This window comes from Microbacterium sp. MYb66, from assembly GCF_002979435.1.
In the GTDB taxonomy this organism is placed as follows: Bacteria; Actinomycetota; Actinomycetes; order Actinomycetales; family Microbacteriaceae; genus Microbacterium.
Map to the genome: position 1 here is coordinate 113836 of NZ_PCOV01000002.1, position 56396 is coordinate 170231.

55 protein-coding genes (2 of these 55 only partly in view) are annotated in these 56396 nt (G+C 69.3%); 29 read left to right on the top strand and 26 right to left on the bottom strand.

Annotation, left to right across the window (positions count from 1 at the left end; all coding sequences use genetic code 11):
* The 10 genes in view from CQ045_RS04330 to CQ045_RS04375 are tightly spaced (at most 27 nt apart) and all read left to right on the top strand, a layout consistent with a single transcriptional unit that may run on beyond the window.
* Positions 1-214, top strand: partial view of a flagellar basal body rod protein FlgC gene (locus tag CQ045_RS04330; protein ID WP_105721469.1) — the 3' portion only. 179 nt of this gene lie to the left of the window's left edge; the window shows 214 of its 393 coding nt (coding positions 180-393); its start codon lies off the left edge, out of view; it ends in the stop codon at positions 212-214.
* On the top strand, positions 214-519 hold the full coding sequence (fliE, locus tag CQ045_RS04335) for a flagellar hook-basal body complex protein FliE (protein ID WP_105721470.1): 306 nt from the start codon (positions 214-216) through the stop codon (positions 517-519). The genes CQ045_RS04330 and fliE overlap by 1 nt, the downstream gene beginning before the upstream one ends.
* Positions 519-2144 carry a flagellar basal-body MS-ring/collar protein FliF gene (gene fliF, locus CQ045_RS04340; protein ID WP_105721471.1) on the top strand — a complete coding sequence of 542 codons (1626 nt, stop codon included), beginning with the start codon at positions 519-521 and terminating at the stop codon, positions 2142-2144. Before fliE ends, fliF begins: the two co-directional genes overlap by 1 nt.
* Positions 2141-3145, top strand: a complete 1005-nt coding sequence (gene fliG, locus CQ045_RS04345) for a flagellar motor switch protein FliG (protein ID WP_105721472.1) — start codon at positions 2141-2143, stop codon at positions 3143-3145. Before fliF ends, fliG begins: the two co-directional genes overlap by 4 nt.
* Positions 3135-3740 (top strand): FliH/SctL family protein, encoded by a 606-nt coding sequence (locus tag CQ045_RS04350; protein WP_105721473.1) that lies wholly within the window; start codon positions 3135-3137, stop codon positions 3738-3740. Before fliG ends, CQ045_RS04350 begins: the two co-directional genes overlap by 11 nt.
* Positions 3737-5032, top strand: coding sequence for a FliI/YscN family ATPase (locus CQ045_RS04355; protein ID WP_105721474.1), 1296 nt, complete (start codon positions 3737-3739; stop codon positions 5030-5032). Before CQ045_RS04350 ends, CQ045_RS04355 begins: the two co-directional genes overlap by 4 nt.
* A complete protein-coding gene (locus CQ045_RS04360) occupies positions 5029-5451 on the top strand; it encodes a hypothetical protein (protein WP_105721475.1) in 423 nt (140 codons plus the stop codon). The genes CQ045_RS04355 and CQ045_RS04360 overlap by 4 nt, the downstream gene beginning before the upstream one ends.
* Positions 5448-6866 (top strand): flagellar hook-length control protein FliK, encoded by a 1419-nt coding sequence (locus CQ045_RS04365; protein WP_105721476.1) that lies wholly within the window; start codon positions 5448-5450, stop codon positions 6864-6866. Before CQ045_RS04360 ends, CQ045_RS04365 begins: the two co-directional genes overlap by 4 nt.
* Positions 6867-6881: 15 nt before the next feature.
* Positions 6882-7325 (top strand): flagellar hook assembly protein FlgD, encoded by a 444-nt coding sequence (locus tag CQ045_RS04370; RefSeq protein WP_105721477.1) that lies wholly within the window; start codon positions 6882-6884, stop codon positions 7323-7325.
* A 27-nt stretch (positions 7326-7352) separates the two neighbouring features.
* Complete coding sequence (locus CQ045_RS04375; protein WP_105721478.1) at positions 7353-8513, top strand: flagellar hook protein FlgE; 1161 nt, start codon at positions 7353-7355, stop codon at positions 8511-8513.
* A 58-nt stretch (positions 8514-8571) separates the two neighbouring features.
* On the opposite strand, the gene CQ045_RS04380 is transcribed toward CQ045_RS04375, so the two are convergent.
* The 3 genes from CQ045_RS04380 to CQ045_RS04390 all read right to left on the bottom strand — a co-directional run bounded on the left by CQ045_RS04380 (position 8572) and on the right by CQ045_RS04390 (position 11373).
* Positions 8572-8979 (bottom strand): arsenate reductase ArsC, encoded by a 408-nt coding sequence (locus CQ045_RS04380; protein WP_105721479.1) that lies wholly within the window; start codon positions 8977-8979, stop codon positions 8572-8574.
* Between the two features lie 23 nt (positions 8980-9002).
* Positions 9003-9995, bottom strand: a complete 993-nt coding sequence (locus CQ045_RS04385; RefSeq protein ID WP_258130949.1) for a metalloregulator ArsR/SmtB family transcription factor — start codon at positions 9993-9995, stop codon at positions 9003-9005.
* Between the two features lie 82 nt (positions 9996-10077).
* Positions 10078-11373 carry an FAD-dependent oxidoreductase gene (locus tag CQ045_RS04390; RefSeq protein ID WP_105721481.1) on the bottom strand — a complete coding sequence of 432 codons (1296 nt, stop codon included), beginning with the start codon at positions 11371-11373 and terminating at the stop codon, positions 10078-10080.
* Between the two features lie 83 nt (positions 11374-11456).
* Between CQ045_RS04390 and CQ045_RS04395 the strand changes: the two genes are divergently transcribed.
* From CQ045_RS04395 to CQ045_RS04405, 3 genes are all read left to right on the top strand, one after another.
* Positions 11457-11798, top strand: coding sequence for a metalloregulator ArsR/SmtB family transcription factor (locus CQ045_RS04395; RefSeq protein WP_181156442.1), 342 nt, complete (start codon positions 11457-11459; stop codon positions 11796-11798).
* A 147-nt stretch (positions 11799-11945) separates the two neighbouring features.
* Positions 11946-12344, top strand: coding sequence for a hypothetical protein (locus CQ045_RS04400; protein ID WP_105721482.1), 399 nt, complete (start codon positions 11946-11948; stop codon positions 12342-12344).
* A gap of 64 nt (positions 12345-12408) precedes the next feature.
* Entirely contained in the window at positions 12409-14109 is a 1701-nt protein-coding gene (locus CQ045_RS04405) for a long-chain-fatty-acid--CoA ligase (RefSeq protein ID WP_105721483.1), read from the top strand.
* Between the two features lie 4 nt (positions 14110-14113).
* Here CQ045_RS04405 and CQ045_RS18750 read toward each other — a convergent pair whose 3' ends face one another.
* Positions 14114-14746, bottom strand: coding sequence for a cyclodeaminase/cyclohydrolase family protein (locus CQ045_RS18750; RefSeq protein WP_181156443.1), 633 nt, complete (start codon positions 14744-14746; stop codon positions 14114-14116).
* Positions 14747-14996: 250 nt separating this feature from the next.
* Here CQ045_RS18750 and CQ045_RS04415 point away from each other — a divergent pair, with 250 nt between their 5' ends.
* The 12 genes from CQ045_RS04415 to csrA are packed head-to-tail and all read left to right on the top strand — an operon-like array spanning position 14997 to position 24237.
* Positions 14997-15239 carry a flagellar FlbD family protein gene (locus CQ045_RS04415; RefSeq protein WP_105721485.1) on the top strand — a complete coding sequence of 81 codons (243 nt, stop codon included), beginning with the start codon at positions 14997-14999 and terminating at the stop codon, positions 15237-15239.
* Complete coding sequence (locus CQ045_RS04420) at positions 15239-16048, top strand: motility protein A (RefSeq protein WP_028502277.1); 810 nt, start codon at positions 15239-15241, stop codon at positions 16046-16048. The genes CQ045_RS04415 and CQ045_RS04420 overlap by 1 nt, the downstream gene beginning before the upstream one ends.
* Positions 16045-16854, top strand: coding sequence for a flagellar motor protein MotB (locus CQ045_RS04425; RefSeq protein WP_105721486.1), 810 nt, complete (start codon positions 16045-16047; stop codon positions 16852-16854). Before CQ045_RS04420 ends, CQ045_RS04425 begins: the two co-directional genes overlap by 4 nt.
* A gap of 49 nt (positions 16855-16903) precedes the next feature.
* Complete coding sequence (locus CQ045_RS04430; protein WP_105721487.1) at positions 16904-17836, top strand: flagellar motor switch protein FliM; 933 nt, start codon at positions 16904-16906, stop codon at positions 17834-17836.
* Positions 17833-18492: a flagellar motor switch protein FliN gene (gene fliN / locus CQ045_RS04435; protein WP_105721488.1), complete on the top strand. Its 660-nt coding sequence runs from the start codon at positions 17833-17835 to the stop codon at positions 18490-18492. Before CQ045_RS04430 ends, fliN begins: the two co-directional genes overlap by 4 nt.
* Positions 18493-18524: 32 nt before the next feature.
* Positions 18525-18989, top strand: a complete 465-nt coding sequence (locus CQ045_RS04440) for a flagellar biosynthetic protein FliO (RefSeq protein WP_258130950.1) — start codon at positions 18525-18527, stop codon at positions 18987-18989.
* Positions 18986-19801, top strand: coding sequence for a flagellar type III secretion system pore protein FliP (gene fliP / locus CQ045_RS04445; protein ID WP_105721490.1), 816 nt, complete (start codon positions 18986-18988; stop codon positions 19799-19801). The genes CQ045_RS04440 and fliP overlap by 4 nt, the downstream gene beginning before the upstream one ends.
* The gene (gene fliQ / locus CQ045_RS04450; RefSeq protein ID WP_105721491.1) at positions 19798-20070 is read left to right on the top strand and encodes a flagellar biosynthesis protein FliQ; all 273 of its coding nucleotides are present in this window, start codon (positions 19798-19800) and stop codon (positions 20068-20070) included. Before fliP ends, fliQ begins: the two co-directional genes overlap by 4 nt.
* Before the next feature lie 4 nt (positions 20071-20074).
* Entirely contained in the window at positions 20075-20836 is a 762-nt protein-coding gene (locus tag CQ045_RS04455; RefSeq protein ID WP_105721492.1) for a flagellar biosynthetic protein FliR, read from the top strand.
* Positions 20833-21924 carry a flagellar biosynthesis protein FlhB gene (locus CQ045_RS04460; RefSeq protein WP_105721493.1) on the top strand — a complete coding sequence of 364 codons (1092 nt, stop codon included), beginning with the start codon at positions 20833-20835 and terminating at the stop codon, positions 21922-21924. Before CQ045_RS04455 ends, CQ045_RS04460 begins: the two co-directional genes overlap by 4 nt.
* Positions 21921-23981 carry a flagellar biosynthesis protein FlhA gene (locus CQ045_RS04465; RefSeq protein WP_105721494.1) on the top strand — a complete coding sequence of 687 codons (2061 nt, stop codon included), beginning with the start codon at positions 21921-21923 and terminating at the stop codon, positions 23979-23981. The genes CQ045_RS04460 and CQ045_RS04465 overlap by 4 nt, the downstream gene beginning before the upstream one ends.
* Positions 23982-23985: 4 nt before the next feature.
* Positions 23986-24237 (top strand): carbon storage regulator CsrA, encoded by a 252-nt coding sequence (gene csrA, locus CQ045_RS04470; protein WP_105721495.1) that lies wholly within the window; start codon positions 23986-23988, stop codon positions 24235-24237.
* Between the two features lie 13 nt (positions 24238-24250).
* Here csrA and CQ045_RS04475 read toward each other — a convergent pair whose 3' ends face one another.
* From CQ045_RS04475 to CQ045_RS04530, 11 genes are all read right to left on the bottom strand, one after another.
* Positions 24251-25390 carry a hypothetical protein gene (locus CQ045_RS04475; protein WP_105721496.1) on the bottom strand — a complete coding sequence of 380 codons (1140 nt, stop codon included), beginning with the start codon at positions 25388-25390 and terminating at the stop codon, positions 24251-24253.
* A complete protein-coding gene (locus tag CQ045_RS04480; protein WP_105721497.1) occupies positions 25387-26982 on the bottom strand; it encodes a cell wall metabolism sensor histidine kinase WalK in 1596 nt (531 codons plus the stop codon). Before CQ045_RS04480 ends, CQ045_RS04475 begins: the two co-directional genes overlap by 4 nt.
* 211 nt (positions 26983-27193) lie before the next feature.
* A complete protein-coding gene (locus CQ045_RS04485) occupies positions 27194-27991 on the bottom strand; it encodes a response regulator transcription factor (protein ID WP_105721498.1) in 798 nt (265 codons plus the stop codon).
* Positions 27988-28485, bottom strand: a complete 498-nt coding sequence (tsaE, locus tag CQ045_RS04490) for a tRNA (adenosine(37)-N6)-threonylcarbamoyltransferase complex ATPase subunit type 1 TsaE (RefSeq protein ID WP_374955014.1) — start codon at positions 28483-28485, stop codon at positions 27988-27990. The genes CQ045_RS04485 and tsaE overlap by 4 nt, the downstream gene beginning before the upstream one ends.
* Entirely contained in the window at positions 28482-29588 is a 1107-nt protein-coding gene (gene alr, locus CQ045_RS04495; protein WP_105721499.1) for an alanine racemase, read from the bottom strand. The genes tsaE and alr overlap by 4 nt, the downstream gene beginning before the upstream one ends.
* Positions 29585-29944: a holo-ACP synthase gene (locus CQ045_RS04500; RefSeq protein WP_105721500.1), complete on the bottom strand. Its 360-nt coding sequence runs from the start codon at positions 29942-29944 to the stop codon at positions 29585-29587. The genes alr and CQ045_RS04500 overlap by 4 nt, the downstream gene beginning before the upstream one ends.
* A 116-nt stretch (positions 29945-30060) precedes the next feature.
* The gene (gene glmS, locus CQ045_RS04505) at positions 30061-31908 is read right to left on the bottom strand and encodes a glutamine--fructose-6-phosphate transaminase (isomerizing) (protein ID WP_105721501.1); all 1848 of its coding nucleotides are present in this window, start codon (positions 31906-31908) and stop codon (positions 30061-30063) included.
* A gap of 64 nt (positions 31909-31972) precedes the next feature.
* Entirely contained in the window at positions 31973-32926 is a 954-nt protein-coding gene (coaA, locus tag CQ045_RS04510) for a type I pantothenate kinase (protein ID WP_105721502.1), read from the bottom strand.
* Positions 32927-33011: 85 nt separating this feature from the next.
* Positions 33012-35087 carry a fibronectin type III domain-containing protein gene (locus CQ045_RS04515; protein ID WP_105721503.1) on the bottom strand — a complete coding sequence of 692 codons (2076 nt, stop codon included), beginning with the start codon at positions 35085-35087 and terminating at the stop codon, positions 33012-33014.
* A gap of 38 nt (positions 35088-35125) precedes the next feature.
* Positions 35126-35962, bottom strand: coding sequence for a fibronectin type III domain-containing protein (locus CQ045_RS18755; RefSeq protein WP_181156444.1), 837 nt, complete (start codon positions 35960-35962; stop codon positions 35126-35128).
* Complete coding sequence (locus tag CQ045_RS04530) at positions 35959-37446, bottom strand: dicarboxylate/amino acid:cation symporter (RefSeq protein ID WP_105721505.1); 1488 nt, start codon at positions 37444-37446, stop codon at positions 35959-35961. Before CQ045_RS04530 ends, CQ045_RS18755 begins: the two co-directional genes overlap by 4 nt.
* Before the next feature lie 148 nt (positions 37447-37594).
* Here CQ045_RS04530 and CQ045_RS04535 point away from each other — a divergent pair, with 148 nt between their 5' ends.
* Both CQ045_RS04535 and CQ045_RS04540 read left to right on the top strand, forming a co-directional pair.
* Positions 37595-38539 (top strand): Ppx/GppA phosphatase family protein, encoded by a 945-nt coding sequence (locus CQ045_RS04535; protein ID WP_105721506.1) that lies wholly within the window; start codon positions 37595-37597, stop codon positions 38537-38539.
* Positions 38540-38574: 35 nt separating this feature from the next.
* The gene (locus CQ045_RS04540) at positions 38575-39051 is read left to right on the top strand and encodes a VanZ family protein (RefSeq protein WP_105721507.1); all 477 of its coding nucleotides are present in this window, start codon (positions 38575-38577) and stop codon (positions 39049-39051) included.
* Positions 39052-39120: 69 nt separating this feature from the next.
* Here CQ045_RS04540 and CQ045_RS04545 read toward each other — a convergent pair whose 3' ends face one another.
* The 3 genes from CQ045_RS04545 to CQ045_RS04555 form a co-directional block, all read right to left on the bottom strand.
* A complete protein-coding gene (locus CQ045_RS04545; RefSeq protein ID WP_105721508.1) occupies positions 39121-40953 on the bottom strand; it encodes a DUF4012 domain-containing protein in 1833 nt (610 codons plus the stop codon).
* Positions 40954-41016: 63 nt separating this feature from the next.
* A complete protein-coding gene (locus tag CQ045_RS04550; RefSeq protein ID WP_105721509.1) occupies positions 41017-42435 on the bottom strand; it encodes an O-antigen ligase in 1419 nt (472 codons plus the stop codon).
* Positions 42436-42438: 3 nt separating this feature from the next.
* Positions 42439-43827 (bottom strand): lipopolysaccharide biosynthesis protein, encoded by a 1389-nt coding sequence (locus CQ045_RS04555; RefSeq protein ID WP_105721510.1) that lies wholly within the window; start codon positions 43825-43827, stop codon positions 42439-42441.
* A 448-nt stretch (positions 43828-44275) separates the two neighbouring features.
* Here CQ045_RS04555 and CQ045_RS04560 point away from each other — a divergent pair, with 448 nt between their 5' ends.
* On the top strand, positions 44276-45067 hold the full coding sequence (locus CQ045_RS04560; RefSeq protein ID WP_146115182.1) for a glycosyltransferase: 792 nt from the start codon (positions 44276-44278) through the stop codon (positions 45065-45067).
* Positions 45068-45085: 18 nt separating this feature from the next.
* On the opposite strand, the gene CQ045_RS04565 is transcribed toward CQ045_RS04560, so the two are convergent.
* Genes CQ045_RS04565 through CQ045_RS04595 form a run of 7 tightly spaced genes read right to left on the bottom strand, consistent with a single transcriptional unit; the run spans position 45086 to position 54742 of the window.
* A complete protein-coding gene (locus CQ045_RS04565; protein ID WP_105721512.1) occupies positions 45086-46348 on the bottom strand; it encodes a hypothetical protein in 1263 nt (420 codons plus the stop codon).
* Positions 46345-47478 (bottom strand): non-hydrolyzing UDP-N-acetylglucosamine 2-epimerase, encoded by a 1134-nt coding sequence (wecB, locus tag CQ045_RS04570; protein ID WP_105721513.1) that lies wholly within the window; start codon positions 47476-47478, stop codon positions 46345-46347. The genes CQ045_RS04565 and wecB overlap by 4 nt, the downstream gene beginning before the upstream one ends.
* 2 nt (positions 47479-47480) lie before the next feature.
* Positions 47481-48575 (bottom strand): SDR family oxidoreductase, encoded by a 1095-nt coding sequence (locus CQ045_RS04575; protein WP_105721514.1) that lies wholly within the window; start codon positions 48573-48575, stop codon positions 47481-47483.
* The gene (locus tag CQ045_RS04580) at positions 48572-49624 is read right to left on the bottom strand and encodes a polysaccharide biosynthesis protein (protein WP_105721515.1); all 1053 of its coding nucleotides are present in this window, start codon (positions 49622-49624) and stop codon (positions 48572-48574) included. The genes CQ045_RS04575 and CQ045_RS04580 overlap by 4 nt, the downstream gene beginning before the upstream one ends.
* The gene (locus CQ045_RS04585; RefSeq protein WP_105721516.1) at positions 49621-50889 is read right to left on the bottom strand and encodes a glycosyltransferase family 4 protein; all 1269 of its coding nucleotides are present in this window, start codon (positions 50887-50889) and stop codon (positions 49621-49623) included. Before CQ045_RS04585 ends, CQ045_RS04580 begins: the two co-directional genes overlap by 4 nt.
* Positions 50886-52883, bottom strand: coding sequence for an NAD-dependent epimerase/dehydratase family protein (locus CQ045_RS04590; RefSeq protein WP_105721517.1), 1998 nt, complete (start codon positions 52881-52883; stop codon positions 50886-50888). Before CQ045_RS04590 ends, CQ045_RS04585 begins: the two co-directional genes overlap by 4 nt.
* Positions 52880-54742 (bottom strand): nucleoside-diphosphate sugar epimerase/dehydratase, encoded by a 1863-nt coding sequence (locus CQ045_RS04595; protein WP_258130951.1) that lies wholly within the window; start codon positions 54740-54742, stop codon positions 52880-52882. The genes CQ045_RS04590 and CQ045_RS04595 overlap by 4 nt, the downstream gene beginning before the upstream one ends.
* A 169-nt stretch (positions 54743-54911) precedes the next feature.
* On the opposite strand from CQ045_RS04595, the gene CQ045_RS04600 reads away from it, so the two are divergent.
* Entirely contained in the window at positions 54912-55508 is a 597-nt protein-coding gene (locus CQ045_RS04600; protein WP_105721518.1) for a low molecular weight phosphatase family protein, read from the top strand.
* Here CQ045_RS04600 and CQ045_RS04605 read toward each other — a convergent pair.
* Positions 55505-56396, bottom strand: partial view of a hypothetical protein gene (locus CQ045_RS04605; protein WP_105721519.1) — the 3' portion only. Its footprint extends 221 nt past the window's final position; the window shows 892 of its 1113 coding nt (coding positions 222-1113); its start codon lies beyond the right edge, outside the window; its stop codon occupies positions 55505-55507. The two genes, CQ045_RS04600 and CQ045_RS04605, sit on opposite strands and share 4 nt — an antisense overlap.

Here is a 56396-nt window from a genome sequence, read left to right on the forward strand (position 1 = left end):
AGGCACCGTGCAGGGCAGCGCGCAGGGACGGCTCGTCCATCAGCCCGACCACCCGCTCGCGGACGCGGACGGCTACGTGCGCTATCCGGACATCGACCTCGGCGATCAGATGAGCCAGCTCATCCTCGCCCAGCGCGGGTACCAGGCCAGCGCGGCCATCGTGGACCGCGCGCGCAACTCCTACGAATCGGCACTGCAGATCGGACGCGGCTGATGGCCTCACTCCCCGGCATCGAAGCCATCTCCTCGACGTTCACCCTCGCCCCGCCCGCGACCGCACCCGCGAAGGCGACCGACGACACCGCCTTCGCGAACAGCGTCACCGGCGCTATCGACGAGCTGCGATCGCTGCAGTCCGACTCCGATGCGCTCAAGGTGGCCGCCGTCACCGGCGACCTCGACGACATCCACTCGGCGATGATCGCCTCCTCGCGCGCCGCCGTCACCCTCGAACTCGTCGCCGCCGTGCGCAACAAGGGCGTCGACGCGTTCAACGAGATCATGCGGATGCAAGCCTGATGCCCCAAGCCGTCACGAACGTGTTCCAGCGGATCGGACGCGTGATCGCGGGCTTCTCGCTCGCGCAGCGCACGATCGCGATCATCGGGGTCGCCGTGCTCGCGCTCGGCATCGTCGCGCTGTCCAGCTGGCTGAGCCGCCCGACATACACACCCCTGTTCTCCGGGATGAGCGCCTCCGACGCGAATGCCGTCGTCGAGCAGCTGCGATCCTCGTCCGTCCCCTACGAGCTCGCCGACGGCGGGGCCACCGTGCTGGTCCCGGAGAAGGACGTCTACGATCAGCGGCTCGCCGCAGCCTCCGCAGGGCTGCCCGGCTCGAGCTCCGGCGGGTACTCGCTGCTCGACGACATGGGTGTGACGACCTCGGAGTTCCAGCAGTCCGTCACCTTCAAGCGCGCCATCGAAGGCGAGCTCGCCGCCACGATCTCCTCGATCAAGGGCGTGACCGCCGCGTCGGTGCAGCTCGCGATCCCCGAGGAGAGCGTGTTCGTCTCGGAGACCGTCGACCCCACGGCATCCGTGTTCGTGGAGACGTCCGGCAGCTCGACGCTGTCGCCGAAGCAGGTCGAGGCCATCGTGCATCTCACCTCCGCAGCGGTCAGCGGCATGAAGCCCGAGAACGTCGCTGTGGTGGACCAGAGCGGTCAGACGCTCTCGGCCGCCGGTGTCGGAACCACGGGCGGCATGGACCAGCAGGCCAGCGACTACGAGGCACGGGTGACGGCGAGCGTGCAGCAGATGCTCGACACGGTCGTCGGACCGGGGAACGCCACCGTGACCGTCGTCGCCGAGATCGACCACTCCGTCAACGAGCGCGTCGAAGAGACCTACACCCCCGCCGAGGGCGCTCCCCCGCTCTCCGAGCAGAGCAGGACGGACAGGCAGAACGGCTCGAGCTCGAACGCCGGCGTGCTCGGCCCCGACAACATCGCGGTGCCGTCGGCCGAGGGGGATGGGACCTCCGAGTCCACGGAGACGTCGAAGACCAACGCGGTCAACAAGAGCACCCAGAGCACCTCGACCCCGGCCGGGACCCTGCTGCGCCAGTCGGTCTCCGTCGCGGTCGACGCCGGCGCGGGCGGCGACCTCAGCACGGCGCAGCTGAGCGATCTGGTCGAGACCGCCGCCGGGATCGACACCGAGCGCGGCGACGCCATCACGGTCGAACTCGTCTCGTTCAGCCAGACCAGCTCAGAGGCCGCTCAGGCCGCACTCCAGGCGGCCAAGGACGCCGAGGGCGCCGAACGCCAGTCTGTCCTGCTGAACACGCTGATCATCGCCGCCGCCATCGCCATCCCGCTGCTGGCTGGGGTCATCGCCCTCATCATGCGCTCACGGCGGCGGAACAGCGCTGCCGGCGAGTTCGACCAGCTCTTCGGCGACCGGCCGCCCGCGCTCTCCGCCCTCGACGCCGGTGCGGCGACCACCGCGATCGATCAGGCCCCCACGACGCCGCTGGCGTTCCTCGAGACCACTCCCGATCCGGAGCCGGAGCCCGACCCCGAGCCCGCGCAGGTCAGCCTCGAGCGCCGCCGCGCCGAGATCGACTCCCTGACGCGGCAGGATCCGAAGCGGACGGCAGAACTGCTGCGCACCCTCATCGACGACAGGCAGCACGTATGAGCGGGCTGACCGACCGGCAGACGGCGGCCGTCGTACTGATGAACCTCGAGCGCGCCCAGGCGATCGAGGTGATGAAGCACCTCTCGGAGTCGGAGGCGGAGGCCGTCGCCGCCGAGATCATCGAGCTGCAGAACCTGGATGCCGCGACCACCGCCCAGGCGCTCGGACAGTTCCACCGGATCGCGTCCGGGCATCTGCCGCCCGCCCGCGGCGGCCGTGACATCGCCGCGGGTCTGCTGGAGGCGACCTTCGGCGTGGAACGCGCCACCGCCGTGCTCGGCCGAGTCGGGTCGACATCCATGAACTCCTCGTTCGAGTTTCTCGGCTCCGCCGATCCGGCCCAGCTCGCGACGCTGCTCGACGGCGAGCTCCCGCAGACCGTCGCCCTGGTGCTCGCGCACCTTCCCACCGACCGGGCAGCGGCCGTGCTTGCCGCACTGCCCGATCCGACGCGCACCGACGTCGCCCACGCGATCGCGACCATGGGGACCGCGTCGCAGGAGGCGATCGCGATCGTCGCCGACGTGCTCAAGTCCCGCACCGGGACTTTCGCGGCCCGCGACACCCCCGAAGTGCTCGGCGGCGTCGAACCGCTGGTGGAGATCATCGCCCGCTCCGGAGCCACCGTCGAGAAGGCACTGCTGGCGAGCATCGAAGACCGGGACAGCGCTCTCGCGGAGGACATCCGCTCGCGCATGTTCACCTTCGCCGACATCGTGAAGCTCGACGACCGCGACACGCAGCGAGTGCTCCGCGGCATGGACATCCGCTCCCTGGCGCTCGCGCTGAAGGGCGCGCATCAGCCGATCGCCGACCTCATCCGCCGCAACGTATCCGAGCGAAACCGCGAGAACCTCGACGAGGAGGCCCGCACGCTCGGTCCGGTGCGCGTCTCGCAGGTCGAAGAGGCACGAGCCGAGATCGTGCGCACCATCCGCGCCTTGGAGGCGGCCGGCGACATCACGGTGCAGCGCGCCGACGAGGACGAGTATGTCTACTGACGCCTTCGCACCGGTGCGGTTCCCGCGTCTCGACGGACGCGAGATCGGTGCCGAGCATGCGGCTGCGCGGTTGCGCGGCTACGCCGAGGGTCATGCGGAGGGCTTCCGTGCAGGGTCCGCGGAGGCGGCAGCGGCCCGGCGCACGGCCGAGGCCGAGCAGACCGCCCGGGACGCGGCCGCAGCGCGCGAGATGGAGAGCGCGGTGGCTGCCCTCCGGGCGGCGGCGCGGTCTCTGGGCGATCGGGAACGCGAGCTGACCGCGGCGGCGCAGGATCAGGTGCTGCGCTGCGCGATCGAGCTCGCGGAGCTGATCATCGCGGGAGAGCTCACGGATGCCGGGGCGGCGGCGGCCGCAGCCGCACGGCGCGCGATGGTGGGGGCGGACCCCGCCGAGGTCCGCGAGGTGCGTCTGCACCCGGACGATCTCCGCATGCTCGAGGGGACGGACGATGCGCTGGCCGCCTTCGCTCTGGTCGCCGACGACACGCTCGACCGCGGCGACGCCGTCGCGATCCTCGACCATGGCCGCATCGACGCCCGGATCGGCAGCGCGCTCGAGCGTGCTCGTCGCGCTCTCGCCGAGGTCGGGCCATGAACGCGTGGAGCGCGGTGCGCGAGGCGGTGCGACCGGAGCGCCTGGGCGAGGTCTCGCAGGTGCGAGGGCTGAGCGTGCAGGTGCGCGGACTCGAGGGCGCGGTGGGCGACGTCGTGACGCTCGACGGAGTCGACGCGGAGGTCGTGGCGATCGGCGAGGGCGGTCTGCGGTGCATGCCGCTCGGCCCGGTCGCAGGTCTCACCGTCGGGGCACCGGTGCGCGGTCGCGGAGGGCCACTGCGTGTGCCGACCGGGGCCGCTCTGCTCGGGCGCGTGCTCGACGGGCTCGGGCGTCCGATCGACGGAAAGGGCCCGCTGGCCGGGGCGACGACCGTGAGCCTCGATCACCCCGCACCCTCGATCATGGGGCGGGACCGGATCGAAGCCCCGCTCCCCCTCGGTGTGCGAGCGCTCGACACCCTCGTCAGCGTCGGACGCGGCCAGCGGGTCGGGCTCTTCGCCGGTTCCGGTGTGGGCAAATCCTCGCTGCTGTCGATGATCGCGCGCGGTACCGAGGCCGAGGTCACCGTGATCGCCCTCGTCGGCGAGCGCGGCCGCGAGGTGCGCGAGTTCATCGAGGACGACCTCGGCCCGGAAGGTCTCGCCCGGTCGGTCGTCGTGGTCTCGACCTCGGACCAGCCGGCCATGGCGCGCATCCGGGCGGCCTACACCGCCACGCGGATCGCCGAGGCGTTCCGCGACGAAGGGGCGCACGCCATCCTCATGATGGACTCCCTCACCCGCGTGGCGATGGCGCAGCGCGAGATCGGGCTGTCCGCCGGCGAGCCTCCGGCCACCCGCGGCTACCCGCCGTCGACGTTCTCCCTCCTCGCGGGGCTCCTGGAGCGGGCCGGCACCGACCGGCGCGGCTCCATCACGGGCATCTACACCGTGCTCGTCGACGGCGACGACCACAACGAACCCATCGCGGACACGGTCCGGTCGATCCTCGACGGCCACGTCGTACTCGATCGCGCGCTCGCGCTGTCGGGACACCATCCCGCGATCGACGTCCTCGGATCCGTCTCCCGGGTGGCCGGCAAGATCACCAGTCCTGAGCGCCGGGCCCATGCGACGACGCTGCGCGCGGTGCTCGCCGCCCGCCGCCGCGCCAACGACCTGATCGACATCGGCGCCTATCAGGCGGGGGCCGACCCCCGCATCGATGCGGCGATCGCGAACGAACGGGCGATCAGCGCGTTCCTCACTCAGCCGCTCGACGAGACGAGCGGGATCGGCGAATCCTGGCGCCGCCTGGACGAGCTGGTCGCGGCGTTCGGAGGAGTCTCATGACACGGTCCTTCTCTCTGGCCGGCCTCCTGCGCGTGCGCGAGATCCAGGAGCGCGCCGCCGCCCAGCGCCTCTCCCGCGCCGTGATCGACGCCCAGCACACCGAGGCCCGCGACCGTTCCCTCCGGGCGCACCTCGCCGGGGCGGGAAGCGAAGCCGTCGACGTCCGCTCGCTCGCCGCCCTCGCCGCCGCCAGAGTGGCCGGCAGGACCCTGCTCGCCGACCTGACCACGCTCTCGGAACTGCAGGAGCAGACGGTCGACCGCGCACGCACGGAGCACGCGGAAGCACGGAGGGCGATGCGCGGGCTCGACCGTCTCGCCGAGGCCCATGCCGTGAAGGTGCGCGCGGCCGAGCTGCACGCGGAGCAGTCGGAGCTCGATGAGATCGGATCGCGCATCCGCACGGAGGGCCCCTCATGACCTCACTCGGAATCGTCGACATGCTCGACTCGCGAGGGACGCGGCCGGCCGGACCGGGGGCGGGCTCCCGACACGCCACGCCCGGCGCCGCGGCGTTCGCGGACGTGATCCAGGATGCCGCACGCACTCCTGCCGCGGAGGGATCGCGTGCGGACGGCGCACCCGCGGAGACCGCGACGGAAGCACCCTCGGGTGTCGGGTTCGCCCCCGCCCCGCCGGATCTCGGCTCGCTCGCTCCCGCGCTCACTGCCTCCGTGGACATCGACGTGGATGCTGCCGTGGATGCCGACCCGCTCGTCGCCGTGCCCGCGGAGGATTCGTCCGCCGCAGCGATACTCGTGCCGACGGACGCCGCGGCTGGCGCCGCCACGACGACGAGGGGACTCGACGCGGGCATCGTTCCCGCGGCCGGCGTCGTCACGGCGGACCTCGCCGCGATCGCCGGTTCGAGCAGTGCGCTCTCGACCCCGGCAGGAACGGGCATGCCGTCCACCGCTGTCCGCATCCCCCCGGCGCTCGCCCCGCAGGGCGGGCCCCGCATGACCGCGAATGCCGTCGACTCTGCGACCGCCGCCGCACCCTCGGCCCCTGCGGCAGAATCCTCGACGCTCCCTCCCGCGAGCGCACTCGGTTCGGCAGGCATGACGGAAGAAGCGACCACCGCCGCGGCCCCGCGCGTCAGCACCGTCGGCGTCGCCGAGACGACGACCCGCTCCGAACGGACCGCCTCGACGGCGCCCACCGCCGATGCTGCGGCGGACTCGACCGCGCGGAGGCCCGAGTCCGCGGCTCCGGCATCCGTCCCGGCCCCCACGCCTGCCACCCCGTCCGGCGAGGCGCTCCCTGTGCCACCTGCCGCCGGCGGCACCCCTGCTGTCGCATCCGCAGCCGCACTCGCCCCGGCAGCACCCGCCGCAGCCGCCGCGCGGCCGGTGCTGCTCCCCCAGATCGCGGCGCCCATCGTCTCGCTCGCGCAGGCCGCGGACGGCGATCACAGCCTCACCCTGACCGTGTCGCCGGAGAACCTCGGGCCGGTGACGGTGCGGGCGCACATCTCGGGCGGCGCCATCCACATCGAGCTGCACGCGCCGACCGACCTCGGCCGCGATGCGCTGCGGGCCCTCCTCGTCGACCTCCGCCGGGATCTCGCCGCCGCGGCACCGCACGCCTCCCTCCTGCTGTCGACCTCGGACGACGGCCCCGGTTCGGCGACTCCGCAGAACTCACCGAACGGCAACGGGTCCGCACCGGGCGGCCCGTCGAACGGCACCGCCGCCGGAACGGGCACGGGTGGCCACGGTGGCCGGGACGGCCCCGGCGCAGGCTCCACCCCTGCCGTCCCCGCATCCGCAGCCGAGGAGCCCTCTCCTCTCCCCCTCGCCACGCCGCACGGCGGCATCGAAGTCTTCGCCTGATCCGAGAGGAAACACATGACCACGGTCGACGCCATCTCCGGCACCATCCCGCCCTCTGGAGTGCAGACGGGGAGCACCACGCCCGCGGCCGAGCGCAAGAAGACGCTCGACTCCGAGGTGTTCCTGAAGCTGCTGGTGACCCAGCTCACCAACCAGGACCCCAGCTCGCCCATGAACACCAACGAGATGATCTCGCAGACCACTCAGCTGGCCTCGATGGAGCAGCTGACCGCGCTCACCGCGACGTCGACCGAGAGCTTCGCGCTCAGCATGCGGCAGACGGCCGCCGCGCTGATCGGCCACGAGGCGCAGTACGTCGACGAGAAGGGCGTCACGCAGAAGGGCATCGTCACCTCGGTCTCCTACGCCGGCCCCGTACCGCTCGTCACCATCGGCGAGGCATCCATCCCCCTCGACGCCGTCTCGGGCGTCTCCCTCGTCCCCCGCACGCAGTCCTGACCAGCCCCCTTCCAGAAAGGCATCACCATGCTCCGCTCTCTGTTCGCCGGAATCTCGGGTCTGCGTTCGCACCAGACCATGCTCGACGTCACGGGCAACAACATCGCCAACGTCAACACGACGGGCTTCAAGGCCTCGTCCGTGCAGTTCCAGGACTCGCTCTCGCAGCTGCTGCGCAACTCGATGATGCCGCAGCAGGCCGCCGGCGGTCAGAACCCCGCCCAGGTCGGTCTCGGTGTGCAGGTCGCCGGCATCAGCACGAACTTCGCCTCCGGGGCGCCGCAGCCCACCGGTGTGCCGACCGACCTCATGATCGCCGGCGACGGGTTCTTCGTGGTCCGTTCCGGCGGCGAGACCCTGTACACGCGCAACGGCGGCTTCTCGTTCGACGCGAGCGGCAAGCTGGTCTCGGCCGACGGCGCTCTCGTGCAGGGCTGGACCGCTCAGGGCGGGGCGATCGTCCCCGGACAGGGCATCGGCGACATCACGCTGCCGGTCGGAGCGCTGAGTCCCGCGACCGCGACCACCACTGCCCGCGTCACGGGCAACCTGCCCTCCGGCGCGGCCGTCGGCGACCAGCTGGTGCGCGACATCAAGACCTACGACGCCGAGGGCACCGCCACCTCGCTGCGTCTCACCTTCACCCGCACCGGCAACGGGTGGGACGTCACCGATCCCGCAGGGACGACCACGTCCCTCACGTTCACCGACGGCAAGCAGGCCGGGGCCTCCTCCATCGTGTCCGGCGGGATCACGGTCGACCTGTCCGCGGTCACCGGTTTCGCCGACGTCAGCGACGTCGCCATCAAGGAGCAGAACGGCAAGCCGGCCGGCACCCTGAGCTCGTACGCCCTGACCAACGACGGCAGCCTCGTCGGCACCTTCAGCAACGGCGACACCGAGGTGCTCGCACGCATCGCGCTGGCCGGCTTCGTCAACCCGGGCGGGCTCGAGAAGGCCGGCTCCTCGCAGTTCCGTCCCAGCGGCAACTCCGGCCAGCCCACACTCGGCCAGGCGGGATCCGAGGGCATGGGCGCCATCATCAGCGGCGCACTCGAGATGTCCAACGTCGACCTCTCGCAGGAGTTCACCAACCTGATCGTCGCTCAGCGCGGCTTCCAGGCGAACGCCCGCATCATCACCACCAGCGACGAAGTGCTGCAGGAGCTGACGAACCTCAAGCGCTGAGTCGGCGAGACGCCGCGGCCGCTCGTGAGATCACGAGCGGCCGCTGTCTTCTCTGCCGTCAGACCAGTTCGCTCACCAGCTGCTCGATGCGCGCCCGGATGTCGTCGCGGATCGGACGGACGGCGTCGATCCCCTGACCGGCCGGGTCGTCCAGCGTCCAGTCCTCGTAGCGCTTGCCGGGGAAGATGGGGCAGGCGTCGCCGCAGCCCATCGTGATGACGACATCCGACGCCTGCACGGCCGCGGTCGTGAGGACCTTGGGCTGTTCAGCGGTGATGTCGATCCCGAGTTCGCTCATGGCCTCGACGGCGATCGGATTGATCTGCTCGGCGGGCATGGAGCCGGCGGATCGCACCTCGATGCGGTCGCCGGCGATGTCGCGGAGGAATCCCGCGGCCATCTGCGAGCGTCCGGCGTTGTGCACGCAGACGAAGAGGACGGAGGGCTTGGTGGGCGTGTCGGTCATGGTCGCTCCTGGTGAATCGTCGGTCACGAGAGAAGGTCGTCGACGAGCACGCGCACGCGTCGGGCGATGTCGTCGCTGATGGCTTCGACGCCCTCGCGCGAGGCGAGGGCGGGGTCTCCGACCGCCCAGTCGTCGTAGCGGACGCCGGGGATCACGGGACAGACGTCGCCGCAGCCCATCGTGATGACGACATCGGACGCGCGGACGGCGTCGTCGGTGAGAGGTTTCGGGAAGCGCTCTGCGGCCGCATCGCCTTCGATCTCGGCGAGGATCGAGCGGACGTGCGGGTGGACGACGTCGGCAGGAGCGGACCCCGCCGAGCGCGCGACCACCTTGCCTGCTGCGAGCTTGTCGACCAGCGCTGCAGCGAGCTGCGAACGTCCGGCGTTGGCGACGCAGACGAAGAGCACCTGGGGCACGGATGCGTCGCGGTCGCGGGTGAGGTCGGCGAGGCGCTGGCGGGCGAAGCGCTCGGTGAGGGGAACGAGCGACGACGTCACCCGGGTATTCCGAGCGAGCGCGGTGTAGGACTCCCGAACGGTCGTGAGCACGACGTCGGCCTCGAGCTCGGGGACCTCCGCCGCGAGCTCCTCCGCCAGACGGGTCACTCGTGCGTCGAAGTCGGGCCGGCGCCGATCGTCTTCGTCGTCGACGCTCCATGGCGCGACAGACGCCGGCGCGAACGAATCGAGCAGAGCCGTCACGGCGGTGCGCCGGGTCGGGTTGATCCGGTACCAGACCCACGTCCCCCGGCGCTCCGAGGTGAGGACGTCGACGTCCTTGAGCACCTTGAGGTGATGGGACACCGTGGGCTGCGAGACGTCGGCGAGCTCGGCGAGATCGCAGACGCACGACTCTCCCCGCGGATCGGAGGCGATGGCGGACAGCATCCGCAGCCGCAGCGGATCCGACAGCGCCTTCAGCGTGGCCGCCACCGCGGAAGCGGTCTCCCGCCCGATGGCATGGCCGCCGGCGGGGCTGCCGGTGTCATCTGCGATCGTCCGGGTGACGTTCACGCCAGCGTCCCCTCCGCGGGGGACCTGCGTCCTCGGATCCACATGCATCTATATTGACGAATATCAATACAGAGGGCAACCGCTAGGAAGCGCTCCGTGCGCCGATCTGGAGGAGGGCGGGAGCTGCACAGCAGCCGGCCGCCGTCTCGTCGAATCCGCCCGAACCACCGCAGACCCCGGTCTCCGGAAGGGTGAGCTCGTTGCGAGCCGCTGCGTCGTGATCGCCGACGAGATGCGCGGCGACGCTGCGCACCTGCTCGTAGCCGGTCAGCGCAAGGAAGGTCGGCGCCCGGCCGTACGACTTGGCCCCCACGATGAAGAGCGCGTGCTCCGGATGCGCGAGCGCTCTCGCTCCGGTCGCCGACACCGATCCGCAGGAATGGATGTTCGGGTCGATCTCGGAGGCGATGCCCGCAACGGCTTCGAGCGCGGGATCGAGGTCGATCCGCAGCTCTCGCAGCATCCCCGTATCGGGTCGGAAGCCCGTGAGCGCGAACACGCGCCCGACCGCCGGCACCTCTCGCCCATCCTCGGCGACGACCGTCAGGCCGTCGGCGCCCTGCCGGAACTCGGCGACCCGGAATCCCCTCACCAGATCCACGACCCCGTCGTCGATGACCTTGCGCGCGCGCGAGCCGAGAGCGGCACGCTCGGGGAGCTCATCCCCGGCTCCGCCGCCGAACACGTTCGCGGCGTTTCCTCGGCGCAGCAGCCAGGTCACGCGAGTGCCCGGAGACCGGCGGGCGAGCTCGCTCAGGCGCAGCACGGCGTGCGTCGCCGAGTGCCCCGCTCCGATCACGACGACATGCGAGCCGGCGAGTTCGGAGACATCCGCCGGGATGCGGTACGAGATCAGATCGGCCGCCGCAGTCTCGCCGAGGGCCCGGAACCCGTCCGCCCCCGCGGGGTTCGGAAGCCCCCAGGTGCCGCTCGCATCGACGACCGCGCGAGCGATGATCCGGGCCTCATCACCCGCGGCACCGACGGTGTGGACGACGAACGGTCGGCTCCTGCGTCCGCCGTCGACGACCTTGTCGCCGCCCTGACGTGCAACCCCGGTGACCGTGGTCGCGTAGCGGACCCGCTCCCCCAGAGCATCCGCGAGGGGTGCCAGGTATTCGCGTATCCATTCCGCGCCGGTCGGATATCCCGAGGCGGGTGCACGCCAGCCCGTCGGCTCGAGCAGGCGACGAGAAGCCGCATCCGTGAGTTCCGGCCATGCCGAGAACAGGCGCACATGCCCCCACTCCGCGATCGCCGACGCCGGCTCGTGCCCACGTTCCACGACGACGACGTTCTCGCCGCGTTCGACAAGGTGCGCCGCGGCCGCAAGGCCCTGCGGGCCCGCTCCGATGACGACGACAGGAAGCTCGGACATCACATCTCCTCAGATCGAAAACTTTCAATATGAAGACTGTCGCCGATGTATCGAAGATTGTCAATACGTGCGAGAATGGACCCGTGACCCTGCCGACGACAATCGAAGCGCGCACCTGCTGCGTCCCGCCGATCACTCCCTCGATGTCCGTCGAGGACGCCGAACGTGTCGCCCGGGTGTTCAAGGCGCTCGGCGATCCGACGCGCGTCAGGCTGTTGTCCCTCATCGCCGCGGGAGCCGGCGGGGAGGCGTGCATCTGCGATCTGACCGAACCCGTCGGCCTCTCACAGGGCACCGTCTCCCACCACATGAAGCTCCTCGCGGAGGCGGGTCTTGTCACGCGCGAACAGCGCGGCAAGTGGGCCTACTTCGCCCTCAACGGCGACGCGATGGATGCCGCGGCCTCCGCCCTCCGCGCGGTGTGAGCACTCACCCTGGCCCAGGACGTCGTACCCGCGCCGACGGCGACCGACGACGGCAGGACCCCTTCCACAACCTTCCGTCCGGACCCAGCTGATCGGAGTTGCCAGGACTCCGCCGGTACTGTCGTATCCGGGAGAACGGAGCCGGGCATGAATGCGGTCGACGCGGTCGGGACCATCGCCGAGATCCTCTCGTGGATCGGCCTCGGCCTCGGCCTCCCGCTGCTCGCGGTCGTGTTCCTGGTGAAGGTGCACGACGGCTCCTGGCTGCCTCACGAGATCGTCATCGTCGAGGATGAGGACGGTCGGGCGCGCGCCCGCTGGTTCACCGCGGGCGACTTCTGGGAACGCCCGCTCCGCCCACAGGAGTCCGCTCACTGGCACGGTCGGGAAGCGGTCGACGCCTTCCTCAGCGAGCGGCACCCGAGCCTGATGCGATTCGAACCCCGAAGGCCCGTCCTCCACGCGTTCCAGGTACTCGGGATCACCTTGGCCGCCGTCGGCGCGGCCGCGGTCGCCCTCTCGATCGTCCTCCTGTTCATCGGCTGAAGCGACGGTCCGCCCGATGAGGGCGTGGGGTCCGCGGACAGGCGATCGCGGGCAGGATGGAAGCATGCCTGAATCTCCGCTCGCCGCACGTCCCTGGCTCGACTCCTATGCGGAGGGCGTCCCCGCCGAGATCGACGAACCGTCGCAGACCCTGCCGGAGATGCTGTCGGCGAGTGTGAAGGCGTTCGGCAGGCGCCCGGCGCTGGACTTCTTCGGTGCGGTCACCACGTATCGGGAACTCGGAGAGCAGGTCGACCGCGCGGCCGAGGGTCTTCGGCGGCTCGGAGTCGGCAAGGGCGACCGCGTCGCCCTGGTGCTGCCCAACTCCCCTCAGCATGTCGTGGCCTTCTATGCGATCCTTCGACTCGGTGCGATCGTGGTCGAGCACAACCCCCTCTACACCGCCCGCGAGCTGCGACACCAGTTCGAGGATCACGGCGCGCGCGTCGCCATCGTGTGGGACAAGGCCGTCGACACGATCGCGGACTTCCCTGCAGACCTCAAGGTCGAGCACATCGTGAGCGTCGACATCACGGCCGCGATGCCGCTCTCGAAGCGTCTCGCGCTTCGCCTCCCCCTGCCGCGGGCACGCGAATCGCGAGCGAAGCTGACCGGCACCCCGAAGGCTCGGCACCTCATCGCCTGGAAGAGCCTCGCCGACCATCGGCGGGTCTCACGGCGGGTGCCGGGCCCGACGCTGGACGACACCGCGCTCCTGCAGTACACGAGCGGCACGACGGGGGTCCCGAAGGGGGCCATCCTCACGCATTCGAACCTCAGGGCCAACGCGATGCAGGGACGAGCGTGGGTGCCGGGCCTCGTCGACGGCGAGGAGACGTTCTACGGCGTGCTGCCGTTGTTCCACGCCTACGGCATGACCCTGTGCCTGACCTTCGCGATGAGCATCGGCGCGCGGCTCGTCCTCTTCCCCGCCTTCGACCTGGGTCTGGTCACGGCAGCGGCACGGTCGACTCCGCCGACCTTCCTGCCCGCCGTGCCGCCGATCTACGACGCCCTCGCTCGTGCAGCCGCCCGCGGGACCATCGACCTCTCGACGGTCCGCTTCGCGATATCCGGAGCGATGAGCCTTCCGGTCGCCACGGTGAAGCGCTGGGAGGAGGCGACCGGTGGCCTTCTGGTCGAGGGCTACGGCATGACCGAGGCCTCACCGGTCGCACTCGGCAATCCGATGGGCCCGACCCGTCGTCCCGGCACGGTCGGCGTGCCCTTCCCGAGCACGGAGATCCGCGTCGTCGATCCCGCGGACCCGACGGTCGACGTGCCGCGGGGCGAGTCCGGCGAACTCCTCATCCGCGGCCCGCAGGTCTTCCAGGGGTACTGGGGGCGCCCTGGCGAGACGGCCGACGCTCTGCTGCCCGACGGCTGGCTCCGGACGGGCGACATCGCCCAGGTCTCGTCCGACGGGTTCGTGAGCATCGTCGACCGCCTCAAGGAGCTCATCATCACCGGCGGATTCAACGTGTCGCCCAGTGAGGTGGAAGACGCGCTCGTCGCGCACCCCGATGTCGTCGCCGCCGCGGTCGTGGGTCTGCCGAGGCCCCACGGCGGAGAAGACGTCGCCGCCGCGGTCGTGCTCCGCGACGGCGCAGCCCTCGACGTGGATGCGCTGCGCGACTTCTGCCGCACCCGGCTCACCCCCTACAAGGTGCCGCGCCGGATCACCGCGGTCGACGACCTCCCCCGGTCCCTCATCGGCAAGGTGCTGCGTCGCCAGGTGCGCGACCGGCTGCTCGCAGATCGCTGAGTTCTCAGCTCACCCGTCGGTCCAGGCGTGACGAGAGCTCCTCGGCGAGCTGAGCCAGACGCCTTCCTGCGTCGGAGAGCCGCGTGACGTCCGCCTCGAGAGGTGTCAGCCTCGAGGCAGGAGCGTCGTGGCTGCGGGCGATCTGCAGGTTCGCCCGGAGATTGAGTGCGGTGCCGGAGAGGCCGGCTCTGAGCGCTTCGACGGCGACGGCGAGGTCCACCGCGAGGTGCGGATTCCCGGCTGCCGCGAGCGCTCGCGCCTCGGTCACGAGCGCGACTCCGATCGCGCCGAGCGTCGCCACGGAGTCGGCGGCGTCGACGGCAGCCTCACGCACGCGCTCATCACGCTCGGGGTCATCGGCGGGGAGTGCCAGCGCGGCTCCGAAACGCGCCGACACGACGCCGTCCGCCTCGACCGCCCGCAGAGCGTCGGATCGCTCGCGGGCCAGCCGTTCGCCGCACTCGGACGCGGTCGGGCTCTCGGGGGTGTACGCGGCGACCATGCCCATCAGCGAGGCCGCGATGCCGAGCATGACGCCCGAAGCCGCGCCGCCGCCGGGAGACCCCTGGGGCTGGCTGAGGGCGTCGAGCCAGGCATCCATGGGGCGAGAAGTCGGGACCTCTGCGGGATCCTTCATGCGAACACGGCCATCGCTCGCCGAGGTGCGATCTGCCGGTGCGAAGTGTGAGAACCGAGGAACGTCATGGCTCGAGTCTTCCGACCGACGGTGGCGATCGGTAGTGGTGGACACGTCGTAGCCGGCCTGCGATGATGCCTGCCCGCTAACGCACGGCCACGACCGGCCGACAGTCACCCCCGACAGCCCAGGACGGGCCGTCGGGTCCGCGTTCCCCGGAACGCGGACGGATCTTTCCAGGATGGAGCCCATGATCGTCCTCACGCGCCTGAACCGTTCGCGGTTCGCGGTGAATCCCGACCTGATCGAACGTGTCCAGGCGACGCCGGACACGACGCTCATCATGGTCGACGGCGCGACCTTCGTCGTCACCGAGACGATGGACGACGTGATCGCGCAGATCACCAGGTTCCGGGCCGGAGTGCTCGCCAGCGCCGCCGCCCTCATCGCCGCGAACGAAGGCGACTCCCCCACTCCCGAGGCGGGTCTCTGATGGATCCCTCCCTCATCCTCGGGCTGGTCCTCGCGTTCGGCGCCTTGATCGCCATGATCAACCTCGAAGGCGCGACCATCGGATCGCTGCTGATCCCCGCCCCGATGGTGCTGGTCTTCGGAGCCACGATCGCCGTCGGCATCGCGAGCGGCACCGTGCGCGATGCGCTGCATGCGGTCAAGTCGCTCCCCCGCGCGTTCCGCGGCGAGCGCCGCACCGCGTCGAGCATGATCGACACGGTGGTCGGCTACGCCGAGAAGGCACGCGCCGAAGGGCTCCTCGCCCTCGAGCAGGGGCTGGAGGACGAGAAGGACCCGTTCCTGCGCCAGGCACTGCAGAGCATCGCCGACGGCACGGACGCCGAAGACCTGCGAACCCTGCTGGAGGATGAGCTCACCTCGACCGCTGCCCGCAACCGCACCGCCTCACGCTTCTACATGACGCTCGGCGGCTTCGCGCCCACGGTCGGCATCATCGGCACGGTCGTCTCCCTCACGCACGTGCTGGAGAAGCTCGACAAGCCGGACACCCTCGGTCCCATGATCGCGACGGCATTCGTGGCGACGCTGTGGGGTCTGCTGTCGGCCAACTTCATCTGGCTGCCGATCGGCGGACGCCTCCAGCGTCTCGGCGAGCTCGAGCTCGAACGCATGACCGTGCTCATGGAGGGCATGCTCGCGATCCAGGCCGGCGCCCCTCCGCAGTTCGTCGGAGAGCGCCTGCGCGCCCTCGTGTCCGAGCGCCCCTCCGCCCGCTCCGGCCGTCACGCCCGCACCCGAGCAGCCGAGGAGACGGAGCAGGCGTCATGAGCGTCCGGGCCCGTCGCCGCGTGCCCCAGGAGGAGCACAGCGGTCCGGACGAGCGGTGGATGGCGTCCTACATGGACATGGTGACCGTGCTGATGTGCATGTTCATCGTGCTGTTCGCGATGTCGACGGTCGACCAGGAGAAGTTCGAGGCTCTCAGCGCCTCCCTCGCGACCGGGTTCGGTCAGGAGCCGTCGGAGGACATCGACGTCACCACGGGTGTCGTGGTGCCCCCGGAGCTCGTCGACGAGAAGGGCGAGGACTTCGCCGACATCGACCTGGCGGCCGCGCAGACCGAGTTCAGCGAGCTCTCCGCCCTCCGCGAGCGTCTGCGGCAGGTCCTGGCCGAGAACGGGCTCGAAGCCGACGTCACCTTCACGATCGACGAGCGCGGTCTCACGATCGGCCTCGTGAGCGCCGAGACGTTCTTCACCACGAACAGCACCACCCTCAGCCCCCAAGCCGTCCTGGTGCTGGATGCGCTGGGCTCGGTGCTGGTGACCGCCCCGAACGAGATCTCGGTCGAGGGCCACGCCGACGTGCGCGGATCGGTCGCCCCCTACCCGACCAACTGGGAGCTGTCCTCGGGCCGTTCCACGCAGGTGCTGCGCCACCTCGTCGAGGGGTCGGGGCTGCCGCCCGCGCATCTGAAGTCGGTCGGATTCGGCGACACCCGACCGGTCGCGGCCGGCGACTCCCCCGAAGCACTGGCGCAGAACAGACGGGTCGACATCGTCGTCCTCTCCGACGCGACGGAGGAGGTGCGCGCGCTCATCCCCGAGGCACAGGCGGGGCAGCCGTCCTCCTGACCCGCTCTCCCACCTAACGCACGCCGCTCACCGCCCGATAGTCGGATTCGTGGTGATCGAGGACAGCGTGCGCTCCGCAGTGCGCGCGGAGACGGCGACGAAGACCGCCGGAGTCGAGGTGTACGACTTCGGCCGTTCGGCGACCCTCTCGCGCGAGCACACCCGCGCCCTGGAGCTGGCGTTCGAGACCTTCTCCCGGCAGTGGTCCGCGCAGCTGTCGGCGAAGATCCACGTGCGCGCCACCATCGCCGTCGAACACGTCGGGATGATGACGTACGGCGAATACGCCCAGTCGCTGCCGACCACGACCACCATGATCGTGTGCGCTCTGCCCGACTCCGAAGAGCGCCTCATCGTGCAGCTGCCGACCTCGGCCGCCACCACCTGGATCGTGCAGATGGTCGGTGGACGAGCATCCGCGACCTCGGAGGATCGCACGTTCACCCCGATCGAGCAGGCGCTGATCCGGTCCTTGATCGTCGACGCGATCGACCATCTCACCGGCGCCCTGGACGGCCTCCTGCCCGTCGGCGTCACGGTGTCCGGCATCCAGTACAGCTCGCAGTTCGCCCAGGTCGCGGCGTCCGGCGAACCGGTGATCGTCGCGCGGTTCTCGATGCGCCTGGGCGGCCGCACGGTGCCGGCCAGCGTCATGCTGCCGGCGTCGGTCCTCGCCGGCTTCACCGTACGCACGTCCGATGCCGAGCGATCGGCCGCCCCGGGTCTGGTCCGTCGTCAGGTCGAGGTCTCGCCGGTGGAGCTCGCTCTCCGCCTCGCGCCCCGCGCCGTGCTCCCCCGCGAGGTGCTCGATCTGTCCGTCGGCGACATCATCGCGTTCCCGCATTCCGCCGACCGCCCCCTGGTCCTCGCCGTCGGCGATCAGACCGTCGCCACGGCGGCTGTCGGGAGCGCCGGGGCGCGTCTGGCCTGCGTCGTCACCACCACCATCCCCGATCCCGCCTTCGCCGAGGAGCCCGCGTGACCAGCACCACCACCTACGAGTCCGCCGTCGCCGCCGCCTTCGCCGCCTCGCTGCCGACTGCCTCGCCCCTCGCCGCGCGCGCCTCGCAGGTCTCCGGAGACACCGGCGACGCCGTGATCGTGCAGTTCGTCGGCGAGGCGAGCGCCCAGCTGGCCGTCCAGCTGTTCGCGCCGGAGATCCTGGTCGACGGGCTCGGCGGCACGCCCCTGTCCGACCGGCTGCGTGACGCCCTCGAAGCGTCGACGAGTGCACTGGGGTCCGGCGCCCTCGGTGAAGCCACGGTCGGCGACGCCTCGGCGCTCTTCGCCGATCCCGCGGTGCAGCTGTTCGACCTGCAGGACGACGCCGACCACACGATCGGCCGCCTGGCCGTCGTCGTCACGCGCGCTCCCGCGACGACCTCGAACTCCTCGCGGCGACTGCACCGCATCGCCGGCGTCGAGATGGAGCTCACGGTCGAGATCGGGCGCACCCGGATGGCCGTGCGCGACGTGCTCGACCTGGAGCCGGGACGCATCGTCGAACTCGACCGCTCCGCAGGCGCCCCGGCCGACATCAAGCTCAACGGCCGCATCATCGCCCACGGCGAGGTCGTCGTGGTGGATCAGGATTACGCGGTGCGGATCACCCGCATCCTCGAGAACGTCGAGGCCTGACCCTGGACGACCTCCTGCTCGGCCTGCGGGTCGTGCTCTCGCTCGCCGCAGTGCTCGGGGTGCTGTGGTTCCTGCAGCGCCGTGTCGCGCGCACGCAGGCGCGCCGTCGCGACAGCGAGGCGATCACGGTGCTCGGGCGCCAGGGGGTCGGTCCGAAGGCCCAGATCGTCGTGATCCAGACGGAGGATGCCCGGTACGTGCTCGGCGTCACCGAGCACGGCGTGAACGTCGTCGACCGGCTGCCGGTGAAGCGGGTCGGTCTCCCCGGCGACGCCGCGGACCCGGTGTGGTCGGAAGCATCCTCCCAGGCCTCGGCGGACGCCGAGGAGTTCGACCGCATCCTCGCCGCCACCGCCCTGACCGAGACGACGTCCGCGCCGTCCGCGGCGCAGGTGCCGCAGCGGCGGGTTCGGCACCGCAGCGATCCCCTGCGCGGTTCGATCCTCTCCCCCGAAACCTGGCGGCAGACCGCCGAGGCCATCCGGCGCACGCGATGAGCGTCCCCCGTGGGGTCGTCGACGGCCGAGCGCTGCGACGGTTCGCACTGATCGTCGCGGTCGCGCTCGGCCTGGTCGTCGTCCTGGCGCTGCTCACGGGCACGGCGGCTCATGCGGAGGTGGCCCCGGACGATCCCGGCGAGGGCATCACGATCGACATCAACGGGGTCGACGGCGGTCCCTCCGGCTCGATCCTCACCCTGCTGGGGATCACGCTGCTCTCGGTCGCCCCGGCTCTGCTGCTGATGATGTCGTCGTTCACGAAGATCTTCGTCGTGCTCGCGATGACCAGGAACGCGCTGTCGCTGCCCACGATCCCCCCGAACCAGGTGCTGGCGGGGCTGTCGCTCTTCCTGTCGCTGTTCATCATGTGGCCGGTGCTCACCGAGATCAACACGGTCGCGGTGCAGCCGTACATCGACGGCACCCTCACCTTCACGCAGGCCATCGACGTCGGTCAGCTGCCGCTGCAGGAGTGGATGCTCCGGTTCACCCGCGAGGAGGACCTCGCCCTGATGACACGGATGGCGGGTCAGCCCAACCCCGAGGATCCGTCGAGCGTGCCGATGTACACGCTCATCCCGGCGTTCATGATCTCGGAGCTGCGCGCCGCGTTCATCATCGGCTTCGTCATCTTCGTCCCGTTCCTGGTGATCGACCTCGTCGTGGCCGCGGCCCTGATGTCGATGGGCATGATGATGCTCCCGCCCGTCATGATCTCGCTCCCCTTCAAGATCCTGCTGTTCATCCTGGTCGACGGCTGGGGGCTCATCATCCGCGCTCTGCTGGAGAGCTACGGAGGTGTCGGATGACCCCGGAGGCCGTCCTCGACATCGGCGCCCAGGGGCTGCTCATCGCGGCCAAGCTCGCCGCGCCCGTGCTGGTCACCGCCCTCGTCGTGGGGTTCGCGATCTCGCTGCTGCAGTCCATCACCCAGGTGCAGGAGGTGACGCTGTCGTTCGTCCCCAAGATCGTCGCGGTGGGCATCGCCCTGCTCATCGCCGGCAACTGGATGATCGCGGAGATGATCGCCTTCACGAACGAGATGTTCGCCCGCATCCCCTCGCTGCTGAGCGGATGACCGCGTGTACATCCCGATCGACTTCGCCTGGCTGGAGGCGACCATGCTCGCCGCGGTGCGGATCACCGCGTTCATCATGATCGCTCCGCCCTTCTCGTACGGGGCGATCCCCGCGCGGGTCAAGGCGATGCTCGCGATCGGGCTTTCGCTGGCCGTGGGCAGCGCCGTCGCACCGGGCTACGAGAACCTCGACACCGGCCCGTTCCTGGGCGCTCTGGTGCTGCAGCTCGTGACGGGCGCGCTGCTCGGCTTCCTCGTGCTGCTGTGCTTCTCGGCGCTCCAGGCCGCCGGCAGCCTGATCGACGTGTTCGGCGGTTTCCAGCTCGCCCAGGCCTTCGACCCGCACTCGCTCGTCAACGGCGCCCAGTTCACGCGGCTCTTCCACCTGACCGCACTGACGCTGCTGTTCGCCTCGGGCGGCTACCAGCTGATCCTGGCCGGACTCGCGCGGAGCTTCGACGCCGTGCCGGTCGACGGCGTGTTCGAGGTCGCCGGCCCCGCCGAGCTCCTCGTCGGCGGGGTCTCGCAGATGGTGCTCGCAGCCGTGCAGATCGCCGGACCGCTCGTGCTCGTGCTGTTCCTCGCCGACGTCGGCCTGGGACTCATCACCCGGGTGGCGCCGGCCCTGAACGCGTTCGCCATGGGCTTCCCGGTGAAGATCCTCCTGACCCTGCTGCTCGCCGGCGCCGTGTACGCGGTGCTCCCCGGCATCGTCGATGCCCTCGCCACTCAGGCGCTGCGACTCATGCAGGGGGTGCAGGGATGAGCGGGACCGACAGCGGCGAGCGCAGCGAGAAGGCGACGGACAAGCACCTCCGCGAAGCCCGGAAGAAGGGTCGGCTGTCGCGCAGCCAGGACCTGACGGCCTGGCTGGGCATCGGCGCCGCGGCCATCGCCACCCCCGCGGCCATCGCCCTCGGCGCGTCGGCGGGAACCGAGCAGCTCCTCACGCTGACCTCGCTGGTCGATGCCCCGACTCCGCAGGCGGCGCTCGGTGCGCTCGAACGCGGCTTGGCCTCCGTGCTCCCGACCATCGCCGTGATGCTGGCCGCCGTCGCCATCGTCACGCTGATCGGAGCGGTCATCCAGGGCGGGGTGCACCTGAAACCGCTCACCGGACGCTTCGAGCAGTTCAACGTCGTCAACGGGATCCGCCGGGTGTTCGGCATGCAGGCCCTCTGGGAGGGTGCCAAGGCGCTGATGAAGACCGCAGCCATCGGCATCGCCCTCTGGCTGGTGATCGCGAGTCTGATGCCCGTCCTCACCGCCAGCGGTGCGCACTCGATCTCGCGCCTGCTCGGCACTGCGAGCGAGGGGACGACCGCGCTGCTGCAGACCGCGATCGCCGTCGGGCTCGTCCTCGCGGCGATCGACATGTTCGTCGTGATGCGCCGCAACCGCAAGCACACGCGCATGACCAAGCGCGAGATCCGCGACGAGAGCAAGAACTCCGAGGGCGACCCGCTCATCCGTCAGCAGCGGCGCTCCCGGCAGCTCGCCGCCAGCCGCAACCGCATGATCGCCGCCGTCGCCGGCTCCGATGTCGTCGTGGTCAATCCGACCCACATCGCCGTCGCGCTCCGCTACGAGGCGGGGCGATCAGCCCCCAAGGTCGTCGCGAAGGGCAGCGGAGTGATCGCGGAGCGCATCCGCGACGAGGCGGTGCGCGCCGGTGTGCCGCTCGTGCGCGAGATCACCCTCGCCCGTGCCCTGCACGCCGCGTGCGAGCTCGGCCAGGAGATCCCCGAAGACCTGTACAACGCCGTGGCCCGAGTCCTCGTGTTCGTCGACGCGCTGCGACGACGCGGGGCCGCCCGCGGCATCCACTCGCTTCCCTACCGGAGGACCGCATGAGACAGCTGCTGACCAAGCTGATGGTGCCGATCGGAGTCGTGGGCATCATCATGCTGCTCGTCGTCCCGGTGCCGCCGTTCCTGCTCGACATCCTCATCATCCTGAACATCATGTTCGCGCTCGTGATCCTGCTCACGTCGATGTTCGTGAAGAAGCCGCTCGACTTCTCGGTGTTCCCGTCCCTCCTGCTCGTGGCGACGCTGTTCCGGCTGGGGCTGAACGTCGCGTCCACGCGTCTGGTGCTCGGCGAGGCGTACGCGGGTCAGGTGATCGAGGCGTTCGGGGCGATCGCGGTCGGCGGCTCGCTCATCATCGGCGCCGTCGTGTTCCTCATCCTCGTCGTCATCCAGTTCGTCGTCGTCACCAAGGGCGCAGAGCGCGTGGCGGAGGTCGGCGCGCGGTTCACCCTCGATGCCATGCCCGGCAAGCAGATGGCGATCGACGCCGATCTCAACGCGGGACTCATCACCGACACCGAGGCTCGGGAGCGCCGTGCGGAGGTGGCGGCGGAGGCCGACTTCTACGGCGCCATGGACGGTGCGTCCAAGTTCGTGAAGGGCGACGCGATCGCCGGCCTCGTGATCATCATCATCAACATCGTCGGCGGCATCGCGATCGGACTCGTGCAGCACGGCATGTCGATCGACGAGGCCGTGAGCACGTACAGCCTCCTCACGATCGGCGACGGACTCGTCACTCAGATCCCGGCGCTGCTCATGGCGGTCTCCACGGGCATGATCGTGACCCGCTCGACGGCCGAGGCGGAGATGGGCACGGCCGCGTCCGCGCAGCTCGGCCAGTCGCGCAACGCCCTCATCATCGCCGGATGCGCCGCGATCATCATGTCGCTCATCCCGCATATGCCGATGCTGCCGTTCGTCGCGATCGGCGCCCTGCTCCTGCTGATCGCCCAGCGGATCAAGGCGAACCAGAAGCGCGAGGAGGCCGTCGCGGCGCAGACTCCGTCGGCGGCACCGTCCGATCAACCGGAGGAGCTGATCGAGAAGATGCGCGTGCATCCGCTGGAGATCCTGCTCGCGCCCGACATCGTCGACCTGGTGACCGGTGGTCCCGACGACCTGCTGGCCCGCGTGAAGGCCCTCCGCCGCCGGATCGCGCTGGACCTCGGTCTGATCACCCCGCCCGTGCGCACCCGCGACAGCATCGAGCTTCCGCAGGCGACGTATGTGATCCGCATCGCCGGAGTCGAGACCGGGCGGGGCACGGCGCCGGTGGGCTCGGTTCTGGCCCTCGGCCAGGGGCTGGACTCCCTCCCCGGCACTGCGACGCTCGACCCGGTGTTCGGACTCGAAGGCAAGTGGATCCCCATGGAGATGCGGCACAGCGCCGAGTTCTCGGGCGCCACCGTGATCGACCGGGCGAGCGTGATCATCACGCACCTGTCCAGCGTGATCCACGCCCACGCCGCGCGCCTGCTGAGCCGCGAGGATGTGCGTCAGCTCACCGATGCCCTCAAGCAGGCCTCCCCCGCCGCGGTCGAGGAGCTCACGCCCGCGCTGCTGTCGCTGGCCGAGGTGCAGCGCGTGCTCCAGGGCCTCCTCGCCGAACGGGTGCCGATCAACGACCTCAGCCGGATCTACGAGGCGCTCGCGCTGCGGGCCAGGACCTCGACCGATGCGGAAGGTCTGATCGAGGCGGCACGGGCCTCGCTCGGCCCCGCGATCGCCGCACGGTTCGCGGATGGCGGGACCCTCCGCGTGGTGATGATCAACCCCCTCCTCGAGCAGGCGATGCTCGAGAGCCTCCGCCCCGGAGACGAGGGCACGCAGATCGTCTTCGATCCGCAGCGCATGGAGACCGTCGTGGAATCCGTGAAGCACGCCGTGTCCTCGGTGAGCGAAGGCGGCGAGCCGGTGCTGGTGTGCGCCCCGTCGCTGCGTCCCGCGGTGCGCCGTCTCGTCTCCGCGCAGACGGACGGGCTCCCGGTGCTGTCGTACACCGAGGCGACCGCCGCCGCGCTCACGATCGAGACCGTCGGCGTCGTCCGCGACAGCCCGGCCACGTCGGTCGGGGCCGTCCCCGCAGCACTAGGCTGAACGAATGCTGGTTTTGACGAGGCGGATCGGTGAGAGCGTGCGCATCGACGGCGACATCGAGATCACGCTGCTCGAGATCAAGGGCGACAGCGTGCGCATCGGCGTGAAGGCGCCTCGAGAGACGCGCATCCAGCGCACCGAGATCATCGAGGCGGTCGTCGCCGAGAACGTGTCCGCCGCGGCCGAGACCGACGCTCAGGCCGAGGGAGCGATCGCCGCGGCTCTCGCCCGAGGTCGGGAGTCCCGCAGCTCCTAGCCGCTCTCCGGGCTCAGACGCGCGACAGATCGAGCTCCGTGGCACGCTTCCACTGATCGCCCCCGGCGGCGCGTGCTCTGACGGCAGCCCGCCCCGCAGCGGCGACCAGCGCGTCGTAGTCGTAGCCGACGACGGACGCGGTCGCCCAGCCGATGCTCGCGGACGACCGGATGCCGGCCACCGTCGTGCCGCGCTCGATGACGGAGATGCGCGTCAGGATCCCGCGCAGGTGGTGACGGACCGATTCGTCGCTGCCCCGGATGACGACGATCGTGCGACCGTCCTCCACCCGGTCGGCGTCTGCCAGGGCCGGCAGCGCCTCCTGGATGTCGTCGTGGAAGCGATCGACCAGGAGCGCGAACGCCGACCCCGTCGAGGCCTCCCGAAGATCGGCGGGGTCATCCAAGCGGATGTCGAGCACCGACCACGGCTGGTCGTTCTGCGACTCGGCCTTGCGGAGCCGGCTCCGCGCCCGGTCGGCGACGTCGTCGTTGTCGCCCCGGCTCTTCTCCTCCCCGCGGACCATCAGGACGAGGGTGAACGCCGCACAGGTGCTCACCACCAGGGTCCCGACCGCGTTCATGCCGCGCAGTGCGCTCAGCTGGGCGTCGGTGCCGGCGCCCCCGGAGATCATGGCCGACACCGCGCTGACGATCGCGACCACCACGAGTCCGCACGAGGCGAGGGCCAGCGGGAGCACGATGTCCCGCCCGGACGGCCGCCCGCGCAGCAGCTCATAGGCCACCAGGCCCCCGTAGACGGCACTGCCGAGGAAGACGAGGTGGAAGGAGGGCAGGTACCACGCCGTGCCGGCGGTCGCCGTCAGCAGCGCGGGCGCGACCAGGACGTACGGGATCACCAGCGACCAGCGGGCACGCCGTCCGAAATGCAGGCGCAGACCGATCCAGACCAGCGGCTCGAAGCAGAGCAGCAGCGCCGAAGCGGCCCCGCGAAGCATCGGCTCGTCCGTCTGCTGCCCCGCGAGCCAGAGGTAGGCTCCGAGCATCCCCAGGCCGAACGCCGCACCCCACGTCACGGTCGCCCGGCTCGGGCGCGCGAGCGTCCCGAGGCCGATGACCAGAACCGTGAGCACGGTGACGACGGCCACCATGCTGGTCGTGACGTCGATGCTGACCGGCACGAGCGGAGTCATGCCTCCACCTCCTTGAGTCGGCGCTCGGGGAAGCGCAGTGTCACACGGGTGCCGACGCCGACCTCGCTGGCGACGTCGATGCTGCCCTCGTGGGCGGCGACGATCTCCCGGACGATGCCCATGCCGAGCCCCGTCCCGCTGATGCCGGCGCGAACCGCGCTCTCCGTGCGGAAGTAGGGCTCGAACACGCGGGGCAGTTCCTCGGCGGTCATCCCGGCTCCGTCGTCGACGATCGCGAGCTCCGCGTGCCCGGCCACGGTCGCGAGGTCGACTCTGATGTGTCCGCCTGCCGCGGTGTACTTGACCGCGTTGCTGAGCAGGTTGTCGAGCACCTGCCGCAGCCGGAAGGCGTCGCCGGAGATGAACAGGCTCTCCGCTCCCGCGATCGTGAGCTCCTGCCTGTTGCCCGCGATGATCGGTGCGTACGATGCCGCCGATGCCTCGGCCACTCCCCGCAGCTCCACGGGCTCGAACGGCTCCTGCGGACTGCGGCCCGACTGCTGGAGGATGCTGGCCACGAGGTCCTGCATCCGTTCCCCGGCGTTCGCGATGATCTCGAGCTGTGCGGGCACCCGCCCGGGCAGGTCGTCGCGCTCGCGGAGCAGGTCGACGTGTCCGACGATCGCGGTGAGGGGGTTGCGCAGCTCGTGCGAGACGACGGCGGTGAAGGCGCGTCGCTCCTCGTCGGCCTCGAGCAGCGGCGTCACGTCGTCGATGACGACCAGCGTGATGTCCTCGCCCTCGCCCGCCGTGGCCATCGACTGCGTACTCACCTCGAGTGCGCGCCACTGCCCTGCTCCGTCAAACAGCCACACCCGTTCCGCCCGCAGCTTCTCCCCTGCGGCGGCGCGGGCGAGCGAGGTGCGCGACGGCGGAACGGCGGTGCCGCGTCTGGCGTCGTACTCGACCCCAGCCGACGGGAGGACCGCGCCGAAGCGGTCACGGCCGTAGAGCGTCCGGTAGGCGTCGTTCATCTGGAGGATTCGCCCCTCCGTCGTCACGACGACGAGGGCGACGCTCAGCGCGTCGACGATCTGGATCACTCTCCGCTGGTTGGTCTCGGCCCGCTCGGCGGCGCGATTGACCTGCTCCGAGCGGCGCTGCAGGAGTCGGCGGGCGGCGCGTGAGCGCTGCGCCCCGATGCGCACCGTCACACCGAGGAAGCCGAGGGTGATGACCAGCGTGAGCAGGCGGAGGAGGATGTCGGCCGGTGTGCCGCTCTGATCCGCGAACAGCACCAGCGTCGCGCTGATGAAGGCGATGCCGCCGAGCACCCACGGCAGGGTGAAGTAGGTGGCCAACCAGACCACGGGGAAGACCCAGAGGAAGCCGAGCCGGATGTCCGGGGCGTTGGTGGTGAAGCCGACGGCGAGCGCGTCGAGGAGGGGCACGACGGTCGCGACGGTGCGCGGAAGACGATGCCATGGCACGGCCAGGGTGATCAGCGTGGTGAGGATGACGAGGCAGACCCCGGCGACGACGAGGGGGTTGGCGAAGGTCTGCGGTTTGAACGCCGTGATCATGACGACGATCGCCACGATGCTGCCCGTGAACACGAGTTGCCAGCGCCAGATAGACACAGTGCGGACCATCAGCGCTCACCCTCCCCCTCGAACCTCAGCTTTGCCGCAAGATTACTCAAAGATCGGTCGAGCCCGCTCTTCAGGCGGCGTCGCACCCCTAGCATTCTGAGTGGGGGCCGATACTGCGGCTGGGGAACAACGCAGACGCTGGGGCCAAGCGAGTGGGGATTCGCAGGCAACCGGGGCCGTGGCTGGGGAGCCGCGGCCCCGCCCCACGGTCTCACGGGCCGTCGGCAGGCGTGAGGCGGTAGCCGACTCCGCGCACCGTCTCGATGTAGCGCGGCGTGGTCGTGCTGTCTCCGAGTTTTCGACGCAGATTCGCGATGTGGGTCTCGATCGCGCGCTTGTCGGGGTCGCTGACGTAGTCGGTGGAGCCTTCCGGCAGACCCCGCAGTCCGCGGGCGAGTTCCGCCTTGCTACACACCCGGAGCTTGGCGTCGAGCAGAGCCGCGAGCAGATCGAACTCCGTCGGGGTGAGGTCGATCCGCTTCTGCCCGATCAGGACCATTCGCGTGTCCAGATCGAGACTGAGGTCACGGTGGACCCTCCCCCGCCAGGTCATGACGGTCGCGTCCTGCGCGGAGGACTCGGAGTCCGTCACGGAACGGGGAGCGGGAGCCGGGCGCGGGTCCGGGACGCGGGGACGGCGGAGCAGGGCTTCGATGCGGGCGCGGAGCTCGCGGGGACGGAACGGCTTGACGAGGTACTCGTCGGCCCCGGAGGTGAGTCCCAGGACGACGTCCGACTCGTCGGCGAGCGCGGACAGCATGATGATGAACGTGTCGCTGATCCGCCGGATGCGTCGTGCGACCTCGAAGCCGTCGATGCCGGGGAGGTTGATGTCGAGGGTCGTGATGATCGGACGGTGCTTCTCGATGGCCGCGAGACCCTCGAGCCCGGAACCGGTGAGGACGGTCTCGAACCCGGCGGCGAGGAACACCTCGTCCAGCAGCGACCGCACCCCGGGGTCGTCCTCGATGATCACGACGACGAGTGCGGGCGTCGATGCCTCGGTCACCGGATCCTCTCCTGCGCGATCGTCACGATCCGCGGAGCGTCCGCGTCGAGCTCGGACGGATCGAGGTCGGCGGGGTCGAGGTGCGAGGCGCCGACCGGGCGCTCGAGTTCGACGTCCCACCAGGAATCCGCCAGCTCCTCGGCCATGCCCCGGCCCCACTCGATCACGACCACCGAGCGATCGAGGTCGAGGTCGAGGTCGTCGAGTTCGGCGGCGGACCCGAGCCGATACGCGTCGACGTGCACGAGGGGCGCCCGGCCGACCAGCGACGGATGGGTGCGGGCGATCACGAAGGTCGGGCTCTGCACCGGGCCACGCACCCCGAGCCCCTCGGCGAGGCCACGGGTGAACGTCGTCTTGCCCGCGCCGAGAGGTCCGGTGAGGATGAGGAGGTCACCGGCCTCCAGCTGCGCACCGATCCGCCGTCCCAGCTGCTCCATCGCCTCGGAGGTCGCGACCTCCCTGCGGCCGAGGAACGACGGGTCGACGCTCACGAGGCCCGCCGTGGCACGCGGGGTCCGATGCGCGTGACGATCTCGTAGTCGATGGTGTCGGCCGCTTCGGCCCAGTCCTCTGCGGAGGGCACTCCGAGGGTGGGATCCCCGAACAGCACGACCTCGTCCCCGATCGAGACCGGGGTGTCGCCGACGTCCACGACGAACTGATCCATCGCGATCCGTCCGACGTTCACGAACCGGCGACCGCCGATCGAAACGGGGAGTCTGCCCGAGGCGTTGCGCGGCACGCCGTCGGCGTAGCCGAGCGGCACGAGAGCCAGCGTCGTGTCGCGATCCGTGCGGTGGTCGTACCCGTAGGAGACGCCTGTCCCCGCGGGGACGCGGCGCACGGCGGCGATCGCTCCGCGGAGCGTCATCGCGGGGCGCAGGCCGAGTTCCGCCGAGCTGCGGTCGTCGAAGGGCGACAGCCCGTACAGTCCGATGCCGATCCGCACGGCGTCGAGCCGCATCTCGGGCAGGTCGATGGCCGCGGCGGTGGCGGCGATGTGCCGGATCTCGGGGTGGATGCCGAAGGATGCCGCCGCGGCGACCCCCTCTTCGAACTTCGCGAGCGCCGCCCTGTCGTCCTCGGCCGACGTGTTGGAGAGGTGGCTGAACAGACCGACGATGCGCAGCCGTCCGATGCGCTCGAGACGGGCGGCCTCGGCCAGCACCCGCCCCCAGTCGGCCGGGGCGATGCCGTTGCGCGACAGCCCGGTCTCGAACTTCAGGTGCACCCCGACGGGGCGATCGACGGCAGCGGCCGCGGCTGCCGCCTCGAGCTGATCGAAGGACGAGATCCCGACCTCGATGTCCTGCGCCGCGGCATGCTCGAACCGTTCGCCCGGAGTATGCAGCCACGCCAGGATCGGCGCGTGCACGCCCTGTCGCCGCAGCTCGAGCGCCTCGGCGATCTCGGCCACGCCCAAGCGGGTCGCACCGGCGGAGAGCGCCGCGACCGCGGCTGCTGCCGCGCCATGGCCGTAGGCGTTCGCCTTGACGACCGCGATCACCTCGACCCCGGTGAGGCGGCGGAAGTGCCGCACGTTGTCGGCGATCGCGTCGAGATCGATGGTCGCTTCGCGGAACGGGACGGTCACAGCGGGTCTCCTTCGGCGACGACGAACGCGGCGGCGAGGCCCGCGTCATGCGTGAGGGTCAGATGCAGCGTGCGGATGCCGCGCCCCTCGACGACCGCTGCGGTCGAGCCGGACAGGACGAAGTGCGGGCGTCCGGAGGGTTCGGAGGCGATCTCGATCTCGGTCCAGTGCACACCGTCCGAGCCGCCGAGCGCCTTGATGAGCGCTTCCTTGGCGGCGTAGCGCGCCGCCAAGGACGGAAGACGCAGCGGACGCTCCGACGGCGCGAAGATCCGCTCCCGCAGACGCGGAGTCCGGGCCATCGTCCGCTCGAATCGCGGAATGTCGACGAGGTCGATGCCGGTGCCGATGATCACTTGTTCAGCCTACTGTCCCCGCCCAGCCACCCCCTTGAATGCGAACCACCCCCGTGAGTGCGCCCGCAGAGGGGTGGTTCGCACACACGGGGGTGGTTCGGTGTCGGGAGCGAGGACTACTCGACCGTGACGGACTTCGCGAGGTTGCGCGGCTGGTCGACGTCCAGGCCCTTCGCCGTGGCGAGTGCCATCGCGAAGATCTGCAGCGGGACGACTGCAAGCAGCGGCTCGAACATCGGGCCGGCCAGCGGGATGTGGATGACCTCGTCGGCGAACGGGAGCACCGCGGCATCGCCCTCTTCGGCGACCACGATCACCCGGGCTCCGCGCGCGCGGATCTCCTGGATGTTCGAGACGACCTTCGAGTGCACCAGCGCGGAGTGGCGCGGCGACGGCACCAGCACGAACACCGGCTGGCCGGGCTCGATCAGCGCGATCGGGCCGTGCTTGAGCTCGCCTGCCGCGAAGCCCTCCGCGTGGATGTAGGAGATCTCCTTGAGCTTGAGCGCACCCTCGAGTGCGATCGGGTAGCCGACGTGGCGACCGAGGAACAGCACGGAGCGGGTGTCGGCCATCCACCCGGCGAGCTGGGTGACGTGCTCCTGCTCGCTCTCGAGCACCTTCGCGATCTTCTCCGGAAGCGCCGCGAGCTCGGCGACGTCGACCGATGCGTCCGCAATCGCGCCGCGCACGCGCCCCATGTGCAGGCCGAGCAGCAGCAGCGCGGTGATCTGGGCCGAGAAGGCCTTCGTCGAGGCGACGGCGACCTCGGGGCCGGCGTGCGTGTAGACCACGGCATCCGACTCGCGCGGGATCGTCGCGCCCTGGGTGTTGCAGATCGACAGGGTGCGCGCACCGCGCTCGCGGGCGTACTTCACGGCCATGAGCGTGTCCATCGTCTCGCCCGACTGGCTGATCGAGACGACGAGGGTGTCGGCGCCGATGACCGGGTCGCGGTAGCGGAACTCGTGGGCGAGCTCGACGTCGACCGCGACGCGCGCCCACTGCTCGATCGCGTACTTGCCGACGAGTGCGGCGTAGGACGCCGTGCCGCACGCCGTGATGATGATGCGGTTGATCCCGATGAACAGCTCGTCCAGTCCGTCGAGCTCCGGGATGACGACCTGGCCGTCCTGGATGCGGCCGCGGATCGTGTTGGCGACCGCCTCGGGCTGCTCGGCGACCTCCTTGGCCATGAAGCTCGACCATCCGCCCTTCTCTGCAGCGGCGGCATCCCAGGAGACGTCGAACGGCTCGGGCTCGACGGGCGTGCCGGCGAAGTCGATGACGGTGACGGCATCCGGGGTGATCGAGACGATCTGGTCCTGACCGATCGCGAGCGCCTTGCGCGTGTGCTCGATGAACGCGGCGACGTCGGAGCTGAGGAAGTTCTCGCCGTCGCCGAGCCCGATCACCAGCGGCGAGTTGCGGCGGGCGCCGACCACGAGCCCCGGGTGGTCCTGGTGCATCGCGAGCAGGGTGAACGCGCCTTCGAGGCGGTTCACGATGCTGCGGAAGGCCAGTTCCAGGTCGCCGCCGTTGCCGGCGTACTCGCGCCCGAGCAGGGCGGCTGCGACCTCGGTGTCGGTCTCGCTGCGGAACACCACGCCGTCGGCGAGCAGTTCGTCGCGCAGCGCCGAGAAGTTCTCGATGATGCCGTTGTGGATCACGGCGAGCTTGTCGTCGTCGGCGAGGTGCGGGTGCGCGTTGCCGTCGGTCGGGCCGCCATGGGTCGCCCAGCGGGTGTGACCGATGCCGGTCGACCCGTCGGGCAGCGGCGCGTCGGCGAGCGAGTCGCGCAGCACGGCGAGCTTGCCGGCCTTCTTGCGCATGCCGAGCGAGCCTTCGCCGTCGATGACGGCGACGCCCGCGGAGTCATAGCCGCGGTACTCGAGGCGGGCAAGACCGGCGAGAAGGATGTCCTGGCTGGGGCGCGGGCCCACGTATCCGACGATTCCACACATGCGATCAAGAGTAAGGCGGGATTTTTGCGAGTCGTCCGTACAATATTCCGGCCTCGAGCGGTCGTCAGAGCTTTCGCAGCAGAACGGACTCGACATCGTGGTCCGCGCCCTTGCGCAGCACCAGTCGCGCGCGATGCCGCGTGGGCATCACGTTCTCGACGAGGTTGGGCATGTTGATCTCGTTCCAGTACCCGAGCGCCGTGGTGATCGCCTCCTCGTCGGTGAGGTGCGCGAACACGTTGAAGTACGACGAGGGGTTGCTGAACGCCGCCTGGCGCAGCGCGAGGAACCTGTCGACGTACCACTTCTCGATGTGCGAGGTGTCGGCGTCGACGAAGATCGAGAAGTCGAACAGATCGCTGACCGCGACGTCGTTCGGGGCGGGCGGCGGCTGCAGCACGTTCAAGCCCTCGACGATGACGACGTCGGGGCGGCGGACCACGACGTTCGCATCCGGAACGATGTCGTAGCGCATGTGGGAGTAGAACGGCGCTCGCACCTCGGTGGCGCCGCTCTTCACCTCGGTGAGGAACTCGATCAGCGCGCGTCGGTCGTAGGACTCCGGGAAGCCCTTGCGGTCCATGATCCCGCGACGCTCGAGCTCGGCGTTGGGATAGAGGAAGCCGTCGGTCGTGACCAGCTCGACGCGCGGCGTCCCCGGCCAGCGGCTCATCAGCTCGCGGAGCAGACGGGCGATCGTCGACTTGCCCACGGCGACCGAACCCGCGACGCCGACGACGAAGGGCGTCGTCGAGTCGTCCTCCTGGAGGAACGACGACGTGGCGGCGCCGAGTCTCTTCGTCGAGGTGGCGTACAGGCTGAGCAGGCGGCTCAGCGGGAGATAGACCTCTCGCACCTCGGTGAGGGAGAGGCGGTCGCCGATTCCGCGGAGTTCGACCACCTCGGTCTCGGACAGCGGCTGGTCGAGTCCCGCCGCGAGCCGCGCCCATTCCGCGCGGCCGATCTCCCGGTACGGCGACAGCGGCAGCGTGGGGTCGGCGGTGGTCACGGGATACATCGTATCCGCGTGTTCGAGCGCGTGACGCGCCGGATGCCCCTGCCCCCGCGAAGGGACAGGGGCATCCGGATGCGACGGGTGCCGGTCAGGATCCGAGCGATCCGCGTCGACGGGCGACCAGCACGGTGCCTGCGGCGAGCAGGAGCAGCGCCGAAACTCCGCCCGCGATGAGCAGACCGGGGTCGGCGCCCGTGCTCGCCAGTCCGGATCCGCTCAGCGTCACGGAGGTGCGCGCCACCTCGACCCCGTCGACGAACACGACGACGGAGTGGGCACCCGACGGGATCGCCGCCGGGATCCGGGCGTTCACCGTGAACGTGCCGTCTGCCGCGGCCGCCGTGGTGCCGAGCAGCGTCGGGGTGGAGTGCAGCTCGACGCGCACGCCGTCCGACTCCGGATCGACGCCCGTGCCGCGCACCGTGATCTCGCCGCCGGGGCGCAGATCTCCGGTCACGGCGACCGAGACGTCTCCGCTCCCGGGGAGTTCTCCCCCGCCCGGCTGGTCCCCGCCGACGGTGACGGAAGCGGCGGCCGACGCCGTCGATCGACCGACCCCGTTCACCGCGGTGACGGTCGCGGCATGGGTGCCGACGGGTACCCCGAGGAACGTGTGGGTGGTGACGCCGGGGGCGACGTCCACGACGGTGGAGCCGAGCGCGACGGAGTATCCGGTGAGCGGCGATCCGCCGTCGGATGCCGGTGCCGCCCACGTGACGGTGACGTCGGCGCCCACGGCGGTGGCCGTCGGAGCGGCCGGGGCAGCCGGAGCGGTCACCACCGGCTCCGCCTCGATCCCGAAGAACTCGTCGAGCTTGGCGAGCGCCTCATCGGCGAAGGCGAGGTTCGTGGCGCGACCGGCCTCGTACTGCTCGTCCGTCTGGTTCGGCCGCTTGGCGGGGCCCTGCAGGTCGGAGATCCACCACCACTCGGTCATGTACTCGCGGTAGCCGGCCTGACCGTTGTCCTGGATCCAGTTCTTCGTGATGGGCGCGGCCTGGTCGGATCCGTCGTACTCGAACAGATATGGGACCTGGAGCTTGCGGGCGGCCGCCTTCGCGGCCGCGGTGTCGCCGCCCGGGTGGTACTCGACGCGCTGACCGGCGCTGCCGTCGAGCACGTACTGGGTCTTGAGGTTCGGGAGGTGCGCCTGCACCAGGTCCCCATAGAGATGCGCGATCGACGAGTTCGTGTCGCGGATGTGCGCGTTCGCACCGCTCCAGCCGTCGAGACGCAGATCGAACACGTACACGGTCTGCACGCCGGACTCGGCCGCCTTGTGGTTCACGTCGCGGATGACCGCCCGCGTGTTGTGGCACCAGGTGCCGCCGAACAGGATCGTGTGATCGCCGCCCGACTCGAGCAGGTCGACGAGCTCCGGGTAGGTGATCGACTGGAGCACGAACTCGTCCGCATCGGCTGCGGTGAAGATGGTGTCTCCGTATGCGGCGAGGTTGGTGCTGTACGCGGCGCGGTGGCGGGAGTTGACCGCGTTCGAGAAGAACTCGAACTGCGACTGCGTGTCCAGCTGCGCCGCCCCGTTCACAGCGACCGCCTCGAACACGGCGGCCACCTGCTGGCGGTACCCGTCGGTCGCGGCGGATGCGGCGTCTTCGGTGCCGCCCAGGGAGGCGATGATCCGGTCGTCCGCGCCTTCGACCGTCCGGTCGCCGTCGTACACGAAGAGGTAGGGATCGGTGCCGGCGCCGAACTCGGGCGTCGTGTCCTTGTTGAGGTAGCCGTCGACGAGCCGGGTGTAGAGGGCACCGGCGGCCTCACCCGCGACACCGGTGACGAAGGTGCGGATGTCGACGGACTCGCCGTCCAGGAGCGGGTCGAACGTGTAGATCGCGTCCACGCCGTACTGCTGCGCGACCCGGTCGATCTCGACCGCGGTCGCGGCGGTGGTCGGGTCGTTCGGGCCGCCGAGCAGGAACGCGTAGGTTCCGGAGCCGCTGAGCAGGCTCTCGAACCGCTCGAACGTGACGGATTCGAACACCGAGTCGGTGCGCAGACCCGGGATGGTGTCGGCGAAGTAGTCGAATGAAGGGGCGGGGGGCGCGGCGGACGCGGGAAGAGCGGTGAGCCCCACGGCTCCGCCGGCGACGAGAGCCGCGACGACGGAGCCCGCGGCGAGGCGTCTTCCTCGTGCTGTTGTGGACATGGTTGATGTTCCTGTTCTCGGTGCGTGATCGGTTCGGGTCAGAGGATGGGAGTGGTGTCGTCGGATGCCGTGGCGGGGGCCGTGGCGCCGGCGCCCCGGCGACGCAGCCACCACCAGGTCAGCAGCCCGCCGGCGACGACGACGATCCCGCCGAGCGTCAACGGCGCGGCCAGCGGGATGCCGGCCTCGGCGGGGGCGTCGGCGCTGACGGGATCGGCCTTCTCCTTCTCCGCTTCATCGGCAGCGATCTCGAGCCCTTCGATCGACTCGGACGCCGGCGAGTCACCCACGGCGTTCGTCGCGATCAGCGTCAGGTCGTAGGTGCCTTCACCGAGGGCGAGCTCGTACTCGGTGGCGTCGGCCGGGAGGACGATCGGCGTGCCCTCGTTCAGGATCAGCTTGTAGCCGGTGAGAGGCGAGCCCCCGTCTGCGGGCGCCGTCCAGGTCAGTGAGAGGCTGCTGCCGTCGATCTTGTGGGCGAGCCCGGCGGGCGCGGTCGGGACAGTCGCCGCCACGATCGCCGCCTCCTCCGGAACCGTGGTCGTGGTGGCGTTCGAGGTGCCGGCCGCCGGCTTGTCGTTCGTCGTGGACGGCTTCACCGGGGCAGGGGCAGGCGCCGGAGCGGGCGCAGGAGCGGGTGCGGGTGCGGGCTTGGGTGCGGACCCGCCGCTGACCGCGGCCGGCGGTGCTTCCACGGTCGAGTCGTAGGGATAGCCGCCGAGGTTCTCGCAGGCGCCGAGGTCGAAGTTGATCGAGCACAGGTCGCAGACGTCGCCGGCGGCGTGCGCGGCGGTCGGGATCGCGAGCGGGGCGAGCAGGATGGTCGCGGAGACCGCGATGGCGGACAGCACTCGGGAACGGCGGACGGTTTTCATCGGGAGACCCTCTCGTGGATCGGACGGGCGGCGGGCAGTTCGCACTGTCCCAGGGGGACGTCGGCGGGGATGCCGAGGTCGGAGACGACGGGTGTCGGACCGGTCTGCGCACGTCGTCGCTCCCGCCTCGATGTGGGCTCCGTCGGAGCTTCGACGGGCGAACGTTCGCCGCGGAAGACCGCGTCGTCGAGCACACCGAGGCGGCGTGCGACGATGGTCGCCGCCGTCGCGGCCGCGGTGACGTTGGCCATCGTCGACGCGGTCCCGGCGACCGCGCTGATCGGGATGAGCACGACCAGCACCTCGATGGGAAGGCCGGAGGCGCTGAGCACCGCGGTCGCGGTGATGATGGCGGTGCCCGGGACCCCGGCGGTGCCGATCGAGACCAGCAGGCAGAGGAGGGCGAGGGCGACGTAGTCCCACGCCGAGTACTCGATGCCGAGGACGTTGATCGAGAACACCGCGACGATGATCGGCCAGATGCCCGCGCACCCCGGCATCCCGATGGTCGTCCCGATCGGGGCCGTGAACGCGGCGATGTCCTCGGGGACGCCCACCTTGCGGGTGAGCGTCGGGATGGTGAGCGGGAGGGTGCCGACACTCGACTGGGTCGTGAACGCCGTGTACTGGGCGGGGGTGAGGAGGCGGAACCACCGGATCGGGTTCACGTCCGCGAAGACCCGCAGCAGGACCCCGTTGACGACGTAGGCGTCGACGAACGCGATGCCGAGGGCGAGCACCAGGACCAGCACGAGCGCGACGACCGTCTCGATGCGCGTGATGGCGGTGGCCGTCGTCGTGGCGACGAGGGCGAGGACCGCGTACGGGGTGAGCTCGATGATGAAGCCCACCGCGGTCATGATGACCTTCTTGGCGCCGTCGATCACGCTCTTGAACGAGCGCAGGTTCGGGTCTTCGCCGCGGTTCGCCACGAGGTAGGCGACCGCGAACAGGAGGGCGAACAGGATGATCCCCGTGATGTTGTTGCTGACGAAGTCGCCCGCGATGTTCGACGGGAAGAGGCCGAGCACGACCTCGTCGAGCGGCTTGATCAGTCCGGTCAGCGTGTCACCGCTGCCCTCGCGGAGGTCGAGCTGCACTCCCTGACCGAGACCGACGCTCAGCGCGACGGCGAGCGTGAGGACGATCGCGATCGCATTGGTCAGGAGCAGCCAGAACGCGCTGGACAGTCCGATCGTCCGCAGTTTCACCGCCGAGCCCAGCGAGGTGACGCTGGAGAGGATCGAGATGAAGATCAGCGGGGCGACGATCGCCGTGATCACCTGGACGTAGAGGTCTCCGAGCACGGCGACGTACTCGAGACCATCGCGGAATCCGATCCCGATGCCGACCCCGACGGGCAGGGCGAGGAGCACGAGCGAGGTGAACCCCGCACCGCGCCGACGAAGCAGCGCGATGCCCACGAACGCGGCGGCGGTGACCGCGAGCGCTGCGAGGGGCAGGAGGATGGTGCTGTCTGGCATGGCGCCGACGTTATCGATCTGCTGTGAGTCGCATTTCGGGCAGGTCGATCTGTTGCCATGTGTGACGAATCGAGTCGGCCGCCTGTGCCGCCGGCCGCGGATGCGATACGGGCGATGTGCACGCCCCGCGAGCGACTAGTCTCTTTCCGTGCGCCTGGGAGTCCTCGATATCGGATCCAACACCGTCCACATGCTGGCGGCCGACGTCCGCCCCGGTGGACGTCCGCTCGCGACGACGAGCGACAGGACGGTGCTGCGCCTGATGCGCTACCTCACACCCGACGGCGCCATCTCCGAGGAGGGTGTGGTGGCCCTGGAGGCCGCGGTCGCCCAGGCACGCCGCGTCGCCGAGGCCGAGCGGGTGGACGCACTGCTGGCGACCGCGACGAGCGCCGTGCGCGATGCGCGCAACGGCGGGGACGTGATCGCGCGGATCGAGGCCGCCCTCGGTCAGCCCCTTCAGGTGCTCGACGGTGAGACCGAGGCCGAGCTGACCTTCCTCGCGGTGCGACGCTGGTTCGGGTGGTCGGCCGGGCACCTGCTGCTCCTCGACATCGGCGGCGGCTCCCTCGAGATCGCGGCAGGAGGTGAGGAGCTGCCGGATGCCGCGGCATCCGTCCCCCTCGGCGCCGGGCGCATGACCGTGCAGTTCCTGCCGAACGATCCTCCCGGCGAGGTCGACGTCGAGCGACTGCGTGCTCATGCGGTGTCGACTCTCGACGAGGTGCTGCCCCGGTTCCTCTCGCTCCCCCGGCCCGACCACGTCGTCGGGTCGTCCAAGGCCATCCGCTCCTTGGCCCGCCTCGTCGGCTACCCCGCTCCCGGATGGTCGGGAAGCGAACGGATGCTGCTGCCCCGGGCCTCTCTCGGCTCCTGGATTCCGCGGCTCGCCCGCCTGCCCGCCTCGGCGCGGCAGGAGCTCCCGGGCATCACCCCCGACCGGACGTTCCAGATCGTGGCGGCGGCCGTGTCGTTGCACGCGGCGATGACGGCGCTGAAGGTGGACGAACTCGAGGTCTCGCCGTGGGCCCTGCGCGAGGGCGTGCTGCTGCGCTACATCGAGCAGCTCAGCTGGAGCGGCACGCGAAGCTGAGAGCCCTCGTCGGCTGCCGTCGCTAGCATGACGGCATGTCCTCCGCCACTGCCGCCCCCGCCCGCGCTCGCGCCGGGTTCGTCGCGGCACGGGTGTCGCTCGCCGCCTACCTGTTCTTCGTCGGATTCACGGTGTGGCTGCCGGCGAACGTCTCGGCGAAGGTCACCGGCCTCGTCGGTATCGTCGCCGGTTGGGTCGCAGATGCCGGCATCGCCTCCTACTCCTCGAGCGCGGTGGCTCTGGAGTTCCTCGCGAACGTCGCACTGTTCGTCCCGATCGGCTTCCTGCTCCCGCTCGCCTGGCCGCGCCTGAAGCTGTGGCAGGCGGTGCTGATCGGCGGCGTCATGAGCGCGGTCATCGAATCGGTCCAGGGCCTCATGCCGTCCCGCATCCCCGCGGTCTCCGACCTGATCGCGAACACCGGCGGCACCCTCGTCGGCGCCCTGGTCGCGTTGATGCTGCTGAGTCTCCTCCCCCGCGGACGTCGACCGGCCGAGCGGAGGGCGGCGTGAGGATCCGCCGATCCTCGTCGCGCAGCAGGCCACGGCCGTCCGAGCCGGAAGGAACGAACCCAGCGGGGCCTATCCGCAGCCCGGCGCGTCGATCGTGACCGGCGTGTCGCGCACCATCGGGGTCGTCCAGACGTCGTAACCGCCGTACGTGCTGGCCGCCACCCCCTCCGCGCCTTTCATCGTCACTGTGATCGTCGCGGCCGTCTGCGGCGTCGTGGTCACACTGATCCGAACGACGCTCCGCCCGAGATGGGTTCCCTGGCTGACCAGCAGGTGCTCCGAGGCACCCGTCACCGCCCATGATTCGATCGATGCCCCCACCGGCGTGTACACGACGACGTCGGTCACGATCGTGCCCGGCGTGAAGTTCTTTCCCGCGATGAAGTACGGGAGGTCGTCGGCCTGCTCCTGCGTCACATTGTTGGCGAAGGTGATCGTCTGCGTGAACGTGGGCTCCGCCGCGGCGGTGCACTGATCCGTGGTCGCCGAGATCGTCGCGTCTGCGTAGTAGTCGGTCTTCGCGCCTGTGGTGTCGTTGAAGTACACGCCGGCAACGGTCTCTTCGTCGTTGTCGGCAGGGAGCATGCCCGCCAATTTGGTGCCGGAGATCAACGCTTCGATATCGGGATTCGAACTCCAGATCTTCAGCCGGCCCTCGTCGGTCGCTTGGGTGAGGCCGTCGACGAACGCGACCGGATTGCTGATCCCGGTGGTGAGCGTCGAGAAGATCTGGGCCGCGGCGGCGGCGAAGAAGACATCTTGTTCGGCGGGGTTCGTACCTTCGCCGTAGTTGAAATACACCTCGTTGAGCAGCAGTGAGACGGCGTTGTCTGCTGTCAGCGTCTCGCCGGTCGTGAGCGCGATCGGTCCGGTCGCCTTCAACAGGTAGCTCAACGCCACGGGGTCGACCGAGACCACATCATCGAAGGGCGGAAGCTCCTCATCGACCCACCACGCCTTCATGATCTCGACCGTCGTCGGGAAGTTCGGGGTCGCCGTCATGTTCGGAATCCAGCGGCCCAGGATGTCGCTGTAGATCTGCTCGGTCTCGGGGTCGAGGGCAGCAATGCTCTCTGCTCGCGCGTTGTCGAACTGCATGCTCGTCGCCTGAGCCGTCAGCGCGATCTGGCCTTCCGAGGCCGTGACGAGTGCCAGCGCTGCGGGATTGCCTCCTGAAGCCCTTAGTTCCGAGTTCCCCTGGAACATCAGCAGATAGGTGCGCGGCGCCCCCTCACCCAGAGCAGCGGGGAGCACCTCGAGGATGGGAGCGATCGGCGACAACGTGTCGTGCAGCCGCGACGTGACATCATCCAGCTGAGTGACGGCCGACGCCACCTGTGGGACGAGGGCGGCCGGATCGATTCCACGCAGATCGGTCAGAACACCGCTGGTGACCTCGGCTCCCTCGGAGACGAGATCGCTGAGGGTGTGGACCGCCGCGAGGTCGATGGCACCCCCGACGGGGCGGAACGCGGCCAGGTCGAGCCGCGGCGCCGCGTCGACCGCGAACCGTGCGAGAGCGTCGACCCCCTCGGCGGCAGACCGGACAGCGGCAAGATTAGGCCCGACGAACGGAACGACCTCAGCTGCGCGCCACAAGACGCCCTCGGTCTCGGCGACCGCTGCGGAAGTTCGCTTCCTGACGGCGTCGGCATCGGCCGCCGCCCCCTCGGCATCCCCCGCGATGATCTTCTGGGGCAGCCCCGTCGCCACGGGAATCGCCGCTGTGAGGGAATCACGAACGGTCAGCGCCTTCGACGCCACGACGGCGAGGAGCACGCCGAGGACCACGAGGATGGCCACGACCCCACCGAGGGACCACCAGAGGATGGTGCGCCGTCTGCGCCGGGAGCGTTCGATCTGCGCGCGCTGTTCTGCGCGCGTCGTGGCCCTGGTAGTCATCGCTCCTATTCAAGCGCACAATCCTGCGCCGCCCTCTCAGGCGCATCGCGGATCGGGCCCCCGTCAGCGGCCACGTGCGGGGCCCGCGGCTCCGTCACTCATCGACGGTCCTCGACTCACATCGCCGGGGTCGACGTTCGCCAGCAGGAGTGTCGCTTCGAACGAACGCGCGATCAGAACGAGCAACCCGAAGAATAGCCAGGTCGTGGACGGCTCCAGCGCGGAACTGTGCATAGTCAGCACGAGCGGGAGGGACACGACCCCGACCACCATGACTATTCCTCCGACCGAACCGGCGCGGTCGGCACCACGACGCGACCGCACTCCGATGAGGAGCATCCGTCCGAGCCAGAAGACGAGTGCGACGAAAACGAAGATCCCGTACTGCGACAGCACCTCCATGAACCCGTTGTGGGGGCTGATCACGCCCAGGGTGCGGCTGCCGATGCCGTTCGACGCGACGAACTGCTCGAAGGCCCCGGGGCCGCCGCCGAAGAGCGGATGAAGGGCGAAGAACGCGAATCCCGCGAGGACCAGTTCCCAGCGCACGTGCGTGGAAGCATCCATCGGGACGGTGAAGCCGAGCACTTCGACGCTGTACCCGGCGTTTCCGATGTGGTTCGCGAGCTCTTCGAAGGGCGTCTCCTCCATATTGCTGAGAACGACGAACGCGACGACGATCGTGGCCGCGATGAGCGCGATCTTCAGCGATGCTCTGCTCCGCAGGAGAACAATGCTCGCAATGACGAACACGGCGAGCAGCCAGAGTCCGGTGCGGCTGCCGGTGAAGGTCATCAGAACCGGGATGGAGATCAGCGCGGCGACACAGACCGACGTGGCGATCACGCTGCGAACCTGGGCGAGGAGGGCGAGTATCGCCAGGCACGAATACAGCAAGAAGGTCGCGTAGTTGTTCGGGTTGAAGAACGTGACAGTGAGTCCCCACCCGTCAAGCGTGAGCTCCTGGGGAAGCGAAGAGCTGATGGCGACCCCGGTGACCACCTCCGCGACCGCGAGAGCCGAGATGACCACGTACGCGAAGAGCCAGCCGCGCAGGAAGAACGCCAGCGTGCGCCGAGGGTCCGGCAGCAAGGTCAATGCGAGAAGCGCTCCGAGACCGGTGGCGACGGAGAGGAGCTCCGTCCAGGCCTGCTCGACCGGCCCGACGAACAGAAGGGAGATCAGGGAGGCGAACATCCACACGGCGGCAAGGACCGCGGTCGATCGTCGGACCCCGGACCGCGTCGTCGATCTGGTGCCGACGACCGCGATGAGCAGGAGCAGGATCGATGCGATGCGGAACGCGAAAACGGGGCCGAACGCAGGGATGAAAGGCCCGAATGCCGCAAGGGTCGGCAGGCAGAAGACGATCAGCGTGGCCAGCCGATTCCTGGGTTCGGCTGTCGCGGAGGACGACGCGACCTTCTTCGTGTGAAGCGAGCCCGTCGCGATGGGACCTTGGTCGGATCGATCCGGCACCATCTCCTACTTCCTCCCGCGCATCGATGCGACGATAGTCCAGACACTACGCACATCGCGCCTCCGGAGCAGCACCCACAACGCGACGACCGCGACGGCCAGCACCGGCGAGAGTAGGATGTCCACGTAGCCGAGTCGCACCGACATCGCCAGCGAGACGCTCACGGCGACCATCGCGATGAGTTCGACAGTCGATCGCCCCCACCGCATACCCCATCGTTTCCAGATGATCGCGTAGGGAACGAGACCTGTCAGGACTGTCGCGACGGCGCAACCGATCATCACTCCTAGTTCGCCGGCGATCGGTATCAGAATGACCCACGCCACAGTTCCGGCGATCGCGCCGAGGAAGCTGGAACCCGCGGAGATCAGCATTCCGCGGTTGGAGCTCGAGGTCAGGGCGGTGACCGATGGAACGGCGACGGTCGTGGCGAGTGTTCCCATCAGGAGGAACAGCAGTATCCACCAGGTGTTCGGGTAGTCCTTCCCCCAGACGACGTCGACCAACAGCTCGGAGACGATGATCATCCCGCACACGGCGGCGCCGATGAGCCAGGTCAGAATGCTCGATGCCTCGGTGATTCGATGACGAACGACCTCCCGGCTCGCTCCCACCTGCATCGCCGACAAGGCGGGGAACAGCGTCGCGCTGATGGCGGTCGCGAGTATCGCGAGAGGTGTCGTCAAGGTCAGGCCCGCGGCATACTCTCCCGCGAACGTCACGCCGGCGGTGATGTTGGCGACGAGAGTGGTCAATTGCACGAATCCGGCGCTCGCGAGCGTTCCCAGCGCCGCGATCAGGATGAAGTGGCGGATCACCTTGCGCTCTGAGGGCTCGAGCGAGACGGAAGAGGAAGGGGGCCAGGTCACGAGAGCGAACACCATGTTGGCGACGGCGACGGGCACGATCACCCAGGCGGTCCTGTTCCCGGCAACGAGCAGGAGAGCCGAGCCGGCGATTCCCACGCCCGCGACGACGACGCTCCAGATCGCCAGCCTGCGACCCTGCCCACCACCGAAGTGCAGACCCTCGACGAAGACCCGCAAGGATATTCCTGCCGTCATCACGCACGACACGACGACCACGACGATGCTGTCCACCTTGAACAGCAACGATCCGCCGAGTATGAGAACGATCAGGCAGGCGATGGCCACCAACACGCGCCGGGCCAGATAGCTCGCGACCGCTGCGGCCTTCTCCGGCTCCTCCGCAGCCACCGAGGCCGACACGAAGCGGCTCGCCGCCGACGCTGCGGGTCCGGGGTAGGCGAGGGAGGTGAGCGCCGCGGTCGAGATCGCCGTCTGGGTCAATCCGAGCAGCGGGGCACCGCCCAGGCGGCCGATCAGCAGGTTGGTGGTCAGCGTGGCGATTCCAGGGGCGACCTTGGTCAGCATGGCGAGGGCACTCTTGGCTCCCAGCCCATCAGCAGCCCGCCCGAGGTAGCTTGCCCGACCACGCACTGTCCCACCCCTGCCTCGTCAGCGACCGAAGCGGCGACGCTTCAACGCACTGACCCTCGGCAGCGCACCAGACCCATAATAGGCTAGCCCGGTGAGCGTGACGTCAGACCTGAAGGAGCCCCGCTCCGTCCTCGTGGGAATCGGTCCGATGAATGCGGCGAGTCAAGCGACGAGTTGGGCGCACGCGTCCACCTCCTTGGGTACGAGAGCCACTTCGTTCGCACATGACGGCCGCTTCGCACGTCTGTTGCGCCCCGGGCCGAAGGTCACGATCCGCGCGGACCACTCGTTGCCTCATTATCGTCTGGCACCTTCGGTCGTGAGACGGACCGCCACTCGCCTCGCGGTGCGCGAGCTGACGCACGTTCTCAACGAAGGCAACGTGCCTTTCTCTTCGGATCCGCGCACGTCCTCGTTCGCTGCCGAGGTGCGCGCCGGCGACTACGGTCGCCGCCCTCTCGGTGTCGTCTTCCATGGTTCCGATGCGCGCGACCCCGCGCTTGCCAAAGAAATCGATGAAGCGAGCTACTTCTTCGATGCCGACCCGGAGTGGACGAGGATGGTCGGCGAGCGCGCGGCTCGCAATCGCGCAGAGATCGCCGCCCTCGGCATCCCGACCTTCGTCACGACTCCGGACATGCTCGCGCATGTCGACGGCGCGGAGCTGCTGCCGCTCAGCGTCGACACGCACGGGTGGGCGAGCGGCCGGCCGGTGATGGAGAGCGCAGTTCCACGCGTACTCCACCGGGGGTCGGGCAGCAAGTACACCAAGGGCTCCAAGTACATCCTTCCGGCCCTGGAAGCGCTCGAATCCGCTGGGCGCATCGAGCTCTTGACGTCTCCCGTCCTGCCGCACCACGCGATGGCGGAGCTGATCAAATCATCCGACATCGTCGTCGATCAGGTGCAGACGGGCACCTATGGAGTGACCGGGGTCGAGGCGATGGCTGCGGGCCGACTGGTGGTGGCGAACATCTCCGCCCACTCGGGAGATGTCGAGCGCCCACCGATCTTCCACGCCACTCCGCTCGGTTTCACAGCAGCGATGGAGGAGATCCTCGATTCGCCTGACTCCGCGCGACGGGTGGCCGAACGAGGACCCGGCTACGTCGACCGTGTGCACAATGGCCAGGCGGCGGCGAGAGTGCTTCGCCGCTTCGCCCGAGAGACATGAAGACCGAGCGTCCGGCGCCTAGGCGCCCTCGACAGCGGCGGCTGCCGGCTGGGGATGGAGGACGAGTTCTCGCATCATCGCGCCGAGCGGAGGCTCCACCGCGAGCTCCCACGTGAAGAAAGCCCGCGCTTCCGTAGCCTTCTCGCGAAGCTGTGCATCCGTGCCCTCGTGGTCACTCGCGAATGCCATCATCCGATCGAGAATGAGATCAGCCGAATCGTCGTGGCCTGACACGGCGACCGCATGGCGCTCGGCGAAGGTCCGCTGAGCCTTCCGGTCCGACACGACGTCGACCAGCCCCGCCATCACGTGCTCATAATTCTTGCTGGGCACCGCCGCCTCGTTCTGCCCATCGACGGCGAGCAGCGACAAGCCGAACCCGGCACCGCCGAGAAGCGCGGGCATCTCGTGCGTCGGACGGGGAGGGATCAGACGGAGATTGTCCGGCCTACCTCCCTGCTCGACCGAGATTTCGAACGCTCGACGATGGTCAGGCGAGGGGAAGCGGGCGATGGCTTCGAACTCGAACGGCAGCCCCCGTGCTTGCGAGCGGCGCGCGATATCCAAGAGCAACGCCGTGCCGTACTCCTCGCTCAAGGTACCGATGTGCAGCACTTTCCATCGTCGCTCGACGAAGGGGACTGACGGAAGACCCGTGAATTGACCGGCGAGAGGGTAGTTCGGCGACACGACGACCGGAACGCCCGCGGCGCGGAAGGGATCGGCCATCTTCTCCGTGACGACGTCCGCGGCACCGAGCATCTTCGCTGCGCCAACCTGATAGCGCTCCAGCAACCGTGAGACGACGCGCCGGACAGACGGGGGAAGAGGCAGCTTTCCTGCGTAGTAGTCGGCGTAGTACTCGTGCACGTCGTAGAGGACAGGTCTGCCTCGGCGGCGGCGCCATCTCTTCGCCTGACGAAGGAAGTAGAAGTCGTGGATATGCCAGATCTGCCCATCCAGCGCGGTGGCTGCGCGAGCCGTACGCCCCACCCGTCGAATCCGCTCGCGCGCATTCCTCGGTGACGGGAACAGCGTCTCCGCGGCGGCGGGATCGGTGCTCGGGTCCGCCCCGTCATCGAGCCAGAGGAAATGTACTCGGAAGCCTGCGTCGAGGGCGACCTGCGCGCACCGGACGATCCGTCGGTCTCCGCGCGGATGGACGGTGGGGATCACGAGGAGTGGAGAATCCTCATCCACTGCTGCCGGAATGTTCAGTCGCCACGATGAGGTGCTGACGACACGGTGCTCGGCCGGGATCTCCGGGGATACGTCGCTCATTCTCCGCGAAGCCCCAGCCGCTGCTTGTGGGAGTGCGTCGTGGAGAGGATGAACGACGTCGCCCGCCACGCGGTGTTCGCGATCTCGTAGCCGGCGGGGATCCCCGCGACGTCGCTCTTCGGGGCCGCGAGTCGGGCCGCGACGGCCCTCAGCACACCCTCTCGCGACACACCGGCGGTGATGATGGCACCGGCATCCATGGCTTCGGGACGCTCGATGAAGTCGCGCATCGTGACGGCGGGGAACCCGAGCGTGCTCGATTCCTCGCTGATCGTGCCGCTGTCGGACAGCACGAGCTTCGCTTCGAGCTGCAGCTTGATGTAGTCGTGGAACCCGAACGGCGGGTGGAAGATGATCCCCTTCGTGGCATCGGCGTCGTCGAGCGCCTCGATGCGCTTCCGCGTGCGGGGGTGGGTGGAGACGAGAATCGGAATCGAGTACTCCGCTCGCAACGCCTGCAACGCCTCGATCGCTTCACGCAGTCGCTCCGGATCGTCGACGTTCTCCTCCCTGTGGAGGCTGACGAGGAAGTACTCCCCCGATGTCAGGCCCATTCGCTGGACCGCGTCGCTCGCATCGATCTGGGGGCGATTCTGCTCCAGCACTTCGCGCATCGGCGAACCGGTGAGGAGGATCTTCGACGGATGCAGCCCTTCCGCGAGGAGGTTCCGACGAGCGTGCTCGGTGTAGACGAGGTTGTAGTCGGCCACGTGATCCACCAGACGCCGGTTGGTCTCCTCCGGCACGTTCTCGTCGAACGATCTGTTGCCCGCTTCCATGTGGAACACGGGGACCTTGAATCGCTTCGCGATGACCGCGGAAATACAGCTGTTGGTGTCACCGAGAACGAGGAACGCGTCAGGCCGCTCTTCCAGCAGCACCTGTTCGGTCTTCGCGAGGATCGAACCCAGCGCGGCGCCGAGCGACGACGTGTCGGCTTCGAGGAAGTGATCGGGCCTGCGGAGTCCGAGATCCTCGAAGAAGACCTCGTTGAGCTCGTAGTCGTAGTTCTGACCGGTGTGGACGAGCACCTGTTCGGTCTGCTCGTCCAGAAGCTTGATCGTCGCGGAGAGGCGGATGATCTCCGGTCGCGTTCCCACGACGGTCATCACTTTGAGCTTGTCGGACATGGTCACACTGCCTCGGCAATCGTGTCGGGGTTCTGGGGATCGAAGATGTCGTTCGTCCAGAACGACGTGTAGAGCGCGTCGGCTCCGATGTTCGTGATGTTGTGCGCCCATAGCGTCGGCATGTCGATCGCCGCCGGCGCGTCACCGTCGACCTCGAACGAGACGACCTCGTCGGAGAACAACCGACGGAGGGAGATCCGAGCTCGTCCCTGCAGGATCGTGAACCGCTCGATCTTCCGACGGTGGAAATGGTCGCCGCGTGTGATGCCGGGAACGGTCGTCGAGAAAGACGACTGCCCGGGGCCGCCATGCGACCGGATGATCTCGAAGAACGACCCGCGGGCATCGGCGTGCCGCGCGAGCGGGATCCGCGCCTGGGCCGGGAAGGTGAACGACCTGTAGGTGTTGAACAGATCGCGATCGAAGTCGTCGTCGACATTCGGGATCTCTCCGACGGAATAGAGCTCGGCATACCCCTGCAGCCTGTGCAGTATCCCGGTGACCGTCTCCCGCCGCTCGAGGCCGTCCTGTTCCTGAGGAGTGATCCGACCGGTGAGGACATCCGCCGCATTCTGCACATGCAGGAGGGTCAGTTCCTTGTCGTTCTCGACGCTCGGCTTCTCCCCCGTCGCGATCAGGTGGCTGAAGGTCGCCGTGACGGAGTTGTAGAACGGTCGCCCGTGCTCACCGAACAGATTCGGAAGGGCGACGTCGAGGAAGTCCGCACCGATGTCGGCGGCGGCCGCGGCGAGGATATCCCCTGCCCGCGCCTTCGCTTCACCGTAGACGGATCCGTTGCCCGCCTGCGTGGAGTTCGCATAGACCACCAGCGGCGGAGGCTCCGACGCACCGCGCAGCGCTTCGGCGAACTGCTCGGCGAACGCGATGTTCCCCTCGCGCACCTCCTCGTCCGATCCGCGGTTCACGCCGGCGATGTGCACCGCGCGCGAGCTCCCGTCGACCGCAGCTCTCGCGTCGTCCGCGACGAAGGCGTCGCCGAGCCGCACACCGTCCGCTCCCACTCCTGTCTCGAGGAGTGCCGAGCGGGTGTGCCAGCCGAGAAAGCCTCCGGCCCCGGTGACGGCGACCCGTGTCATGCGCCGACGTCCGCCGGCACACGAAGGCCGGCCAGACGCAGTTCCTGTCGGATTTCGGGGAGGGTGAGGAGCATCTGCTCGACCTCCGGAATCGTCATCTGCGCGACCGTATGGGAGTCGTAGTCGTCGTACTTGCTCTGGGTGACGTCGCCTTCTTCGAAGTACACGCTGTAGTTCAGCTCCCGGTTGTCGGCGACGACCCGGAAGTAGTCCCCCATGTCCCGCGCCCGCGACAGCTCCTCCCGTGTGGCCAGCGCTTCGGAGACCTTTTCCGCGTGGCGGGTGCCGATGACCTCGATCTTCGCGTCCGACTGGAAGAGATTGAGGACGGCGCGCGCGAGGGACTCGATAGAGCAGGCCTTCGCCTTCCGCACGAAGAGGTCTCCCTGTTGCGCGTTCTGGAAAGCGAACTCGACGAGATCGACCGACTGCGCCAGCGACATCATGAAGCGTGTCATCTGCGGGTTCGTCACCGTGATGTTCCCGCCGGACCTGATCTGGCGCACGAACAGCGGAATGACCGAACCACGCGAGTACATGACGTTCCCGTACCGCACGAGGGAGACCGTCGTCGCGGCATCCGGATTGTTGAGGCCGTACGACTGCGCGACCTTCTCCATCAGAGCCTTCGACATGCCCATCGCATTCACCGGGTACACCGCCTTGTCCGTGCTCAGACAGACGACGGATTTCACCTCGTTGCGGTCGGCCGCGCGCACGACGTTCTCGCTTCCGTTGACGTTCGTGCGCACCGCCTCCATCGGGAAGAACTCGCAGGAAGGAACCTGTTTGAGCGCCGCCGCATGGAAGACATGGTCGACGCTGCGGGCCGCGCGATCGACACTGTCGTAGTCGCGCACATCGCCGACGTAGAACCGCAGCCTGCTGTCCTTGATCTCATGCCGCATGAGATCCTGCTTCGCCTCATCGCGGCTGAAGATCCGGATCTCCGCGACATCCCGTTCGAGCAGCTTCCGCGCCACGGTGTGGCCGAAGGAGCCCGTACCTCCGGTGATGAGGATTCGCGCCCCGCTGAACTGGTCATTCATTGTGTTCCACCTGCTCCGTTGGTTCTGACTGCCCGGGCCAAAGAGTCCAGGATCACATCCGCGGTCGAGGCCGCCGAGAGGTTCCGGTCGTAGAACGCTCTCCCACGCTCTCCGAGGGCGTCCCAGTGGCTCTGGCCGCTTCCCGCCACTTGAACGATAGCGTCGCTGAGGGCTGCCACGTCTCCCGGGCGCACGGTGATCCCGGCGCCGGAATCCTCGATCAGCTTCGCGCCGTCGCCCGTGATCTGTCCGATGATCGGCGCACCCGAGGCGAGGAGGGTGGAGATCTTGCTCGGCGTGGTGTGCGCCAGGAACGGGGCATCCGCGAGACTGACCAGCTGGATCTGCGCGGCCGCCATCAACTCGGGAATATCGCTCTGGGCCACCCGGCCGAGGAACCGCACATTCGGAAGGCCTTCGTCGACGGCCCGCTGCTGCAGCCTCGACCTGCTGATCCCGTCTCCGACGATGGTGATCCTGATGTCTCGTCTGTCACGAATCCGCGCTGCCGCATCGAGGAGTGCGTCGAGACCTTGAACCTCGCCGATCGCCCCGGCGTACATGACATCGACGGGCCCGTCGGCATGCGGCTGGATTCCGAGCCGGCTCCGAGTCTCGTTGAGCGGACGGAACAGTGCCTCGTTCGTCGGATTCGGTGCGTAGACGATCCGATCCGAATCCAGAGTGGGATTGCGCTCCAGGATCACGTCGCGAACGCTCCGCGAGATCACGCCGATCGCCGTCGCCTTCCGTTCGGTCAGCGCCACTGCTCGCCGGATCGCCGAGGTGGCGACGGTGCCGACCGCGCCACCGGGCATCATCCCGCTCGATACGAGCGAGTCCGGCCAGAGATCCTGCACGTGGAGGAAATAGGGCACACGACCCCATCGAGTGTGCGTCAGCAGCGGCAGACTCACGGTCACCGGCGAGTTGTAGACCCAGAGGGCGTCCAGCCCGCGCAACGCCCGACGCCCCGACACTGTGGCCGATCCTGCGAAGGAGGCATAGTTCGCGATCCGGCCGAGCGCGGAGGAGCTGTGGTTCGGGTAGAGGGCGACTCGATCGACGAGGATTCCGTCCCGCTGTTCTGTCGCTCTCCGACGGATGCGGTATCCGTCGTACAGCACACCGTCCGGGTAGTTCGGGAACCCGGTCAGAACTCGCACCTCGTGTCCTCGAGCCGCGAACTCCCGCGCGTAGACGGCCGGCAGCGCGGCAGGGCCCGGCTCCGGGTCGTACCACTGGCTGAGGATTCCGATCTTCATCCGAGGCCGCCCTGCCCTGAGAGAAGCCGGCGCAGACCGCTGCCGTCGACCGAATACTCCTCCTCGTACGCCGACGTCTGCCGCTGACCCAGCCACATCAGCGCCACCCGTCGTTCCACGCCCGCGACTTCAGGGATGACGCGTCCCGCTCCACGCGCCACACGGAGCGTGATCCGGCAGAGCCACAGCGGAAGGTGCACCGGTTCGGTGCCGCGGGCCTCACGAAGCACGTCCGCAGTGGACAGTCCCTCCCACGGCTGGAGCATCACGGGCCCGACCTCTCCCGTGCTCTTGGCCACACGAACGACAAAGTCGACGAGCCCGCCGATGCTGCTCACCACGGTGGGCTGGGCACCGTCACCTGCGACGCTGGCGAGGGGCGACCGGGAGATCCGCTTCAGCGATTCGGTGGTCGGGCGGCCGGCTCCCTGCACGCTCGTCGCCCGGATGACGATGGCATCGGTGATGTCGCTGCGGGGCACGCTGAAGAAAGCGCGTTCCCCCAGAGCCTTGGAGCGCGAGTACGGCGAGAACGGCTGCGCATCGAGACTCTCATCGAGAACGGGACGATGTCCCTGCACCGCGGCCGAGCTGAGATGGATGACTCGCCGAACGGACGCGTCGGCCGAGGCCTGGAGCACCAGCGCGGGTAGCAGTGCGTTCGCCCCGTAGAGCTCGGCGGTCGGCGGCGCGCCGGGCGTGGCGAGTCCTGCGGCGTTGATGACGACATCCACACCGTCGAGTCGAGCAGCCAGATCAGCACGGGCCTCGCTCTGCTGCGCGAGAGCGGCTATGTCGGTCGGGGACTCGGCCGCCACCGGCAGCAGAACGCGCGGAGCCTGCAGGGTTCTCACGTCGACGCCGTCGGCACGCAGACGAGCGACGACGGCGCTGCCGACGAAGCCGGTCGCCCCGATCACAGCCCAGATGCGGGGGTCATGATCCGGTCGCGCGCCGGTCGGAAGAGGCTCGAGGATCGAGGGGATCGCCATGGACTGCCGCGGAGGAAGCCGGTTGCCGCGCATGCGGGGCAACGCGAGGTAGAGCGCGCAGATGCCGAGGATCAGCGCCCACGCCAGGGCGGCGGGGATCAGCGCGGCCTCCCGGAGAACCCCGACCGCGCTGGTCAGCACGGTGAATCCGCCGACCATGGCCGTCACGGCGGCATGGCCGAGTCCGGTGTCGGTGAGCCGCTGGTACGAGTGGGAGCGATGCGACTGCAGAATCGCCTCGCCACGCGAAGCTCTCCTGGCGAGGGTGAAGAGCGTGTCGGCGAGATAGATCGCGAGCGGTGACACGGCGACGACCGGATCGACACCCGCCCACAGGATCGCCACGCCGATCCCCGCCGTGATAGCGCCCAGCAAATAGCTGCCGACGTCGCCGAGGAAGAGGCCCGGCTTCGTGACGTTCCACGGCAGGAAACCCAGGAAGGCGCCCGCGACGACGAGTCCCAGAGCCGTCGCCCACGGGAGGCCGGCCAGCAGACCGACGACCGCGTAGGCTCCTCCGATCAGCGCAGCATGCACACCGGAGATCCCATTGATCCCGTCCATGAAGTTCGCGATGTTGATGAACATCATGATCGCGATCGTCGCTCCGACGGCCGCCCACCACGGCTGTTGGAAGATGATGGCGAGGGGAACCGCGATCGCGGCACCGGCGATCAGCTGGGCGAATGCCCGCACCGGCACACGCAGCCCTCGCACGTCTTCGATGAGTCCGACCACTGCCGCGAGGAGCGCTCCGGCGACGACCGCGATCATGGCAGCGATGGGGAGGGAAGCCGGCGTGAGCAGTGCCGTGATCGTGCCGCCCGCGATGCCGATGAGCGGAGCTATCCCCCCGCCACGCAGAGTGACGTCCGTGTGCGACGACCTCTCGTTCGGCGCATCCACGACGGCGTAGCGCCGCAGCACCGGCCGCAGCGCCACCACGGCCAGAAGGCTCGACGCGAAGGCCACCGCGGCGGCGGCCCAGATGGCGGTGCTCATTCGGCTCGGCGCGCCTCTCGCGCATCGGCGAGATCCACGGCCAGGGGCGTGATGAGCGCGGTGTCGTTGTTACGTGGTTCGGCGTACATCCGCGCCTCCCAGCCGGCCTTGTCGAGGCGCTCCGGAGAGATCGGATCCGCGCGCGTGTGCGACACCTTCGGGTGGAACGGTCGTTCGAGGCTCTCGCTGTCGCCGACCAGCTCCTCGTGCAACTTCTCGCCGGCGCGCAGACCCGTGAAGACGATCTCGATCGCCTTGCCCGACATCGCGATCATGCGCTTGGCCACGTCGAGGATCGATACGGGCTCGCCCATATCCAGGATCAGCACCTCCCCCGCGCGTCCCACCGCCCCGGCTTGGATTACCAGCTGGCAGGCCTCGGGGATCGTCATGAAGTATCGTGTGACGTCGGGGTGGGTCACGGTCAGGGGACCGCCCGACTCGATGAGCGCCTGGAAGGTCGGCAGCATCGACCCGCGGCTTCCGATCACGTTCCCGAACCTGACCGACAGATACCTCCTGCCGGATGCCTCCCCCGCCCACGCCGTGATCTTCTCGGCGATGCGCTTGGAGTGACCGAGCACGCTGGCGGGGTTGGCTGCCTTGTCGGTCGAGATGTTGATGAACGTGCTCACTCCCGCTGCGCGAGCTGCCTGAACCACATTCAGCGTGCCCAGGACATTGGTCTTCCATGCCTCGTCGGGATACTGCTCCAGCATCGGGAGGTGCTTCAGCGCGGCGGCGTGGAACACCACTTCCGGGCGGCGATCGAGGAAGATCTCCCTGAGGGTCTCCGGCTCGCGGATGTCAGCGAGCACGACTTCGTTCGTGTCGAGGAGCCCGTGTCCGGTCGTGCCGATCTGCGCCATCTGCAGGCCGGTCTCGTCCCGATCGAGCATGATGAGCTCTTTCGGACCGAACTTCGACAGCTGCCGACACAGTTCCGATCCGATCGATCCGCCTGCGCCCGTGACGATCACTCGACGCCCGGTGATGTAGCCGGCGATGAGTTCGATGTTCGTGTCGACCGGATGCCGGCCGATGAGGTCTTCGATGCTGATGTCGCGAAGATCCGAGGGCGATTCCTCCCCGGAACCGATGTTGGTGAGGCTCGGTGTGACGGAGACGCTCATCCCTGCTGCTTCGGCACGGTCGGTCAGATCACGCAGCAGCGCGCCGTCGGCGCGGCCGATCGCGATCACGAGCACAGTGGCTCCGGTGCGTCGCGCGGCGTCGGCGATGTCTGCCGTGCGCCCGATGACGGGAACTCCGCGCAGCCTCAGGTTCTTCTTCGCCGGGTCGTCATCGAGCAGACCCACCGGCACGATCGGTGAGGCCGGGTCGGTGAGGATGCTGCGGACCACGTTGTCGCCGAGTTGTCCCGCACCGACCACCAGCGCAGGTTTCGCCTGTCCCCCGGGTTTGCGCGTGCGGTCCACCACCAGCCGAGCGAGGTATCGGACGCCGAACATGGTGAGCAGTACGAACGGGAAAGCCAGGAACATCGTGCCGCGGGGGATACCGACGTAGTTGCCGAACAGCACGACGAAGACCGCCAGGAACAGCGCCTCGAACATCACGAGCAGCGCGACCGTTCGAACCTCTTCGAAAGAGCCGTAACTGTGGCGACCGCGGTAGATCGCCAGCTGGAATCCGAGCACGACCTGGATGACCGCCGCGATCGCTGCCAGCGCCAACGTCGCTGCCCAGAGCTGCAGGGTCATCTCGAACTCGAAGCGGAGCACGACGGCCGCGACGACGCCGATGAACCACGCGAGCGCGTCCAACGAAGCGGCGAGCATGCGTCTGCGCTGCTGAGCCGGAGACACGCTGGCCGTCGATTCGGCGTCCCCTGCCACAACGACCACCCCTCCGCGCGTGCGTCAGCAACGCAATATGCCAGTCGACAATCTGCCAATTCATATAATTGCATAGACATTCGAGGTGAGGCGGGTGCCCCGCGTCGGCGCTCCAGACACCACCGGGCCGATTACAGTGGCCTGAGTCCCCCTGTCTGGAAGGTCTTCCGTGTTCGAGATCATCACCGTCTGCACGGGCAACATCTGCCGCTCGCCCCTTGCCGAACAACTGCTGCGCTCGCGCCTCGCCGATCTTCCGGGCACGGTGACGAGTGCGGGCACATACGGCCTGGACTCCGTCGGAATGCCGGCCGAGGCGCAGAAGCTCGCGATTCAGTACGGCGTTGGCCCCGAAATGGCGGCCGCGCACCGCTCGACACCGCTCACCGCCGCAGCGCTCGGCAGTCCGGACCTCATCCTCGCGTTGGCGCGCGAGCATCGTCGCAGCATCGTCGAACTCGCGCCCGCACGGTTGCGTTCCGCCTTCACCTTGCGCGAGTTCGCCCGACTCGCCGCCGACACCGCCGACGCCGACATCCTCGTCGCCGCCGACGCACACGACGATCCGTCCTCCCGGCTGCGAGCGGGCGTCGCGGCTGTCGCTGCGCGACGCGGCATGACCGCTCCGCCGGCGAACCCCGAGGAGGACGACGTCGTCGACCCCTACCGCCGTTCGTGGGCCACCTACGAACGCTCCGGCCAGCAGCTCGTCCCCGCGATCGACCAGGTGGTGCGCGTGGTTCGCCTCTCGGTCGCCGGCGCTTAGGGCTGCGGGGAGTCGGTCCCCGGGTCGGTGGGCGTGGTCTCATCCGGCGGAGTGGTCGACCCGTCGACGTTCTCCTCAGCGCCCTGCCCGCCGCGACCGCCGGCGTTCCGCGCGCGCTCTGCCTGGGCCTCCGCCTCGATGCGAGCGCGCTCACCCTCGCGACGCAGCGCCAGGACTGCCTCCTGATAGGCGGCGAGGGCTTGGTGGCCAGCTGCCTCGTCGAGCGGGACCGTGGTCAGTGCTGCCGCGGCGGCTGTGACGGCGTCGCGGAGCTCCTGCCCCGCCGAGGAGTTCTCCTCGACCTCCAGCGCCGCGCGCGCGGCGAACGTCGCCGCGAAAACGTCGAGCGCCTGCCGATACGTCGTCGCGTTCTGGTCGACGGCGGCTCGCAGCGCGCGGATCTCGATCACCGCATCGTCGACGGCGGCTGATCGCTCTCGAACCTCGTCGAGCGCAGCGGCGACCTCGGTCAGTGAATCTTCGTCGACGTCAGCGGGCGCGAAAGCCTGCGGGACCTCCGGTAGGACGACACCTGCCAGCGCGGCGGCGTAGGCATCGACCGCCGCGAGGGCGGCGGCTTGTGCATCAGGCTCGGCGATCGACTCCTCCAGCCCCTGGATCACGCTCCGCGTCGTCGTCGACTGCGACGCACCGGAGGCGATCTCCGCGGAGAGCCGATCGACCGCGGCGGTCATCCCGCGTTCCGCGCTCGCAAGGGCTGCCTCATCCTCTTCCAGTGCTTGCGCGGCGGTCGCCGCGGGAGAGGCATTGGCCATCTGGACCCCGGCGAACCCGAGTGTCCCCAGCACGACCGTGACGGCGAGCGTGGCTGCGGACACACTGATCCAATCGATACGACGAGCACCCCGCCTCGGCGTCGCCCTGCCG

Coding starts and splice junctions, on each gene's coding strand:
- CQ045_RS04355 (WP_105721474.1), top strand. CDS start 3,737: ATGAACGCGTGGAGCGCGGTGCGCGAGGCGGTGCGACCGGAGCGCCTG.
- wecB (WP_105721513.1), bottom strand. CDS start 47,478: ATGTCCGACAAGCTCAAAGTGATGACCGTCGTGGGAACGCGACCGGAG.
- CQ045_RS04415 (WP_105721485.1), top strand. CDS start 14,997: ATGATCGTCCTCACGCGCCTGAACCGTTCGCGGTTCGCGGTGAATCCC.
- CQ045_RS04425 (WP_105721486.1), top strand. CDS start 16,045: ATGAGCGTCCGGGCCCGTCGCCGCGTGCCCCAGGAGGAGCACAGCGGT.
- fliE (WP_105721470.1), top strand. CDS start 214: ATGGCCTCACTCCCCGGCATCGAAGCCATCTCCTCGACGTTCACCCTC.
- CQ045_RS04550 (WP_105721509.1), bottom strand. CDS start 42,435: ATGGTGCCGGATCGATCCGACCAAGGTCCCATCGCGACGGGCTCGCTT.
- CQ045_RS18755 (WP_181156444.1), bottom strand. CDS start 35,962: ATGAAAACCGTCCGCCGTTCCCGAGTGCTGTCCGCCATCGCGGTCTCC.
- CQ045_RS04585 (WP_105721516.1), bottom strand. CDS start 50,889: ATGAAGATCGGAATCCTCAGCCAGTGGTACGACCCGGAGCCGGGCCCT.
- CQ045_RS04515 (WP_105721503.1), bottom strand. CDS start 35,087: ATGTCCACAACAGCACGAGGAAGACGCCTCGCCGCGGGCTCCGTCGTC.
- CQ045_RS04360 (WP_105721475.1), top strand. CDS start 5,029: ATGACACGGTCCTTCTCTCTGGCCGGCCTCCTGCGCGTGCGCGAGATC.
- CQ045_RS04540 (WP_105721507.1), top strand. CDS start 38,575: ATGTCCTCCGCCACTGCCGCCCCCGCCCGCGCTCGCGCCGGGTTCGTC.
- CQ045_RS04375 (WP_105721478.1), top strand. CDS start 7,353: ATGCTCCGCTCTCTGTTCGCCGGAATCTCGGGTCTGCGTTCGCACCAG.
- CQ045_RS04365 (WP_105721476.1), top strand. CDS start 5,448: ATGACCTCACTCGGAATCGTCGACATGCTCGACTCGCGAGGGACGCGG.
- CQ045_RS04575 (WP_105721514.1), bottom strand. CDS start 48,575: ATGACACGGGTCGCCGTCACCGGGGCCGGAGGCTTTCTCGGCTGGCAC.
- CQ045_RS04555 (WP_105721510.1), bottom strand. CDS start 43,827: ATGCTGACCAAGGTCGCCCCTGGAATCGCCACGCTGACCACCAACCTG.
- fliP (WP_105721490.1), top strand. CDS start 18,986: ATGAGCGTCCCCCGTGGGGTCGTCGACGGCCGAGCGCTGCGACGGTTC.
- CQ045_RS04400 (WP_105721482.1), top strand. CDS start 11,946: ATGAATGCGGTCGACGCGGTCGGGACCATCGCCGAGATCCTCTCGTGG.
- CQ045_RS04465 (WP_105721494.1), top strand. CDS start 21,921: ATGAGACAGCTGCTGACCAAGCTGATGGTGCCGATCGGAGTCGTGGGC.
- CQ045_RS04460 (WP_105721493.1), top strand. CDS start 20,833: ATGAGCGGGACCGACAGCGGCGAGCGCAGCGAGAAGGCGACGGACAAG.
- CQ045_RS04545 (WP_105721508.1), bottom strand. CDS start 40,953: ATGACTACCAGGGCCACGACGCGCGCAGAACAGCGCGCGCAGATCGAA.
- CQ045_RS04530 (WP_105721505.1), bottom strand. CDS start 37,446: ATGCCAGACAGCACCATCCTCCTGCCCCTCGCAGCGCTCGCGGTCACC.
- CQ045_RS04370 (WP_105721477.1), top strand. CDS start 6,882: ATGACCACGGTCGACGCCATCTCCGGCACCATCCCGCCCTCTGGAGTG.
- CQ045_RS04405 (WP_105721483.1), top strand. CDS start 12,409: ATGCCTGAATCTCCGCTCGCCGCACGTCCCTGGCTCGACTCCTATGCG.
- CQ045_RS04350 (WP_105721473.1), top strand. CDS start 3,135: ATGTCTACTGACGCCTTCGCACCGGTGCGGTTCCCGCGTCTCGACGGA.
- csrA (WP_105721495.1), top strand. CDS start 23,986: ATGCTGGTTTTGACGAGGCGGATCGGTGAGAGCGTGCGCATCGACGGC.
- CQ045_RS04590 (WP_105721517.1), bottom strand. CDS start 52,883: ATGAGCACCGCCATCTGGGCCGCCGCCGCGGTGGCCTTCGCGTCGAGC.
- CQ045_RS04475 (WP_105721496.1), bottom strand. CDS start 25,390: ATGACTCCGCTCGTGCCGGTCAGCATCGACGTCACGACCAGCATGGTG.
- CQ045_RS18750 (WP_181156443.1), bottom strand. CDS start 14,746: ATGAAGGATCCCGCAGAGGTCCCGACTTCTCGCCCCATGGATGCCTGG.
- coaA (WP_105721502.1), bottom strand. CDS start 32,926: ATGTATCCCGTGACCACCGCCGACCCCACGCTGCCGCTGTCGCCGTAC.
- CQ045_RS04565 (WP_105721512.1), bottom strand. CDS start 46,348: ATGAGCGACGTATCCCCGGAGATCCCGGCCGAGCACCGTGTCGTCAGC.
- CQ045_RS04420 (WP_028502277.1), top strand. CDS start 15,239: ATGGATCCCTCCCTCATCCTCGGGCTGGTCCTCGCGTTCGGCGCCTTG.
- fliF (WP_105721471.1), top strand. CDS start 519: ATGCCCCAAGCCGTCACGAACGTGTTCCAGCGGATCGGACGCGTGATC.
- CQ045_RS04390 (WP_105721481.1), bottom strand. CDS start 11,373: ATGTCCGAGCTTCCTGTCGTCGTCATCGGAGCGGGCCCGCAGGGCCTT.
- glmS (WP_105721501.1), bottom strand. CDS start 31,908: ATGTGTGGAATCGTCGGATACGTGGGCCCGCGCCCCAGCCAGGACATC.
- CQ045_RS04380 (WP_105721479.1), bottom strand. CDS start 8,979: ATGACCGACACGCCCACCAAGCCCTCCGTCCTCTTCGTCTGCGTGCAC.
- fliQ (WP_105721491.1), top strand. CDS start 19,798: ATGACCCCGGAGGCCGTCCTCGACATCGGCGCCCAGGGGCTGCTCATC.
- fliG (WP_105721472.1), top strand. CDS start 2,141: ATGAGCGGGCTGACCGACCGGCAGACGGCGGCCGTCGTACTGATGAAC.
- CQ045_RS04580 (WP_105721515.1), bottom strand. CDS start 49,624: ATGAATGACCAGTTCAGCGGGGCGCGAATCCTCATCACCGGAGGTACG.
- CQ045_RS04480 (WP_105721497.1), bottom strand. CDS start 26,982: ATGGTCCGCACTGTGTCTATCTGGCGCTGGCAACTCGTGTTCACGGGC.